This is a genomic window from Stenotrophomonas sp. Ste96, from assembly GCF_024519495.1.
GTDB lineage: Bacteria > Pseudomonadota > Gammaproteobacteria > Xanthomonadales > Xanthomonadaceae > Stenotrophomonas > Stenotrophomonas bentonitica_A.
In genome coordinates this window covers 517,180-569,551 of sequence record NZ_JALJRX010000002.1, presented here as the reverse complement: position 1 = coordinate 569,551, position 52,372 = coordinate 517,180, and the positions used below count along the sequence as shown (strand labels likewise).

The 52,372-nt window shown below is 67.8% G+C and carries 44 protein-coding genes and 1 pseudogene; all 45 read left to right on the top strand.

Translation table 11 applies throughout. The annotated features are described in order from the left end of the window. On the top strand, nucleotides 1-1,219 hold a 1,219-nt coding region (locus tag OC373_RS09320), incomplete at its 5' end, for a flagellin (RefSeq protein WP_261997552.1). 81 nt (nucleotides 1,220-1,300) lie between these two features. Beyond that, nucleotides 1,301-2,554, top strand: a complete 1,254-nt coding sequence (locus OC373_RS09315; protein ID WP_261997551.1) for a flagellin — start codon at nucleotides 1,301-1,303, stop codon at nucleotides 2,552-2,554. Nucleotides 2,555-3,007: 453 nt separating this feature from the next. Further along, entirely contained in the window at nucleotides 3,008-4,390 is a 1,383-nt protein-coding gene (gene fliD / locus OC373_RS09310; protein WP_261997550.1) for a flagellar filament capping protein FliD, read from the top strand. A gap of 128 nt (nucleotides 4,391-4,518) precedes the next feature. After that, nucleotides 4,519-4,935 (top strand): flagellar export chaperone FliS, encoded by a 417-nt coding sequence (gene fliS / locus OC373_RS09305; protein ID WP_070427331.1) that lies wholly within the window; start codon nucleotides 4,519-4,521, stop codon nucleotides 4,933-4,935. Further along, the gene (locus OC373_RS09300; protein WP_070427330.1) at nucleotides 4,932-5,228 is read left to right on the top strand and encodes a hypothetical protein; all 297 of its coding nucleotides are present in this window, start codon (nucleotides 4,932-4,934) and stop codon (nucleotides 5,226-5,228) included. The genes fliS and OC373_RS09300 overlap by 4 nt, the downstream gene beginning before the upstream one ends. Next, nucleotides 5,225-5,806 (top strand): PilZ domain-containing protein, encoded by a 582-nt coding sequence (locus tag OC373_RS09295; protein WP_261997549.1) that lies wholly within the window; start codon nucleotides 5,225-5,227, stop codon nucleotides 5,804-5,806. Before OC373_RS09300 ends, OC373_RS09295 begins: the two co-directional genes overlap by 4 nt. Nucleotides 5,807-5,893: 87 nt before the next feature. After that, nucleotides 5,894-6,526: a response regulator transcription factor gene (locus OC373_RS09290; protein WP_026070039.1), complete on the top strand. Its 633-nt coding sequence runs from the start codon at nucleotides 5,894-5,896 to the stop codon at nucleotides 6,524-6,526. Nucleotides 6,527-6,789: 263 nt separating this feature from the next. Continuing rightward, the gene (gene rpoN, locus OC373_RS09285; RefSeq protein WP_261997548.1) at nucleotides 6,790-8,202 is read left to right on the top strand and encodes an RNA polymerase factor sigma-54; all 1,413 of its coding nucleotides are present in this window, start codon (nucleotides 6,790-6,792) and stop codon (nucleotides 8,200-8,202) included. Between the two features lie 14 nt (nucleotides 8,203-8,216). Further along, the gene (locus OC373_RS09280) at nucleotides 8,217-8,594 is read left to right on the top strand and encodes a response regulator transcription factor (RefSeq protein WP_026070040.1); all 378 of its coding nucleotides are present in this window, start codon (nucleotides 8,217-8,219) and stop codon (nucleotides 8,592-8,594) included. Beyond that, complete coding sequence (locus OC373_RS09275; protein WP_261997547.1) at nucleotides 8,591-10,087, top strand: sigma-54 dependent transcriptional regulator; 1,497 nt, start codon at nucleotides 8,591-8,593, stop codon at nucleotides 10,085-10,087. The genes OC373_RS09280 and OC373_RS09275 overlap by 4 nt, the downstream gene beginning before the upstream one ends. Before the next feature lie 283 nt (nucleotides 10,088-10,370). Continuing rightward, nucleotides 10,371-10,733 (top strand): flagellar hook-basal body complex protein FliE, encoded by a 363-nt coding sequence (fliE, locus tag OC373_RS09270; protein ID WP_070427326.1) that lies wholly within the window; start codon nucleotides 10,371-10,373, stop codon nucleotides 10,731-10,733. Nucleotides 10,734-10,745: 12 nt separating this feature from the next. Beyond that, nucleotides 10,746-12,386, top strand: a complete 1,641-nt coding sequence (fliF, locus tag OC373_RS09265; protein ID WP_019184798.1) for a flagellar basal-body MS-ring/collar protein FliF — start codon at nucleotides 10,746-10,748, stop codon at nucleotides 12,384-12,386. 13 nt (nucleotides 12,387-12,399) lie between these two features. Next, nucleotides 12,400-13,386 carry a flagellar motor switch protein FliG gene (fliG, locus tag OC373_RS09260; protein WP_026070041.1) on the top strand — a complete coding sequence of 329 codons (987 nt, stop codon included), beginning with the start codon at nucleotides 12,400-12,402 and terminating at the stop codon, nucleotides 13,384-13,386. Further along, nucleotides 13,383-14,018 (top strand): FliH/SctL family protein, encoded by a 636-nt coding sequence (locus tag OC373_RS09255; protein ID WP_046274284.1) that lies wholly within the window; start codon nucleotides 13,383-13,385, stop codon nucleotides 14,016-14,018. Before fliG ends, OC373_RS09255 begins: the two co-directional genes overlap by 4 nt. Then, the gene (locus OC373_RS09250; protein WP_019184801.1) at nucleotides 14,015-15,394 is read left to right on the top strand and encodes a FliI/YscN family ATPase; all 1,380 of its coding nucleotides are present in this window, start codon (nucleotides 14,015-14,017) and stop codon (nucleotides 15,392-15,394) included. Before OC373_RS09255 ends, OC373_RS09250 begins: the two co-directional genes overlap by 4 nt. A gap of 3 nt (nucleotides 15,395-15,397) precedes the next feature. After that, a complete protein-coding gene (gene fliJ / locus OC373_RS09245) occupies nucleotides 15,398-15,856 on the top strand; it encodes a flagellar export protein FliJ (RefSeq protein WP_019184802.1) in 459 nt (152 codons plus the stop codon). Further along, nucleotides 15,856-17,016: a flagellar hook-length control protein FliK gene (locus OC373_RS09240; protein ID WP_261997546.1), complete on the top strand. Its 1,161-nt coding sequence runs from the start codon at nucleotides 15,856-15,858 to the stop codon at nucleotides 17,014-17,016. Before fliJ ends, OC373_RS09240 begins: the two co-directional genes overlap by 1 nt. A gap of 121 nt (nucleotides 17,017-17,137) precedes the next feature. Then, a complete protein-coding gene (locus OC373_RS09235; protein ID WP_046273534.1) occupies nucleotides 17,138-17,656 on the top strand; it encodes a flagellar basal body-associated FliL family protein in 519 nt (172 codons plus the stop codon). Between the two features lie 8 nt (nucleotides 17,657-17,664). Beyond that, nucleotides 17,665-18,672 (top strand): flagellar motor switch protein FliM, encoded by a 1,008-nt coding sequence (gene fliM, locus OC373_RS09230; RefSeq protein WP_019184805.1) that lies wholly within the window; start codon nucleotides 17,665-17,667, stop codon nucleotides 18,670-18,672. Beyond that, nucleotides 18,669-19,007: a flagellar motor switch protein FliN gene (gene fliN, locus OC373_RS09225; RefSeq protein ID WP_046273536.1), complete on the top strand. Its 339-nt coding sequence runs from the start codon at nucleotides 18,669-18,671 to the stop codon at nucleotides 19,005-19,007. Before fliM ends, fliN begins: the two co-directional genes overlap by 4 nt. Further along, nucleotides 19,004-19,405, top strand: a complete 402-nt coding sequence (gene fliO / locus OC373_RS09220; RefSeq protein WP_019184807.1) for a flagellar biosynthetic protein FliO — start codon at nucleotides 19,004-19,006, stop codon at nucleotides 19,403-19,405. Before fliN ends, fliO begins: the two co-directional genes overlap by 4 nt. 2 nt (nucleotides 19,406-19,407) lie before the next feature. Beyond that, a complete protein-coding gene (fliP, locus tag OC373_RS09215) occupies nucleotides 19,408-20,190 on the top strand; it encodes a flagellar type III secretion system pore protein FliP (protein WP_019184808.1) in 783 nt (260 codons plus the stop codon). Nucleotides 20,191-20,226: 36 nt separating this feature from the next. After that, nucleotides 20,227-20,496 carry a flagellar biosynthetic protein FliQ gene (locus OC373_RS09210; RefSeq protein WP_019184809.1) on the top strand — a complete coding sequence of 90 codons (270 nt, stop codon included), beginning with the start codon at nucleotides 20,227-20,229 and terminating at the stop codon, nucleotides 20,494-20,496. 11 nt (nucleotides 20,497-20,507) lie between these two features. Then, nucleotides 20,508-21,299, top strand: a complete 792-nt coding sequence (gene fliR / locus OC373_RS09205) for a flagellar biosynthetic protein FliR (protein ID WP_261997545.1) — start codon at nucleotides 20,508-20,510, stop codon at nucleotides 21,297-21,299. A gap of 179 nt (nucleotides 21,300-21,478) precedes the next feature. Further along, nucleotides 21,479-23,623, top strand: a complete 2,145-nt coding sequence (locus OC373_RS09200) for a bifunctional diguanylate cyclase/phosphodiesterase (RefSeq protein ID WP_261997544.1) — start codon at nucleotides 21,479-21,481, stop codon at nucleotides 23,621-23,623. A 70-nt stretch (nucleotides 23,624-23,693) separates the two neighbouring features. After that, complete coding sequence (locus tag OC373_RS09195) at nucleotides 23,694-25,526, top strand: AAA family ATPase (RefSeq protein ID WP_261997543.1); 1,833 nt, start codon at nucleotides 23,694-23,696, stop codon at nucleotides 25,524-25,526. Further along, on the top strand, nucleotides 25,523-26,182 hold the full coding sequence (locus tag OC373_RS09190; protein ID WP_080341543.1) for a 4Fe-4S single cluster domain-containing protein: 660 nt from the start codon (nucleotides 25,523-25,525) through the stop codon (nucleotides 26,180-26,182). The genes OC373_RS09195 and OC373_RS09190 overlap by 4 nt, the downstream gene beginning before the upstream one ends. Before the next feature lie 4 nt (nucleotides 26,183-26,186). Beyond that, nucleotides 26,187-32,489 carry an AAA domain-containing protein gene (locus OC373_RS09185; protein WP_261997542.1) on the top strand — a complete coding sequence of 2,101 codons (6,303 nt, stop codon included), beginning with the start codon at nucleotides 26,187-26,189 and terminating at the stop codon, nucleotides 32,487-32,489. Beyond that, nucleotides 32,486-33,847, top strand: coding sequence for a hypothetical protein (locus OC373_RS09180; protein ID WP_261997541.1), 1,362 nt, complete (start codon nucleotides 32,486-32,488; stop codon nucleotides 33,845-33,847). The genes OC373_RS09185 and OC373_RS09180 overlap by 4 nt, the downstream gene beginning before the upstream one ends. Before the next feature lie 54 nt (nucleotides 33,848-33,901). Then, nucleotides 33,902-35,032, top strand: a complete 1,131-nt coding sequence (flhB, locus tag OC373_RS09175; protein WP_070427320.1) for a flagellar biosynthesis protein FlhB — start codon at nucleotides 33,902-33,904, stop codon at nucleotides 35,030-35,032. A gap of 17 nt (nucleotides 35,033-35,049) precedes the next feature. Further along, a complete protein-coding gene (flhA, locus tag OC373_RS09170) occupies nucleotides 35,050-37,131 on the top strand; it encodes a flagellar biosynthesis protein FlhA (protein WP_026070046.1) in 2,082 nt (693 codons plus the stop codon). 149 nt (nucleotides 37,132-37,280) lie between these two features. After that, nucleotides 37,281-39,011, top strand: a complete 1,731-nt coding sequence (flhF, locus tag OC373_RS09165; RefSeq protein WP_261997540.1) for a flagellar biosynthesis protein FlhF — start codon at nucleotides 37,281-37,283, stop codon at nucleotides 39,009-39,011. Next, complete coding sequence (locus OC373_RS09160; RefSeq protein WP_019182906.1) at nucleotides 38,998-39,885, top strand: MinD/ParA family protein; 888 nt, start codon at nucleotides 38,998-39,000, stop codon at nucleotides 39,883-39,885. Before flhF ends, OC373_RS09160 begins: the two co-directional genes overlap by 14 nt. Further along, nucleotides 39,882-40,628, top strand: a complete 747-nt coding sequence (locus OC373_RS09155; RefSeq protein WP_261997539.1) for an RNA polymerase sigma factor FliA — start codon at nucleotides 39,882-39,884, stop codon at nucleotides 40,626-40,628. The genes OC373_RS09160 and OC373_RS09155 overlap by 4 nt, the downstream gene beginning before the upstream one ends. Nucleotides 40,629-40,644: 16 nt before the next feature. Further along, nucleotides 40,645-41,037, top strand: a complete 393-nt coding sequence (gene cheY, locus OC373_RS09150) for a chemotaxis response regulator CheY (RefSeq protein WP_019182908.1) — start codon at nucleotides 40,645-40,647, stop codon at nucleotides 41,035-41,037. Then, complete coding sequence (locus OC373_RS09145; RefSeq protein ID WP_070427319.1) at nucleotides 41,037-41,651, top strand: protein phosphatase CheZ; 615 nt, start codon at nucleotides 41,037-41,039, stop codon at nucleotides 41,649-41,651. The genes cheY and OC373_RS09145 overlap by 1 nt, the downstream gene beginning before the upstream one ends. Before the next feature lie 5 nt (nucleotides 41,652-41,656). Then, a complete protein-coding gene (locus OC373_RS09140) occupies nucleotides 41,657-43,501 on the top strand; it encodes a chemotaxis protein CheA (RefSeq protein ID WP_261997538.1) in 1,845 nt (614 codons plus the stop codon). A 79-nt stretch (nucleotides 43,502-43,580) separates the two neighbouring features. After that, the gene (locus OC373_RS09135; protein ID WP_019182911.1) at nucleotides 43,581-44,321 is read left to right on the top strand and encodes a flagellar motor protein; all 741 of its coding nucleotides are present in this window, start codon (nucleotides 43,581-43,583) and stop codon (nucleotides 44,319-44,321) included. A gap of 1 nt (nucleotide 44,322) precedes the next feature. Continuing rightward, a pseudogene (gene motD / locus OC373_RS09130) lies at nucleotides 44,323-45,168 on the top strand (flagellar motor protein MotD); the annotation flags it as partial. Nucleotides 45,169-45,338: 170 nt separating this feature from the next. Continuing rightward, nucleotides 45,339-46,121: a ParA family protein gene (locus OC373_RS09125; RefSeq protein WP_070427596.1), complete on the top strand. Its 783-nt coding sequence runs from the start codon at nucleotides 45,339-45,341 to the stop codon at nucleotides 46,119-46,121. Next, nucleotides 46,118-47,269 carry a chemotaxis protein CheW gene (locus tag OC373_RS09120; protein ID WP_261997536.1) on the top strand — a complete coding sequence of 384 codons (1,152 nt, stop codon included), beginning with the start codon at nucleotides 46,118-46,120 and terminating at the stop codon, nucleotides 47,267-47,269. Before OC373_RS09125 ends, OC373_RS09120 begins: the two co-directional genes overlap by 4 nt. Before the next feature lie 88 nt (nucleotides 47,270-47,357). Continuing rightward, a complete protein-coding gene (locus OC373_RS09115; RefSeq protein ID WP_261997535.1) occupies nucleotides 47,358-47,666 on the top strand; it encodes an STAS domain-containing protein in 309 nt (102 codons plus the stop codon). Then, a complete protein-coding gene (locus OC373_RS09110) occupies nucleotides 47,663-48,028 on the top strand; it encodes a response regulator (protein ID WP_019182916.1) in 366 nt (121 codons plus the stop codon). The genes OC373_RS09115 and OC373_RS09110 overlap by 4 nt, the downstream gene beginning before the upstream one ends. 45 nt (nucleotides 48,029-48,073) lie before the next feature. Continuing rightward, complete coding sequence (locus OC373_RS09105; RefSeq protein ID WP_070427315.1) at nucleotides 48,074-50,056, top strand: chemotaxis protein CheA; 1,983 nt, start codon at nucleotides 48,074-48,076, stop codon at nucleotides 50,054-50,056. A 387-nt stretch (nucleotides 50,057-50,443) separates the two neighbouring features. After that, nucleotides 50,444-52,372: methyl-accepting chemotaxis protein (locus OC373_RS09100; protein ID WP_261997534.1), on the top strand; the 1,929-nt coding region annotated here is incomplete at its 3' end.

Below are 52,372 nucleotides of genomic sequence, written 5' to 3'. Positions count from 1 at the left end.
CACCAACACGATGTCGTTGAATGCTCAGCGTAACCTGAGCACCAGCGGCAGCTCCCTGGCCACCACGATCCAGCGCCTGTCGTCGGGTTCGCGCATCAACAGCGCCAAGGACGACGCCGCCGGCCTGGCAATCTCCGAGCGTTTCGGTACGCAGATCCGCGGCACCGATGTGGCCATTCGCAACGCCAACGACGGTATCTCGCTTGCCCAGGTCGCCGAAGGCTCCCTCTCGGAAATCGGCAACAACCTGCAGCGCGTCCGCGAACTGGCCGTGCAGGCCTCCAACGCCACCAATTCGGCCAGCGACCGCAAGGCCCTGCAGGCGGAAGTTACCCAGCTGGTCAGCGAAATCGACCGCGTTGCCAAACAGTCGGAGTTCAACGGCACCAAGCTGCTTGATGGTTCGTTCTCGAGCCAGCTGTTCCAGGTGGGCGCCAACGCCGGACAGGCGATTGCCATTGACAAGGTTGTGAACGCAAAGTCAGACGCATTGGGCAGTAGCGTGTTTGACAGCAACGCCATGACTTTGACCGTTCCGACCGGCGGTACTGCTCCGGTTGCCGGACAGGAACTTGAGATCACTGGATTGAAGATCAGCGGCGGCGGCCTCGCCTCGGCCGTGGATGTCGGAACGATCAAGTTCACCAGTACGGGCGTTGCTGCCGACGATCTGAAGGCAGCCACTACCGCCACCGTAGCGGCGATCAACGCCAAGATTGGCGAGGCGGGCGTATATGCCAAGGTGGATGAGACCGGCGCCGGTAAGATCAGCCTGACCTCCGTAAAGGAGAGCGTCGACAAGGACGGAAAGTTCTCCGGACTCGCCGTCACGGAAGGCGATGGGGACTTTGAAAGCGCAGCTGTCACTGCACACACCACTGCCACGATTCCGACTGATGGCACCAAGCTCCTGAAAGACGTGAACATCGACAGCGTTGCTGGTGCCCAGCAGGCAATTGAAGTTATCGACAAGGCTCTGAGCTCCATCAACAGCACCCGCGCAGACCTTGGTGCCATCCAGAACCGCTTCACCTCGGTGGTAGCCAACCTGCAGACCTCGACCGAAAACCTGTCCGCGTCGCGCAGCCGCATCAAGGACACGGATTTCGCCAAGGAAACCGCAGAGCTGACCCGCACCCAGATCCTCCAGCAGGCCGGTACAGCCATGCTGGCCCAGGCCAACCAGGTGCCGCAGAACGTGCTCAGCCTACTGCGTTAAGCCTCACTTCGAACACCTGCGTCGACCGAATCGGCGCAGGTATGAAAAGCGATTCTCGAAACACCGCCAAAGGAAACCACCATGGCACAAGTCATCAATACCAACACGATGTCGTTGAATGCTCAGCGTAACCTGAGCACCAGCGGCAGCTCCCTGGCCACCACGATCCAGCGCCTGTCGTCGGGTTCGCGCATCAACAGCGCCAAGGACGACGCCGCCGGCCTGGCAATCTCCGAGCGTTTCGGTACGCAGATCCGCGGCACCGATGTGGCCATTCGCAACGCCAACGACGGCATCTCACTGGCCCAGGTCGCCGAAGGTTCACTGACCGAGATCGGCAACAATCTGCAGCGTATCCGCGAGCTGTCGGTGCAGGCCTCCAATGCAACCAACTCAAAGAGCGACCGCGTTGCACTTCAGTCGGAAGTGAAGCAGCTGGTCAGCGAGATTGATCGCGTCGCCAAGCAGTCCGAGTTCAACGGTACCAAACTGCTGGACGGCTCGTTCTCCAGCCAGCTGTTCCAGGTCGGTGCCAACTCCGGCCAGGCGATTGCAATCGATAAGGTCGTCAATGCAAAAGCAGACGCATTGGGCAGCAGCGTCTTTGATAGCAACTCGATCACCCTGGCTGCTGGCGCTACCGCAGGTGTTGCGGGTCAAGAGTCCAGTATCACGGGCCTGAACATCAAGGGAGGCGACCTTCCGGCTTCAGGCATCGACATCGGCAAGGTCACGTTCACGAGCACTGGCAATGCTGCCAAAGATCTAGCCGAAGCGAACAAGGCTACCATCGCCGCGATCAACGCGAAGATTGGCGAAACTGGCGTGTACGCAGAGCTGGAAGCAGGCGACCCCGGTGCCACCCCTGCAGTGCCGGATTCGATCAAGCTGACTTCGGTCAAAGAAAGCGTCGATAAGGACGGGAAATTCGCAGGCATGGCTATCACGGCCGGTGCCGGTGGGTTCTTCACCAGTGTCGCGAAGACCGCGAACACCGCGCCACCAGCCGTTGGTGGCACTCAGCTGCTGAAAGACGTGCAGATTGATACCGTCGCTGGCGCACAGCAGGCAATTGCAGTAATTGACAAGGCCTTGAGCAGCATCAACAGCACCCGTGCTGACCTCGGCGCCGTGCAGAACCGCTTCACCTCGGTGGTCGCGAACCTGCAGACCTCGTCGGAAAACCTGGCCTCCTCGCGCAGCCGTATCCGCGATACCGATTTCGCCAAGGAAACCGCCGAGCTGACCCGCACCCAGATCCTGCAGCAGGCCGGTACGGCCATGCTGGCCCAGGCCAACCAGGTGCCGCAGAACGTGATGAGCCTCCTGCGCTGATCCAAAGAAGTACCGCTTCCGCCGCCGGCTTCGGCCGGCGGCGGGAGCAAACCGAAGCATCGCAATCGTCACGCAGGAACGGGCCATGGCCATGGACCGGACTCTCTCCCGGTGGCCACATCGTCGTGGCCATGGCCCGCCCCTGCGGCAGAACTGTTATCAGCGCTGTTTGTTTGACTGAACACCCCGGGTGGCTTCGTCTCCCCCCGCTTTTCAGTAGCCTGACCCCTCCTCTGCATTGGAGGAGGGTTTTTTACAGACCACCTATCAGAGGCGCGAACCGCCGCCCCTGCCCCAGGGCTCCTGCAACCGGCGTGCCAAACCCGCCCTTGCCCTGGCTGGCACAACTCCTGCATCAACGTGGTTCTAAAGACCCGGCGGCTACGGCCGCTACTTTCGTTGATGGCATTGCCCTGCGACTTCACGGCAGCGGCTACAAACAGGAGATACAACGTGGCGGACTTCGGTTACGGCGGCATCGGTTCAGGACTGGATATTTCCGGCATGGTCAGCAGCCTGGTGGCCGCCGATCGCAAGCCGGCGGACAACGCACTGAACCTGCAGCAGTCCAAGGCCAAGATGCAGCTCTCGGCGATCGGCACAGTCAAATCCGCGTTCGACACGCTGAATACGGCATTGAAAGCACTGAAGGCCAATACGGCGTTCGATGCACGTACGTTCACGGCCAGCAAATCCGGCACCGACGAGATCTTGACGGTATCCGGCACCAACTCCGCGGCGGCTGGCACGCACCTCGTCAACGTAGAGAAGCTCGCCACCGCGCATAAGCTGATCTCCGACACCGCGATACCGAAAACGGACACGTTCGGCGCCGGAACCCTGACGCTTACCGTCGGCGTCGGCGACAAGCAGAAGACGCTGAACATCAACGTCGAAGCGGATGACACGCTCAGCTCGATCCGGACCAAAATCGAGAAGGCAGGCCGCGCGTCTGGTATCCAGGCGACGCTCATTGCCTCCGGAGACAACCAGTTCCTGTCTCTGTCGCAGGAAAAGTCGGGCGCTGCCAACGCAATCAGCCTGAGCGCCGACCCCGGCAATGCCGAACTCGTCAAGCTCGCGGCGAGTCTGAAGCAACACACGGCAGCCACCGACGCGATCCTGACCATTGACGGCGTGCGTGTCACCAGCAGCGAAAACACCGTCACCGACGTGGTGCCCGGCCTCACCCTGAACCTGAAGAAGGAAGGCGAAAGCACCGTCACCATCACCACCGACGTCGCCGCGGCGCGCAAGGTGATGCAGGACTTCGTGACCGCGTACAACGGCGCCATCGCGGCGATCAACACCGCGACCAAGTATGACATCGAGAACAAGGAGCCCTCTTCGCTGACCGGCGATGCGCAGATGCGCGGCGCCTCCAGCCAGCTGCGCAGCATGATGGGCGGCATTCTCAAGGACCTCTCGGCCGCCGGCCTGGACCCGAAGAAGATCGGCCTGCAGACCCGTGCCTATCCCAATGCCGATGGCAGCCTGGTGCTGGATACCGCCAAGTTCGACGCGGCCCTGGTCAATCAGGGCGGTGCCGTGCGCGAGGCCTTCACCGGTGATGACGGGGCGGCGGCAAAGCTGTTTGCGATGGTGGATGGCTACGTCAGCACCACCGTCGGCAAGGAAGGCGCCTTCGTCTCGCGCACCAAGAGCATCAACAATACGCTGACGGACATCGACAAGCGCCGCAAGGCGCTCGATGTCCGCATGGAAGGCGTATCCGAACGTTACAAAAAGCAGTTCCTCGCGCTCGATGCGCTGATGAGCAAGATGAGCCAGACCATGTCCAGCCTTACCTCACAGCTCTCGCAGCTCAGCGGTTGATCGATCGCGGCAGCGGACTCAAGTTGAACCGGCCCGCTGCCGATATCACTGGCAGGACACCTCGCAGGCTCCACCCGGTGCCGACGATGTCGCGAGCTTCGCGGCCCCGCATGAAGGAGACATGATTGATGTACGGTTCCAACCGTCAATTCACCGAGCAGTACCGCAAGGTCGGCGTGCAGAGTTCGGTTACCGATGCCGACCCGCACAAGCTGGTGGCGCTGCTGCTCGCTGGTGCCTGCGAGCGCCTGCGACTGGCCCTGGCCTGCCTGGAACGTGGCGACCAGGCGCGCAAGGGCAAGGCAATCGGCGAGGTCTGCGCCATCGTGGGCCACCTCAACGGCTCGCTGGACCATGAAGCCGGAGGCGAGATCGCCGGCAACCTGTCCTCGCTGTACGACTACGTGATGCACCGGTTGACCGAAGCCAACCTGCACAACGACCCGGCTGCGCTGACCGAGGCCCTCGAACTGCTGGGCGAGATCGACTCGGCCTGGAACGCCATTCCGCAGCAACAGCGCCACACGGCGCAGGCCGCGCCATGAGTTCGCTCGGCGCGCTGAACGCCCGGCTCGACGCGCTGGAAACGGCGTTGCACGACGAGAATTTCGATGAGGCCGGGCTGCAGCTGGACGCGCTCGATGCCGCCCAGCGCAATTATCTGGCCGGTCCTTCAGCCCTCTCCGACGTGCCGGGGCTGTCTTCACTGCAGGCACGTCAGCAGCGCATCATGCTGTTCATGATGCGGCAGCGCGAAGAGGCCAGCCGCCACATCCATAGTGGGCACCAGTCTCTTCGCGCCGCGCAGGCGTACCTGACGGCAGAATCCCTGTCATGAACGAACTTCGCACCAGCGCCATCCATCACCCGGCCGAAAGCGAGCTGTTCGATGAGACGCTGAGCTGCGAAGTGGCGCTGCCGGCCGAGTTCCGCATCGGCAGCGCAGTGATCCGCCCCGGCACGGCCGAGACCCTGCTGCGCAGTGTGGCGCTGGTGGAGGATGCCCGCGGCGATGACGGGCATGACGACCGCAGCGATGCCACCCTGCAGGTGCAACGCCTGGAAGCCAAGCTCGATCTGATCATGGTGCTGCTGGGCCGCCTGGTCCGGCAGAGTGCGCAGGACCTGCCACTGCGCCCCCTGCGCTGGTCACGCCGTGGCATCCGCCTGGAACAGGGCAGCCGCAGCGGCGCCGCACCGGGCAGCATGGGCGTCATCCGCCTGCGGCCCTGCGATTGGCTGCCCGACCATATCGACCTGCCCGTGGTGATCGTGGCCGAAGCGGCCAATGGCTCCGGCGCGCACTATCTGTGGCTGCGTTTCGAAGGACTCAGCGATGCGCTGGAGATGGCCCTGGAGCGGCATCTGTTCCGGCTGCACCGCCGCCAGATCGCAGAAGCGCGTCGCCTGCGTTGACCGTACGGCCCCGACTGTGACGCATTCGGCTTGGCGGTAGGCCTTCACTCCGTTAAGGTGACGGCCTCCCCGCTCCCCAAGCAGCCTGTGCGCGTTCTCATCGTCGATGATCACACCCTGGTCCGTGCCGGCCTCAGCCGTCTGCTGCAGGGCTTTGCCGACGTCGAAGTCATCGCCGAGGCCAGCAACGCCGAGCAGGCGCTGCAGCTGAGCGTGCAGCACTCCCCGGATGTCGTCCTGATGGACCTGTCCCTGCCCGGCCGAACCGGGCTGGAGGCCCTGAGCGACATTCTCCTGCGGACGCCCGGCTCGCGCGTGGTGATGATGACCATGCACGACGATGCCGTGCACGTTCGCGATGCGCTGGATCGTGGCGCGGTCGGCTTCGTGGTCAAGGATGCCGCGCCGCAGGAACTGGAACTGGCGTTGCGCGCCGCGCATGCCGGCCAGGTGTTCCTGAGCCCGCAGATCTCGGCCAAGATGCTCGCCCCCATGCTGGGCAGGGAAAAACCGGTTGGAGTCGCAGCCCTGTCGCCACGGCAGCGCGAGATCCTGCGCCGTATCGGCAAGGGCGAGAGCAACAAGGAAATCGCTGCGGACTTGGGCATCAGCGTCAAGACGGTGGAAACCCATCGCGCCCGGATGATGGAATCGCTGGGCTGCCGCCGCGCCAATGACCTGGTGCTGCTCGCTGCCCGGCACCAGCACGAGCTGGAGTGATCAGCGCCGGTTCTCCGGCACACACGGCTTCCCCGCCACGCAGGGTGACGGATTTTTGAAGCCCGGCCGGCAGGCTGGGCACGGAAAGACAAGACCCGCGCGCCAACGCCCGTCAAAATACCGCGCCGATGTCGGGATATCCCCTACACGCTGTCAGGCATTTGACGACCCGACTCAGGAACCCCCTGATTCCCGGTGTACGGGAACACAAGCAAGATGTGTTCCATAACGCACCGGGGAGTCGGTGCGAACGGGGAACCACCTTGAAAGCCTCCATGTCGACCCAGATGGGTCAGCAGCTTCACCTCACCCCTCAGCTCCTGCAGTCCATCCGTCTGCTGCAGCTGGATGGCATGCAGCTGGAACTGGAAATCCGCCGCGCGTTGGAGACCAACCCCCTGCTGGAACTGGAAGAGGCGCCGGAACCGGTCGCTGCCGACACCGACCCGGCCAGCACCACCCAGGACGTGGCCGCCTTCGATGAACTGCCGGAATCCTCCCTGTGGGACGTGCCCGGTGCCGGTTGGCAGGACGGCGACGATGACCGCATGCAGCGCGTGGCGGCCGGTGAGTCGTCCGATCCGCAGCTGCGCGCCCTGCAGCGCCTGGCGATGGGAATGGATGCCCGCGAGCTGGCCGTGGCCGGTTTCTGGCTGGAGCACTGCGACGACGCCGGCTATCTGGATGCCCCGCTCGCCCAGCTGACCCTGCTGGCCAGTGCGCGCTGCGATGTGGACGCGGCCGGCGTGGAAGCGGTGCGCCAGCAGATCCTGCACGGCGATCCGGTCGGCCTGGCCGCCCAGGACCTGCACGAATGCCTGAGCGTGCAGCTGCGTTGCCTGCCCGGCCGTGTACCGGCCCGCCACCTCGCCCAGCGTGTGCTCGACGACGGCCTGGCCGCGCTGGCCGCTCACGATTACCCGGCGCTGGCCAAGCAGCTGGATGCCGAAGTCGCCGACATCCATGAAGCCGTCCGCCTGATCCTCTCGCTGCAGCCGCGCCCGGGTGAGAGCCTGCTGCCGGACAGCAACGGGGTGGTGATCCCGGACGTGGTCGCCTGGCACGCCGATGGCCAGTGGCGCGTCGCGCTCAACCCGGCCACCAGCCGCCGCCTCAGCATCAACCCGCAGTACGAACAGGCGCTGGCCGAGACCAGCGACGCCGCACAGCCGCTGCGCGACATGATGCAGGAGGCCCGCTGGCTGACCCGCGGTCTGTCGATGCGCTACGACACGCTGCTGCGCACCGCGCGGGTGATCATCGAGCGCCAGGCCGGCTTCCTGACCCGTGGCGAAGAAGCGATGGCACCGCTCACGCTGAAGGAAGTGGCCGACGAAATCGGCATGCACGAGTCCACCGTCTCGCGCATCACCACCGGCAAGTACCTGCAGACCCCGCGCGGCACCCTGGAACTGAAGCACTTCTTCGCGGTGCGCCTGGAAGGTGCCAGTGTCTCCGGCCAGGCCGTGAAAGCGATGGTGCGCCGCCTGATCGAGTCCGAACCGGCCGCCCGGCCGCTGGCCGACGAAGCGATCGCCGGCCTGCTCTCGCGCCAAGGGGTGAACATCGCCCGCCGTACCGTTGCAAAATACCGCGAACAACTGGACATCGCCCCGGCGCGCGAACGCCGCCGCAGCCATGCCAGCACCCCGCACCTCCTGGCCCGGGTGGGCTGAAGGAAATGGAAGACATGAACAAGCTCACCGTCCTGCTGGTCGACGACCACGAAGGTTTCATCAACGCCGCCATGCGCCACTTCCGCAAGGTCGACTGGCTCGATGTGATCGGCAGCGCCGCCAATGGCCTGGAAGCGATCGAACGCTCCGAGTCGCTGCGCCCGAAGGTGGTGCTGATGGACCTGGCCATGCCGGAGATGGGCGGCCTGCAGGCCACCCGCCTGATCAAATCGCAGGATGACGCGCCCTACATCGTCATCGCCAGCCACTTCGATGACGCCGAACACCGCGAGCATGCCCTTCGCGCCGGTGCCGACAACTTCGTCAGCAAGCTGTCCTACATCCAGGAAGTGATGCCGATCCTGGAAGGCCTGAAGGGGAACGGATCATGAGCGAATCCCGCATCCTGGTACTGGACAACGACGCCGTGCGCGCCGAGCGCACCGTCGCGCTGCTGGAGTTCATGGACTTCAACCCGCGCTGGGTGGCCGACGCCAACGATTTCGACATTACCCGCCACCGCCCCAACGACTGGATGGCCGCGATCATCGGTGGCCTGGACGGTTCCGAGCGCAGCGATGCACTGTTTGCCTGGCTGGGCAAGGGCGCGCTGCCGCCGCCGGTCATGCTGATCGACGGTGACACCACTGCTTTCGCCCAGCAGTACGGCCTGCACGAAGCCAATGTGTGGCCGCTGGAAGCGCCGCTGCGCCATGCACAGATGGAAGGCCTGCTGCGTCGCGCCAGCCTCAAGCGCCTGGATGCCGAGCACCAGGCCGGCGCCGTGCAGGAACAGGGGCCTACCGGTGAAGGCGCGGCGGTCACCCAGCTGCGCCGGATGATCGAGCAGGTGGCCGCGTTCGACACCACCGTGCTGGTGCTGGGTGAATCGGGCACCGGCAAGGAAGTGGTCTCGCGCTCCATCCACCAGCGCTCGCCGCGTCGCGATGGTCCGTTCGTGGCGATCAACTGCGGCGCGATTCCGCCGGATCTGCTGGAAAGCGAACTGTTCGGTCACGAAAAGGGCGCCTTTACCGGCGCGCTGAGTGCACGCAAGGGCCGTTTCGAAATGGCCGAAGGTGGCACCCTGCTGCTCGATGAAATCGGCGACATGAGCCTGCCGATGCAGGTCAAGCTGCTGCGCGTGCTGCAGGAGCGCAGCTTCGAGCGCGTGGGTGGCAACCAGACCATCCGCTGCAACGTGCGCGTGATCGCCGCGACCCACCGCGACCTGGAGTCACGTATCGCCGACGGCAAGTTCCGCGAGGATCTGTTCTATCGCCTCAACGTGTTCCCCATCGATGTGCCGGCCCTGCGCGAGCGCAGCGAAGACCTGCCGGCGCTGGTGACCACCATCGCCGGGCAGCTGGCCCGTACCGGCCGCGGTGAAGTGCGTTTCACCGGCGAAGCCCTGCAGGCGCTGGCCGCCTACGAATGGCCGGGCAATGTGCGCGAGCTGACCAACCTGGTGGAACGCCTGGCCGTGCTGCACCCCAGCGGCAACGTGCGCGTGCAGGATCTGCCGGCCCGCTATCGCGGCGACTTCGCGGCGGCCGCACCCGTGCTCGCGGCAGCAGCGCCGGCCCAGGCCGATGAGCGGCTGGACCTGCGCAGCTTCTCCTTCCACACCCCGGGTGCACCGGGCAGCACGGCCACGGACAACGGCACCGGCCCGGTCGCCCGCGCCCCGGCCCTGCCCGATGACGGCCTGGATCTGCGCAACCACATGGCCAGCATCGAGTTGAACCTGATCAACGAAGCGCTGGAGCGCACCCAGGGCGTCGTCGCCCATGCCGCCCAGCTGCTCGGCCTGCGCCGCACCACCCTGGTGGAAAAGCTGCGCAAGTACGGGATCGAACGCGACCAGACCGAACTGGCCGGCTGAGCGGGCCGGCACGCGGAAACCAGACGCCCGGGCATGTCCCGGGCTTTTTTGTTGCCACGACCGTCCGCCCCGCCGGTTTTCCGGCGTCGACTCTCCGGCACGGCGCTGCTTCACCCCGCCGCATGGGCACGCCGTCGCCCACACCGGTCAGGCCGCCACGCGCTCGGGCGCTGCGTGACGCGCAACCCCGCGCCACCGTTACAAAACTGAATCACTCATCCATTTCGGCACGGCACTTGCAACGTCTCCCGGTGTAACCCACCCCTGCTTCGGAACGTTCCAGATGTCGCACTCCGTCACCTCGATCCTTTCTCAGATCCGCACCTTCCAGACCCAGATGGGGCAGCCCGCCGTCAGCCCGCTGACGGAGCTGCCGCGCAGCAATGCCATCCAGGGTCTGGTGTCCCCCCAGGAGATCCAGGGCCCGAGCTTCACCGAAACGCTGCGCGGCGCCATCGCCGGCGTCAACGATGCGCAACAGAAATCCGGCGCCCTGGCCAAGGCCTTCGAACTGGGTGAACCCGGTGCGGACCTGGCCAAGGTCATGGTCGCCTCGCAGCAGTCCCAGATCGCCTTCCGCGCCACCGTGGAAGTCCGCAACCGTCTCGTCCAGGCTTACCAGGACGTGATGAACATGCCGCTGTAAGGATAGAAACGCATGGCCCTGTCGCTCTCCAAAGAATCGCTGAACACCGAAAAGGCTGGGCAGTGGTTCGACCGGCTGCAAAGCCTGCAGATCACCCGTCGGCTTGGCCTGATGGCGATGATCGCCGTGGCCGTGGCGGCAGGCCTGTTCGTGTTCTTCTGGTCGCAGAAGCCGGGCATGGTGCCGCTGTACACCGGGCTGGACCAGAAGGCCACGGCCGAGGCCACCGACCTGCTGCGCGCGGCACAGATTCCGTTCCAGCTGGATCCCGCCACCGGCGGCATCACCGTGCCGGAAAAGAACCTGCACGATGCGCGCCTGAAGCTGGCCGGCTCCGGCCTGACCGACAGCGGCCGCCTCGGCTTTGAGCTGATGGAGCGCGACCCGGGCTTCGGCGTCAGCCAGTTCATGGAAAACGCGCGCTACCAGCACTCGCTGGAAACCGAGCTGTCGCGCACCATCAATACGCTGCGCCCGGTCCGTGATTCGCGCGTGCACCTGGCCATCCCCAAGCCCAGCGCCTTCACCCGCCAGCGTGACGTGGCCAGTGCCTCGGTGGTTCTGGAACTGCGCGGTGGCCAGCAGCTCGAACGCGGCCAGATCGATGCGATCGTGCACATGGTCGCCGCCAGCATCCCGGACCTGGCGCCCGAGCGCGTTACCGTCGTTGACCAGAGCGGGCGCATGCTCAGCGTCTCCGACCCGAACAGCGAAGCGGCCATGAATGCCGCCCAGTTCGAACAGGTGCGCCGCCAGGAAACCTCGTTCAACCAGCGCATCCGCGAGCTGCTCGAGCCGATGACCGGCCCGGGCCGGGTCAATCCGGAAGTCAGCGTGGACATGGATTTTTCGGTGATCGAAGAAGCCCGTGAGCTTTACAACGGCGAGCCGCAGAAGCTGCGCAGCGAGCAGATGAGCGAAAACAGCAGCAACGTGCCCGGCCCACAGGGCGTGCCCGGCGCCGCCAGCAACACCCCGCCCGGCCCGGCGGCCGCCCCGGCCACCGCGCAGGCACCGACGGAAACCTCCAAGAACGCCACCCGCAACTACGAGCTGGACCGCACTCTGCAGCACACCCGCCAACCGGCCGGTCGCATCAAGCGCGTGTCGGTGGCGGTGCTGGTGGACAACGTGCCGCGCGCCGGTGCCAACGGCAAGATGACCGACCAGGCCCTCTCCGCGGCCGAACTGACCCGCGTTGAAGCGCTGGTCAAGCAGGCGGTCGGCTTCGATGCCGAGCGTGGCGACACGGTCTCGGTGATGAATGCCCCGTTCGTGCGTGAGGTCACCCCGGTCGAAGGGCCGAAGTGGTGGGAGCTGCCGCAGGTACAGGACGCACTGCGTCTGCTGCTCGGCGCGATCGTGGTGCTGGCCCTGGTGTTCGGCGTGCTGCGCCCGGCGCTGCGCTCGATCACCGGGCAGACCAAGCCCAAGGACGACGCGCTGGAACCCCACAGTGCCGATGTGCAGCTGGTCGATGACGGCGAGGGCCTGCCCGCGATCGGCAGCGAACGCCTGCACGCGGCCGGACATGAACCGCTGGCATTGCCGGTGGACTCCTACGAGGAACGACTGCGCATGGCGCGTGAAGCTGTAAAGACCGATTCCAAGCGCGTGGCCCAGGTGGTCAAGGGCTGGGTGGCCAATGATTGATGCACCTCCCCCGCTGACCGGCGTGCAGCGCGCCGCCGTCCTGCTGCTCTCGCTGGGTGAACTGGACGCGGCCGAAGTGCTGCGCCACATGGAGCCCAAGGAAGTCCAGAAGATCGGCATCGCCATGGCGACCATGACCGACATCACCCGCGAACAGGTCGAGCGGGTCATGGACCAGTTCGGCAGCGAGCTGGGCTCCAAGACCTCGCTGGGCGTGGGCTCGGACGACTACATCCGCAACATGCTGGTGCAGGCGCTGGGTACCGAAAAGGCCGGCAGCCTGATCGACCGCATCCTGCTGGGTCGCAACACCACCGGCCTGGACGCGCTGAAGTGGATGGATCCGCGTGCCGTCGCAGACCTGGTCCGCAATGAGCACCCGCAGATCATCGCCATCGTGATGGCCCACCTGGAAACCGACCAGGCCGCCGACGCGCTCAAGCTGCTGCCCGAGCGCACCCGGGTGGACGTGCTGCTGCGTATCGCCACGCTGGACGGCATTCCGCCGAACGCCCTCAATGAACTCAACGAGATCATGGAACGCCAGTTCGCCGGCAACCAGAACCTGAAGTCGTCCAACGTGGGCGGCGTGCAGTGTGCGGCCAACATCCTGAACTTCATGGACAGCGGGCAGGACCAGGCGATCCTGGGCGAGATCGCCCGCATCGATGCACCGCTGAGCGGCCGCATCCAGGACCTGATGTTCGTGTTCGACGATCTGGTGGACCTGGACGACCGCGAACTGCAGCTGGTGCTGCGCGAAGTCAGCGGCGAGCGCCTCGGCCTGGCCCTGCGCGGCGCCGACATCAAGGTGCGCGACAAGATCACCCGCAACATGTCCCAGCGTGCCGCTGAAATCCTGCTTGAAGACATGGAAGCCCGGGGCCCGGTGCGCCTGTCGGATGTGGAAGTGGCGCAGCGCGAGATCCTGGCCATCGTCAAGCGCATGGCCGATGAAGGCACGGTCACCATTGGTGGCAACGCGGAGGCCATGCTGTGAACAATGCCGTGCGCTGGCTTGCCCCGGACCTGCTCGCGGTGCCCGAGCCGCCACCGGAAGAACAGTTCGAGCTCACCGAACCCGATCCGGACCACGAGCCGGAGCCGCTGCTGCAGTTGCCCACCCTGGAAGAGATCCAGGCGATCCAGGACAGTGCCGAGAAGGACGGCTTCGATCAGGGCCACGCCGAAGGGCTGGCCCAGGGCCAGGCCGAGGTGCGCCGCCTGATCGCACAGATCGAGGGCATCCTGGACAACTTCAGCCGGCCGCTGGTGCGCCTGGAGAACGAAGTGGTCGCCGCGCTGGGCGAGCTGGCCGTGCGCGTGGCCGGCAACCTGGTCGGGCGGGCCTATGAAGCCGAGCCGGAACTGCTGGCGCAGCTGGTCAACGAAGCGGTGGATGCGGTCGGCGGCGCGAGCCGCGATGTGGAAGTGCGCCTGCACCCGGACGACATCGCCGCGCTGGCCCCGGTGCTCAATCTGGCCCCGAACCAGCGCCTGACCCCGGACCTGAGCCTGAGCCGCGGCGACCTGCGCGTACACGCCGAAGCCGTGCGCATCGACGGCACCCTGGATGCACGCCTGCGCGGCGCACTGGATGCGGTCATCCGCAAAGCCGGAACCACCCCATGAACACCGAGACCCTGCCCCCGCCCGCCGACTGGACCGCCGCCCGCAACCTGCGGCTGGCCTCGCGGCTGGACAACATCCGCCCGGATACCGCGCACGGCCGTGGCCTGATCCGCGAGGGCGTGCTGCGCCGCGCGGTCGGCCTGACCCTGGAGGCGGTCGGCTGCGAGGCACCGATGGGTGCCAGCTGCAAGGTGGAAGTTGCCGATGGCGGCTGGGTCGATGCCGAAGTCGTCGGCTTCGCCGGTGAGCGCACCTACCTGATGCCCAGCGCCGAACTGCACGGCCTGCTGCCCAACGCGCGGGTCGTGCCCTCGCTCGGCCGGGGCGGCGTGGAAGTGGGCGAAGGCCTGCTCGGCCGCGTGATCGACAGCGACGGGGTGCCGCTGGATGGCAAGGGCCCGATCCGCGCCGAAGGCACCGTCGGCATGGCCGGCGTCTCGATCAACCCGCTCGCGCGCGAGCCGATCACCCAGCCACTGGACGTGGGCGTGCGTGCGATCAACGCGCTGCTGCCGATCGGCCGCGGCCAGCGTGTGGGCCTGTTCGCCGGCTCCGGTGTCGGCAAATCGACGCTGCTGGGCATGATGACCCGCTACACCGCGGCCGACGTCATCGTGGTCGGCCTGATCGGTGAACGTGGCCGCGAAGTGCGCGATTTCGTGGAAAGCACGCTGGGCGAAGAGGGCCTGCGCCGCGCCGTGGTGGTCGCCAGCCCGGCCGACCGTCCGCCGCTGGCCCGCCTGCACGGCGCCTACCGCGCCACCGCGATCGCCGAGTGGTTCCGCGACCAGGGCCTGAACGTCCTGCTGCTGATGGACTCGCTGACCCGCTTCGCCCAGGCCCAGCGTGAGATCGGCCTGTCCGTGGGTGAGCCCCCCACCACCCGCGGCTACCCACCGTCGGTGTTCGCCAAGCTGCCCGCCCTGGTCGAACGTGCCGGTAACGGCGCCAAGGGCCGCGGCTCGATCACCGCTTTCTACACCGTGCTGACCGAAGGCGACGACCCGCAGGATCCGATCGCCGATGCCGCACGCGCCATTCTCGACGGCCACATCCTGCTCTCGCGCCGGGTCGCCGACAGCGGGCTGTACCCGGCCATCGACGTGGAATCCTCGGTCAGCCGCGTGGTCACGGAAATCGCCGACGAACCGTGGCGCCTGCGCATCCGCAAGCTCAAACGGCTGGTGTCGGCGTACTCGTCCAACCGCGACCTGATCGCGATCGGCGCCTACCAGCGCGGTAATGACCCGGCCACCGACGAAGCGCTGGAGCGCTGGTCGGACATCGTTGAATTCCTCGGCCAGGACGTCGGCAAGGCCGCCGACCTGCCGCACAGTCAGGCCGCCCTCAAGCGGCTGGTGGAACCAGAGACTTAAGCCATGATCCAATCCAAGCGCTTCGACCCCTTGCTGAAACGAGCCCAGGACCACGAAGACGAGGTCGCCCGCGACCTGGCCGAGCGCCAGCGTGCGCTCGACACGCATGTGTCGCGCCTGGATGAGCTGCGCCGTTACGCCGAGGAATACGCCGGCGCCCAGATGTCGGCCACCAGCCCGGCCCAGCTGATGAACCGCCGCGCATTCCTGGATCGCCTGGACAGCGCGGTCGCCCAGCAGCGCAAAACCGTGGACAACAACCGCGAAAAGGTCGACGCCGAACGCGCCCGCCTGCTGCTGGCCAGCCGTGACAAGCAGGTGCTGGAACAGCTGGCCGCCAGCTACCGCGCCCAGGAAAAGGTCGTCACCGACCGCCGCGACCAGCGCGAGATGGATGATCTGGGCGCGCGTCGCTCGCGCCAGTCACAGCGCGAAGACGGCGAGAACGGAGGGACCCCGTGATGCCCGCCGCCCTGCTCGGCGGCGCCGCGCCGGCACAGAACGCGGGCAGCACGCCTTCCGGTGCCCGGGCCGACAGCGACGGCAACCGCAACGGCGACCGTCGGGACTTTGACGCACTGCTCAAGCCCGGCAGCGAAGCACCGCGCAGCGATACGCCGCGCAAGGCGGGCAGCAGCCGCGATGCCGGAAAGCACGCGGCGACAGACACATCGCGCCAGGACAAGCACGCAGCAACGCGTCCTGCCACGTCCGGTGCCAGGACTGCCGAGGACACGCCCGCTCCCGCCGACGCCGGCACCCCAGCATCGGCCCGTGCCGAAAAGCCCGCCGCCGAGCCAGCGGACGACACCGAGGCCGCCTGGCCACCGTTGGGCCTGGCCGGCCTGGCGTTGAACGGCCTGCCGGTACCCGCGCCGACCCCGGCCGTGGCAGGCCTCGCTGGCCCGGCGACGGGCGCCAATGCGGCCTTGCCCACGTTGACGGCGGGCGCCCAGGCGGCCGACGGTGCCGCACCAGCGCCTGCACCTCCCAGCCCCTCCACCGAGGGCGGCATCGCACTGCCCGCCCTGACTGCGGACGCCGCCGCGGCCGACGATGCCCCGCTGCTCAAGACCTTCACCGATGCCTTGACCGCGGCAACCGCCGACGGTCCGGATGCACCGGCCACGCCGCTGCTGCATGCCCTGCACGGCATGACCGACGCCAAGCCGGTGATGGCCAGCCTGTTCACCGGCTCCCCCACCGCCACCCCACACCTGGGCGGTGAGGATTTCGATGATGCCGTCGGCGCCCGGGTCGGTTGGCTGGCGGACCAGAAGATCGGCCACGCCCACATCAAGATCACCCCGAACGACCTCGGCCCGATCGACGTGCGCCTGCAGCTGGATGGGGACAAGGTCCATGCGAGCTTCACCAGTGCCCATGCCGATGTGCGCCACGCACTGGAAAGCAGCCTGCCGCGCCTGCGCGAGCTGCTCGGCGAACAGGGCTTCCAGCTTGGCCATGCCGACGTGGGCCAACAGCAGACCGCGCCGGACGGCGGACGTGGCAACGCCGGCAGCGGGATGACCGGCAAGGACGGAGAACCGTCACTGGCCGAGACCACGCTGTCGCCCTCGCAATTGATCCGCCAGCGCGGCCTGGTCGACGCCTACGCGTGACCCGGCGCGGTGCGGCGGCGCGGCCTCCACCGCGCCGCCAGAAACCCGACGCACCCGATCCCCGGCATTCAGGCACACCGTTTGCATGTAGGCAGGAAGCAATCCTCTGGAGCTTCCCCTCGTGGCCGCAGCCGCCGATAAAACCAAGAAATCCGCCGAAAAGGACAAGGCCGCCAAGCCGCGCAGTCCGCTCCTGGTCACCGCCCTGGCCGCGGTGCTCGCCGCCGGCGCCGCCGGTGGCGGAGTCTGGTACTTCACCCAGCCCAAGCACGACGACAAGGCCGCCAAGCCGGCTGCCAGCAAATCCGCAGTGCCTGCCCCGGCGCAGTACTTCGGCCTGGAGCCGCCGTTCGTGGTCAACCTCAACAGCAGCTTCGACGGCCCGCGCTACCTGCAGGTCGAAGTGCAGCTGATGAGCCGTGACCCGGCCGCGATGGAAGCGATCAAGCTCCATGCCCCGGCCATCCGCGCCAAGCTGCTGATGCTGTTCTCGCAGGTCGAGCCGAGCGACATCGCCGACCGCGCCGGCAAAGAGCGCCTGCAGGCCAGTTCCCTGGCCGAAGTGCAGAAGCTGCTCAAGGCCGAGACCGGCAAGCCCGGTGCCGACGAATTGCTGTTCACCAGTTTCGTGACCCAGTAAGGGCGACCATGAATGACCTGCTTTCCCAGGATGAGATCGATGCCCTGCTGCACGGCGTGGATTCCGGTGCGGTCGAGACCGACATCGACGCACCCACGCCCGGCGAGGCGCGTTCGTACGATTTCGCCAGCCAGGACCGCATCATCCGCGGCCGCATGCCGACCCTGGAAATGGTCAACGAGCGTTTCGCGCGCCTGTGGCGGATCGGTCTGTTCAACCTGATCCGCCGTTCGGCCGAACTGTCCGTGCGTGGCATCGAGCTGATCAAGTTCAATGACTACATGCACTCGCTGTACGTGCCGACCAACCTCAACCTGATCCGCTTCAAGCCGCTGCGCGGCACCGGGCTGATCGTGTTCGAGCCGACGCTGGTGTTCGCGATCGTGGACAACTTCTTCGGCGGCGACGGCCGCTACCCGACCCGCATCGAAGGCCGCGAGTTCACCGCCACCGAGATGCGCGTGATCCACCTGCTGCTCAAGCAGACCTTCGCCGACCTCCAGGAAGCCTGGGCGCCGGTGATGGACGTGGAGCTGGAATACATCAATTCCGAAATCAACCCGCACTTTGCCAACATCGTGACGCCGCGCGAGTACGTGGTGGTCTGCCGCCTGCATGTCGAGCTCGATGGCGGTGGCGGCGATATCCACGTCACCCTGCCCTACTCGATGCTCGAGCCGATCCGCGAGCTGCTCGACGCCGGTATCCAGAGCGACCGCAACGACCGCGACGCCAGCTGGGGCGTGATGCTGCGCGAGCAGCTCAACATCGCCGAAGTCACGCTCTCCAGCGTGCTCGCCACCAAGCGCATGAGCCTGCGCGACCTGACCCGCCTGAAGATCGGTGACGTGCTGCCGATCGAGCTGCCCAAGCAGGTGCCGCTGTGCGTGGAAAACGTACCGGTGTTCACCGGTGAGTTCGGCGTCGCCAATGGTTTCAACGCGGTGAAGATCACCGCCACCCATCCCCCGGGCATCCGCCCACGCGTTCCCGTACTGCAGGAAGACCCGCAATGAACGATATCGAATCCAACGAGCCGGCACCGGCACAGTTCACCCAGCTGCAGTCGGACGACGCCAGCGTCGGCGACGAGCTCAACCTGGATGTGATCCTGGATGTACCGGTGACCCTGTCGCTGGAAGTCGGCCGCGCGCGCCTGCCGATCCGCAACCTGCTGCAGCTCAACCAGGGCTCGGTGGTGGAACTGGAACGCGGCGCTGGCGAATCGCTGGACGTGTTCGTCAACGGCACCCTGATCGCCCATGGCGAGGTGGTGGTGATCAACGATCGCTTCGGCGTGCGCCTGACCGACGTGGTCAGCCCGAGCGAACGGATCCGGAGACTGCGTTGAGTGCCGGGCTGCTGATCGCGGCCGGCGCCTCGACCGTCAAGGTCGGCCAGCATGCCGCCGCCGCACCGGGCATGTTCGGTGCGGTGCTGGCGTTGCTGGGCGTGCTGGCCCTGATCGTCGGCCTGGGCTGGCTGCTCAAGCGCATGCCCGGCAGCGGCTTCCGCCCGGCCGAGGGGCTGCGCGTGGTCGCCAGCCTCACTGTCGGCGCCAAGGAGCGCGTGGTGGTGGTCGAGGTCAATGGCACCCAGCTGCTGCTGGGCGTCACGGCCGGCGGCATCAATACGCTGCATCAGCTTCCCGACCCCCTGCCGCCGCCGGCGCCGGCGCGCCTTCCCGATTTCAAACAACTCCCGAATTTCGCCCAGTTGCTGCAACAGCGGCTGCGCAAGGAACCCTGAACATGCGCGGCCCCCGTACCTCCTGGACCCGTTACCTGCCGCTGTTGCTGACTGCCCTGCTGTGCGCGCTGCCGGCCCTGGCCTGGGCCGCGCCCGGCGTGCCGGGCGTGCCCGCACTGCCGGATGTGAATGTCGGCAAGATCGGCGGCCAGCCGGTGAGCCTGCCGCTGCAGACCCTGCTGCTGATGACGGCGATCACCCTGATCCCGTCGATGCTGCTGGTGCTGACCGCCTTCACCCGCATCATCATCGTGCTCGGCCTGCTGCGCCAGGCACTGGGCACCGGCCAGACCCCATCCAACCAGGTGCTGCTCGGCCTGGCGTTGTTCCTCACCGCGATGGTGATGCTGCCGGTGTGGCAGAAGGCGTGGGGCAGCGGCATGGCGCCCTACCTCAACGGCGAGATCGATTTCCAGACTGCCTGGACCCTGACCACCCAGCCGCTGCGCGCCTTCATGCTGGCGCAGATCCGCGAGACCGATCTGATGACCTTCGCGGGCATGGCCGGGCACGGCACCTACTCCAGCCCGGATGCCATTCCGTTCCCGATCCTGGTCGCCTCGTTCGTCACCAGCGAGCTGAAGACCGCCTTCGAGATCGGCTTCCTGATCTTCATCCCGTTCGTGATCATCGATCTGGTCGTGGCCAGCGTGCTGATGTCGATGGGCATGATGATGCTCTCGCCGATGCTGGTCTCCGCTCCGTTCAAGATCCTGTTGTTCGTGCTGGTGGATGGCTGGGTCCTGGTGGTGGGCACCCTGGCCGCCAGTTTCAATGCGGTCTGACCGCCCTGCCTTGATCGATACGGACCCGAGACCGACATGACGCCCGAACTTGCCCTGACCGAACTGCGTGGTGGCCTGATCACCGTGCTGTGGGTCGCCGGCCCGCTGCTGCTCACCGTGCTGATCGTCGGCGTGGTGGTCGGCGTGGTCCAGGCCGCGACCCAGCTCAACGAGCCGACCATCGCCTTCGTCGCCAAGGCGGCGGCACTGACCGTGGTGCTGTTCGCGCTGGGCAGCCTGCTGATCGGCCACCTGGTCGAATACACCACGCTGCTGTTCCAGCGCATCCCGCACCTGATCGGCTGAGGCCAGCCGCCGTGGATTCCGCGACCCAGATGGCCGCCGACGGCCTGCAGGCCTTCGGCATGATCGGCACGATCCTGTGGACGATGCTGCGCATCGGCGCGATGTTGATGGCCATGCCGTTGATCGGCACCCGCGCGGTGCCGTCCCGGATCCGCGTGCTGCTGGCCGGCGCGCTGGCCATCGCGCTGTCGCCGATGCTGCCGCCGGTACCGGAATGGACCGGCTTCGATGCGGCCACGGTGCTGACCATTGCCCGCGAACTGGCGATCGGCGTGTCGATCGGCTTCGTGCTGCGGCTGGTGTTCGAGGCCGGTGCGATGGCCGGCGAGCTGGTCGCGCAGGGGACCGGCCTGGCCTTCGCGCAGATGAGCGACCCGCTGCGTGGCGGCAGCTCCGGCGTGATCGGGCAATGGTTCTATCTGCTGTTCGGCCTGCTCTTCTTCACCGCCAATGGCCACCTGGCGCTGATCTCATTGCTGATGGACAGCTACAAGGCCCTGCCGATCGGCACCTCGCTGCCCGACCCCCTGGCATTCCTGAGCATCGCGCCGACGTTCCTGCTGCAGGTGTTCCGCGGCGCGCTCACGCTGGCGCTGCCGCTGACCGTGGCAATGCTGGCGATCAACCTGGCCTTCGGCGTACTGGCCCGTGCGGCGCCCGCGTTGAACCCGATCCAGCTCGGCCTGCCGGTCGCGCTGCTGTTGGGGCTGTTCCTGCTGACCGTGCTGGCCGGTGAGATGGGCCCGCCCGTGCAACGCCTGTTCGATGCGGCATTCGATGCCGCCGACAGCGTCAGCCGCTGACCCGGGACACGTGCGGGACAACCGCGTGGCCACCGCATCGCTCTGCACGCCTGCCACTTGCGATCCCCCCGGTGCGTGGCGTTAGTCTTGGCTGACGACGAAATCTTCACCCGTGCTCTGCGCTGATGGCGGCGCGTTCTGTCGTATCGCTCAGGCGTTGACCAAGGAGAGCGTCATCCATGCTGATCGGCAGTTACACCCCGTGGTTGGTGATCGTGTCATTCCTGGTCGCCGTGCTGGCCTCGTTCACTGCGCTGGACATGGCCAGCCGCGTCACCACCGCGGCCACGCGCCGTACCACCTGGTTGTGGCTGATCGGCGGCGGCTGCGCGATGGGGCTGGGCATCTGGTCGATGCATTTCATCGGGATGCTGGCCTTCCGCCTGCCCATCCCACTCGGCTATGCGCTCGGCCTGACCACGGTTTCGCTGCTGGCTGCGATGGCCTCGTCCATCTTCGCGCTGTGGCTGGTCTCGCAACCGACCCTGCCGCACGGCCGCCTCGCCCTTGGCGCACTGCTGATGGGCAGCGGCATCGCCGCGATGCACTACCTGGGCATGGCCGCGCTGCACATGCAGCCCGGCATCGACTACCACCCCGGCTGGGTGGCCCTGTCGTTGCTGATCGCCGTGGTCGCCTCCTGGACCGCGCTGTTCATCGCCTTCCGCCTGCGCAGCAGCCATCGCCGCCTGCGCGACCGTGCCGCGCCGGCACTGGTGCTGGGCACGGCGATCGTGGGCATGCACTACACCGGGATGGCCGCCGCCCGCTTCCCCGCGGGCAGCATCTGCGGTGCCGCCGGCGGCGAGGGCCTGCAGGCGCAGTGGCTGGCACTGGTGGTGCTGGCCCTGACCATCGCGATCCTGGCGGTAGTGCTGATCGTGTCCTGGCTGGACCAGCGCATGGAGGCCCAGCTGCTGCGTCTGCGCAACACCGACCTGAGCAGTTCGCTTGACGATGCCTACGCCGAACTGACCCAGGCGGCCCTGCACGACCCGCTCACCCGCCTGCCGAATCGCCGCCTGCTGCAGCGGCGGATCGAGCAATCCCTGGCCGAAGCGGAACAGCGCGGCAGCCGGTTTGCGGTGATGTTCATGGACCTGGACGGCTTCAAGCAGGTAAACGATGCCTACGGCCACCAGACCGGCGACGCCCTGCTGGTCGCCGTGGCGGACCGCACCCGCAAGCTGCTGCGCCCGGCGGACATGCTGGCGCGGCTGGGCGGCGATGAATTCGTGCTGGTGGTGCCGATCGAGAACGACGAAGACGTGGCGACACTGGCCAGCCGCATCCTCCAGACCGTCGGCCGCGAGCCGTTGCTGCCGCGCCACGACCTGCAGGTGACGGCCAGCGTCGGCATCGCGATCTGTCCGGACCACGCCGCCAGCGAGCGGCAGCTGATGGCCTTCGCCGATGCCGCGATGTACCAGGCCAAGGAGGCCGGGCGCAATGCCTACGTGCTGTTCGCCGAGTGGATGAACGACAGCGCCGAACAGCAGTTCCAGCTGTTGGCCGACCTGCGCCGCGCGATCGGCACCGAGCAGCTGTTCCTGCACTATCAACCCAAGACCCGCGTGGCCGGGCAGTCGGTCAGTGGCGCTGAAGCCCTGATCCGCTGGCGCCATCCCCAGCAGGGGCTGATTCCACCAGACCGCTTCATCCGCCTGGCCGAGCGCAGCGGCGTGATCAACGAGATCGGCCGGTGGGCGCTGGACGAAGCCTGCCGCCAGCTGCGTGTGTGGCACGACGCCGGGCATGACGGCTGGACGGTCTCGGTGAACCTCTCCCCGATCCAGTTCGCCTCGCCCAACCTGCTGCGGGAAGTGCGCGAGGCGCTGCAGACCCACCGGATCGAACCACGCCGGCTGATCCTGGAAATCACGGAAAACACGGTCATGCGCGACACCGAGGCGAGCCTGACGCTGCTGCTGGCGATGGCGGCGCTGGGCGTGGGCATCTCCATCGACGATTTCGGTACCGGCTACTCCAGCCTGCTCTACCTCAAGCGCCTGCCGGCGACCGAGATCAAGATCGACCACGCCTTCGTGCGCGACCTGGAGAACAGCTCCGAAGACGTGGTGATCGTCTCGGCGATCGTGGCGCTGGGACACGCGCTGGACATGGACATCGTGGCCGAAGGCGTCGAGACCGTCGGGCAGCGCGCCTACCTGGAACGGCTGGGCTGCGACTATCTGCAGGGTTACCTGCTGGGACGCCCGGTGGACCCGGAGCGGTTCATGCAGCTGCATGACCACCCGCGCCCGCGGGTGGAGATTGCCGCCGGATGGAAGGCGCAGGCGCGGCCAGGCGCGGCGGCGGGCTAGCCGCACGCGCTGGAAATTGGCGCCTGCGCGCAATACCCTGCCCCCTACCATGGGAACAGCAGGCAGCAGGATGTCAGGGAAGAATGTGTTTGAAGGTCCGCGCTGGCAGCGCGATCTTGTTCGTTTCCTTCCTTTGAAGAGCCAGTTCGTGCTTTCCGGGAACATCCGCGACCTGCAGGCCGCCGAAGTGGCACCGGGTACGGTCACCGCGCAGAGCTTCAATCAGACCCTGTGCAACACCCTGCTCGACCAGGGCTATGCGCAGGTGCTGGGCTGGGATCCGTTGGCCGGCTTCCGCGCCCTGGAACGCCCCGGCACCGATCCCGCCAGCGGCATCGCCCTGCTGCAATCGCTGGGGCTGACCCCGGTGGACGGCGCCGCGCCCGCCGGTATCGACCTGCTCAGTGCCACGCTCCAGCGGCTGGTCGTGCGCCAAGGCGAGCCGGTGGCAGTGATCATCGATTTCGCCTCGCGCCTGGCAGTGCGCAGCGACGCCCTCAGCGCCGCCGAACACCAGCTGTTCACCCAGGCCCTGGTGCTCTCCCACCAGGCACGCAGCCGACCGGGCAGCGTGCAGCGCAAGCCGTTCTTCAACACGGTGCTCTGGGTAGTGGAGAAGGAAGGTGACCTGCCCGACTGGCTGCTGGTCGGCAACCCGCGCATCCGCCACATTCCGGTGGCCAAGCCGGACCAGCTCACCCGGCGCGCACTGGCCCCGGCGCTGCTCAAGGGTCTGGCCGGTGCCCCGGACGCCAGTGCCCAGGCCACCGCGCAGGCGGTGGATGCATTCGTGCAGAGCACCGAGGGGCTGCTGTTGCTGGACCTCAGTGCCATCGCGCAGCTGGCCCGGGTCGAAGGGGTGGCGGTAGACCAGATCGGCGACGCCGTGCGCCGCTACAAGGTCGGGGTCACCGAAGACCCCTGGCTGCGCATTGACCGGCAGCGCATCCGCATGGGCGACGCGTTCGTCCATCAACGGGTCAAGGGCCAGCACCATGCGGTGACCCACATGCTGGACATCGTCAAGCGCGCCATGACCGGCGTGGGTGCAAGCCGCAAGGGCAACCGGCCGCGCGGCGTGGCGTTCCTGGCCGGCCCCACCGGCGTGGGCAAGACCGAGCTGGCCAAGACCGTCACCAGCCTGCTGTTTGGTGACGAAAGCGCCTACATCCGGTTCGACATGTCCGAGTTCAGCGCCGAGCATGCCGACCAGCGACTGATCGGCGCTCCGCCCGGCTACGTGGGCTACGACGTGGGCGGCGAACTGACCAACGCCATCCGCGAGAAGCCGTTCAGCGTGGTCCTGTTCGACGAGATCGAGAAGGCCCATCCGCGCATCCTCGACAAGTTCCTGCAGATCCTCGATGACGGCGTGCTCACGTCCGGGCGTGGCGACCGCGTGTACTTCTCCGAGGCGCTGATCGTGTTCACCTCCAATCTGGGCATCTACCGTCAGGGCGAGCATGGCGAGCGCGTGGCCAACGTGCTGCCCGGCGAGCCCTTCGAGCAGGTGCAGAGCAAGGTGCACGACGAAATCGACCGGCACTTCAAACTGGTCCTGAACCGGCCGGAGATCCTCAACCGGATCGGCGAGAACATCATCGTGTTCGATTTCATCCGCGAGGAGGTCGCGGTGCAGATCTTCGACCAGATGGTCGACGCGACCCTGGCCGACCTGCAGGCCCAGCACCTGCGCGTGACCCTGGCCGCGCCGGCCCGCGACGCGCTGCGCGCGCTATGCCTGAAGGACCTCTCCAACGGCGGGCGCGGCATCCGCAACCAGCTCGAGGCGCACCTGCTCAACCCGTTGGCGCGTGCCCTGTTCGACCAGGACGCGCAGCCCGGCCAGCAGTTCACCATCGTTGCGGTGGATGCCAACGTGCTCAACCTGGAACGCAGTTGAACCGTCCCCTGCAGCTGTCGCGCGTGCATTTCCCGGTGACCACGCTGGGGCCGGGGCAACGCCTGGGCATCTGGTTCCAGGGCTGCAGCATCCGCTGCAGCGGCTGCATTTCAGCCGACACCTGGGGCCCGGGGCGCACCGTCGTGGACGTGGCCTCCCTGCTCGAGCAGGTGGCCCCGTGGCTGGACCAGGCCGACGGCGTCACCATTTCCGGCGGCGAGCCGTTCGACCAGTTCGACGCCCTGCTGCAGATGCTGGTGGGGCTGCGCCAACGCACCGCCGCGGACATCCTGGTGTATAGCGGCCATCCGTTGGAAACGCTGCAGCCCATGCTGGACCAGGCGCGCGACCTGATCGATGCGGTGATCAGCGACCCCTACCTCGAACAGGCGGACCAGTCGCTGGCGCTGCGCGGCAGCGACAACCAGCGCCTCACCCTGCTCACCGCGCTGGGTCGGTCGCGCCTGGCCGGCCTGGAGCGGGCCAGCACGCCGGCCGACAAGGCACTTGACCTGATGTTCGATGCCACCGGCACCGTCTGGATGGCCGGCATCCCCCGCCGCGGCGACCTGCTGCGCCTGCGCGAGCTGCTGCGCGCGCAGGGCCACCAGGTGCAGACCAGCGCACACACTTCATCGCGTCGTCCAGTCGAGTAACTCCATGATTCGTTTTTGCCCCAATTGCCACACCGAACGCGCGCTGGCCGAGATGTTCTGCGAAGGCCATGTCGATGCGCACGCGTGCGGCTGGGATCTGGCCGGCGAGCCGATCCATCCCGATGGCTGGCGGCCGCAGAGCGTGGTCACCCAGGCAGCGGTGCAGGCATCGACGGTCGGCGCCGTTGCCGCGGAGGTGGTCTGCGACAACGGCCACCCGATGACCCCCGGGGACCTGATGTGCCTGCACTGCGGCGCCAGCGCGACCGATGGGACGGCGGCGGCGGACCTGCCGCCTCCGGTGGCCGACAGCAGCGAAACGGTCATCGATGGCTGGCGGCTGCTGCGCCAGATCAGCAGCACCGACGGCGTGCGTGACCGCTACCAAACCGAACACACCACCACGGCGGTGCAGGCCGTGCTGACCCTGTACCGCCCCGGTGCCGAGCCCGACCCGGCCATCTACGATGTGATCCGCCGCCTGCCCCGCGCGCACGTGCCGGAGATCATCGCCACCGGGCGCTGGGATGACCGCGCCTTTGAAGTGGTGGAAATGCTCACCGGTGGCACCTTGGCCGAACTGGGCAGCGTGATCGGCGACCGCGATGCGGTCCGGCATATCGTCAGCGAACTGGGCCAGGCGCTGCATGCGTTCAACGAAGCGGGGCTGCGCCACCGCGACCTGCGCCCGGCCAGCCTGCTGGTCCGGGCGCGCGCGCCACTGGACCTGGTGATCAGCGGATTCGGTTCGGCCCGGTTGTCCGAGTTCGACCTGGACATCGTCTCGCCCCTGGAGATCAGCCGCTACATGGCGCCCGAGGCGATCGCCGGTGGCGTGGCAGCGGCGTCGGACTGGTGGAGCCTGGGGATGATCCTGCTCGAACAGCTCACCGACGGCGCCTGCTTCGACGGCATCCATCCCAATGCGTTCCTGATCCACGTGCTGGCCAATGGTGTCCCGATTCCGGAAACGCTGGACCCGGAGCTGGCGCTGCTGCTGCGCGGGCTGCTGGCCCGCGACCGCCACCAGCGCTGGCAATGGCCGCAGGTGGCCGACTGGTTGGCCGGCATCGCCGTGCCGGCGCCACCGGCGGCGCAGCAGGCGCACGATGAGGGCGACGGCGCCAGCCTCCCGCTGGGCACGCGCCGCTATCATCGCCCGGCCGTGTTCGCGCTGGCCGCCGCCCAGGCCGATGGCTGGGACCAGGCGCTGGACCACCTGCTGCGCGGGGCGATCGTCACCTGGGCCGAGCAGGTCGGCCTGCCTGCCACCCGCGTCGCGGGGCTGCGCCAGGTTGCCCGCCACGAAGGCATCGAGGACGATTTCCGGCTGATGCTGGCGTTGAAGGTGCTCAACCCGGAAATGCCGTTGATCCATCGGGGCGACATCGTCACACCCGGCTGGTTGCTTGAGCACCCGTTGGAGGGCTACCGGCTGATCAGCGGTTCGGTACCGGACCTGCTGGAACACCTGCAGACCGACAACTGGCTGTGCAGGCTCAAGCGGCGCGAGGAAAGCGTACGCCAGCGCGCGCTGCACCAGCACATCGCCCTGGTCGAGGAATCCCTGCGCGTCTACCTGCTGTCCACCTCGCGGGCCAAGCTGGCCTCGCAATGGCAGGAACGCCAGCGCCTGCTGCCTGACACCGCGCATCCCGGGCTGCTGTCGCTGGCCGAGCGCAGGGTGGTGGCCGAAGAAGACCTGATCGTATTGCTGAGCGCGGAAATCGGCCAGTTCCGCAGCGCCGAGGCCATCCTTGCCGAGGCGGCCACGCTCGCCGAAAGCGCCGGTCTGGACGCCTTCGACAGCGACGCAGCCGCGGCCCTGCTGCAGCACCCGCGTACCGAGCTGTATCGCAGCGTGGACGCGCGCATCCTGGGCTTCGCCCGCTCCGGCCTGCCGGTGGTGGATGGCTGGGCCGAGCAGTTCCGGCTGGAACGGCGCATGCCGCTGGCGCGCGCCCTGGTGGTGCTGGCCGTGCCCGCCAGCCGCTGGCTGCAGCCGCAGAAGCAGCAGTACGTCTCGCAGATCCTGGACTTCTTCGAAAAGAAGGTGGTCACCGCAGTGATGCGCGGCCCGCTGGTGCGCATGAGCATCGGCAAGACCACCGCACGCGTGGACATGCACGACGTGGACAGCGCCCGGCGCCCCGCCGCCGCGCTGCTCGATCACCTGTTGCAACGCAATGCGCGCGCCGTGCAGCTGGACCCCGAATCGTTCCAGCGCAACCCGCTGCTGGAGCCCCGCCTGATGGCCCTGGCACGGCAGAGCGCGCTGTACAAGCGCGACACCGGCATCGACGGGCTGTATCTGGGTTTTCCATTCCTGCTCAGCCGCGACCCGCGCGGCACCTCGCGCACCCGCATCATTCCGCTGCTGCTGTGGCCGGCCACGCTGCTGCTGGAGCCGGGCACGCGCGGCCAGGTCGGGCTGGCCTTCGATGGCGAACGCGAGGAAGTACGGCTCAACCCTGCGCTTGAAAGCGTGCTGGGGGCCGAAACCTGCAAGCGCTGGCGCAGCACCGCCGACGAACTGCTGGGACGCTCGGCGATCCGCGCCGCCGATGTGATGGATGCCTTCGGGATGCTGGCCACGATCCGCTCGCGCAGCCTGGTCGGCCTGCCCCCCAGCAGCGTGGAGGTGGCACCCTACCAGGACGAACTGGAGTGCGCCGCGGTACTTTTCCATGTCACGTTCATGGGCCAGGCCATCGGCGAAGACCTGCGCCAGCTCAAGGTTCTGTCGCCGTCCGGCACCGGCCTCGAAACCGCGTTGCGGCTGGCACCGCCGACCGACACCGACGGCACGGCCCCGCCTGCCACGCCGGAGCTGCAGCGCTACTTCACCGTGGCCAGCGATCCCTCGCAGGAAGCGGCGGTGCTGCAGGCACGGCAGGGACCGGGCTTGTTGATCGAAGGCCCGCCTGGCACCGGCAAGAGCCAGACCATCGTCAACATGGTGGCCGACGCGATCGGCCGGCAACGCAGCCTGCTGATCGTCTGCCAGAAGCATGCGGCGTTGGAAGTGGTGCACAAGCGCCTGGTGGCCGAAGGGCTGGGCCAGCGCGTGGTCATGCTCAACGACGTCAACCGCGACCGCGAACCGGTCATCCGCAGCATCCGCGAGCAGCTCGATGCCCTGTTCACCGCCGGCGCCACGCAAACGGCCTGGCAGCAGCAGCGCCAGCAGGTGGCCGCGCGGATCGAGGCACTGGAAGGCGAACTGGATCGCCACCAGCACAGCCTGCACCAGATCGACGACGCCACCGGGCTGAGCTACCGGCGCCTGCTCGGCGAACTGATCGCGCTGGACGCCGGTACGCCCCCGCTGGTCCTGCCCGCCCTGCGCCAACGCCTGCTGGCACTGGACCTGCCCACCCTGGTACAGCGCGAAGAAGCCTGCGCGCCCTTGATCCGGTTGTGGCTGCCGGCCCGTTACGAGGGCAGCCCGCTGGCGCAGCTGCGCCCCTTCGCGGCCGACGCGGACACCCTCGCCGCGTTCGTTGCCGCCCTGCAGACGTTCACTGCGGCCGAGCAGCACCGGCAGGCGATCCTGCTGGCGCACCCGGCCAGCTTCGAGCTGGACGATCCCGCGCCGCACCAGGCCTGGAAGTCGGCGCACGTGGCGACCCTGCTCGGCCTGGATGACGCACAACGCAGCCGACTGGCACGCTGGCTGCCGCTGTTCCGCACCGCGCGCGCGGGCCAGCCAAGTCACGGCGACATTGCGCTGGACCGGCTGCAGCAGATCGAGAAGGCGGTGGCGGCGCTCGACCTTGACGCCTACTCCAGCACGCTGTCACCGGCGCTCGCCAGCGTCGACGAGCGCATGCTTGCGCAGCTGCAGCGCGATGCCGCGCGCGTGCTGGGCGCGCGTGGCCTGCTGGCGCGCATCAACCCGCTGCACCTGCTGCGCCGGCAACGGGTGAACCGCGTCCTGCAGGCGCAGTCCCATGCGATGGGGGAAGCGGGCACCGCAGCACTGCTGGCCGCCGCGACGCTGGAAGCGCGCCTGCGCCCGCTGCGCACCGAACTGGCCGGCCTGCACCAGCAGCTGGCGCTGGACCCGGTTGACCAACAGACCGGCATCGCGCTGGGCCCGATGGCACGCGCCAGCGGGCGCCAACTGCTGGATGTACAGGCACTTGCCCAAGCGCTGGCGCAGTCGCCGCGCCCCCAGCAGGCGGACGACGCAGCCCTGGCGGGCGACCGCGCGCACCTGGACGCACTGCTGCAGGACCTGGATGCCTCGCTCGCCCGGCATGCCGCCCGCCATGCCAGCGCGCAGCAGCTCGCACTGCTGGCCGACTGGCTGGAGCAGGCGCTGGTCGATGCATTGGCCGCCGCCATCGCCCACAACCACAGCAACGCCCAGGCGCTGCAGCACCTGCACGATGCCCTGCCCCATCTGGCTGCCTACCAGCCCTTCCGCGGGCGCGCCGGGCAGCTGTCAAGCGCAGACCTGGAGCTGCTGGCACTGCTGCGCCAGCTGCAACCGCAGCTGGATACTCTTGCCAGCGACGCGTTGGAGCCGGCCGTGCGCCGCCTGCTGCATCGCGAAGCACGGCTGGGCTGGAAGCACCGCATGGAGCAGGCGAACCCGGCGCTGCAGTTCGGCCAGGATGAAACCCAGGCCAAGGTCGCCAGCCTGGCCGTGGCCGACCAGCAGATGCGCCGGCTCAACCGCCAGATGCTGGGCACCCACATCGACCTGCAGCCGTTGGGCAACCGCAAACAGTGGGAAGACGTCACCCGGCTGACCGGGCGCCGGTCGCGCCGCCTGCGCGAGTTCATCGAGCTGGGCAGCGAACTGGGCCTGATGCACCTGCGCCCGGTCTGGCTGATGAACCCGGACGTGGCCAGCCGCGTGCTGCCACTGCAGGCGGGGCTCTTCGACACGGTGATCTACGACGAGGCCTCGCAGATGCCGGTCGAGTTCGCCCTGCCCACGCTGTTCCGTGGCCGGGTCACGGTCGTCAGCGGTGATGAAAAGCAGATGCCGCCCACCGCCTTCTTCTCCAGCCGGGTGGAAAGCGATGAAGCAGAGGTCTTCGATGGCGACGAGCCCGACGCCGAGGTCGATGCCGAGCAGCGCGACGCCTTCGAGGAAACCTGGAACCGGCGCGAGATCAAGGATTGCCCGGACCTGCTGCAGCTGGCCCGCAATGCCCTGCCCAGCACCACGCTTCAGATCCACTACCGCTCGGCGTACCGCGAACTGATCGGCTTCTCCAATGCGGCCTTCTACGGCAACCGGCTCAACGTGCCGGTACGTCATCCGCGCAGCAGCATCGCGCGGATCAAGCCGCTGGAACTGATCCAGGTCGACGGTGTGTACCAGCACCAGAGCAACCCTGCCGAAGCGGCGCGTGTGGTGGAGTACCTGGCCCAACTGTGGCAACAGCCCTATGCCGTGCGCCCCTCGGTGGGCGTGGTCACCTTCAATCGCAAGCAGGCCGAGTTGATCGAGGAACACCTGGAGCAGCGCGCCGGGCAGGATGCCGCCTTCCGCGCCGCATTCGCCGAGGAACGCGAGCGCAGCGAAGACGGCGAGGACATGGCGGTCTTCGTCAAGAACGTGGAAAACGTACAGGGCGACGAGCGCGACATCATCGTGTTTTCCTCCACCTTCGGCCGCAACGCGCAGGGCACCTTCCGGCGCAACTTCGGCGTGCTCGGCCAGACCGGCGGCGAGCGCCGCCTCAACGTGGCCGTCACCCGCGCCCGGCAACGGGTGGTGATGATCACCTCGATGCCGATCGCCGACATCTCCGACCTGTTCAACACCCAGCGCGCCCCGGCCAGCCCGCGCGACTACCTGCAGGGTTACCTGGAGTACGCCCGCGCCCTGTGTGCCGGCGAGTTCGACGGCAGCGCACGGCTGCTGGATCGCCTGCAGACCGACCGCAGCGTGGCCAACCGCACCCACGCGGCGCGCGCCGACGGGTTCACGCAGATCGTCGGTGCCTACCTGCAGTCGCTGGGATGGAATGCGGCCGCCGCCAGCGAAGGCGACGCATTCGGGCTGGACTTCGCCATCGAACACCCCGACACCGGCAACTTCGCCATCGGCATCGAGTGCGACGCGCCCAGCCACCCGCTGCTGGCGCATGCCCGCGCCCGGGAAATCTGGCGACCCTCGGTCCTGCGTCGCGCCATCGGCGGCATCCACCGGGTGTCCTCGCATGCCTGGTACCACGACGGCGAGGCAGAACGGGCACGCCTGCGCGTTGCCATCGAGGCAGCCATGGCCCCCGCCCCGGTGCCGCCCCCGCCTCCCCCCATGCAACCGGAAACCCTGCCATGAGTGGTCCCAAAGTCGTCCGCATCGTGACTGCCGAAGAACTGCTGGCCCTGCGCGAAGCGATGCTGCACCGGCTGGACCAGGCGGTTGCGCGCTGGCAGGCGCAGTGCGAGCAGGTCGGCGAGCGTGACGCCTCGGCCGTGGCCGCCGTCACGGCACGCCGCCAGGCGCTGCAGGCACTGCTGGCAGACAGCGACAACACACGGTATGCGCAATTGATCGAGGCCGAAATCGCCTTCCTGCAGGCCGACACCCGCGACCGCGAGGCGCGCGCTGTAGACCGCGCCGCGGCGGGCCGCCAGCAGCAGCGGCGGCAGCGCGACAACGCGGCGGCCGTGCTCAAAACGCTGCAGGATCGACCCGTCGATGCAGACGCGGGCCTGCTGCAGGCGCTACGGGCACTGGCCGACGGTCACGCCGGTGCTGACGCAGAGGCGGTGCTGGCCCGTGCCTTCGCCCTCCTTGCGCCCCCGGAGGAGCAGACAACCCTGAGCGACGGCCAGCGCGCCTTGGCTGCCGCATTGCAGACCTCGGCGCCCATCCCCACGCTGGCCGACTGGGCCGCCGCGCAGCCCGCCGACCCCGGACGCGAGGCGCGCCTGCTGCGCGTGGACCGCTACATCGCCGAACTGCAGGTACTGCAAGGCCCGGCAGTCGCCGCGCCCTACCTGGAGGCGCTGCACCACGCCGAGCAGGAAACCGCTCCGCAGCGGCGCAACCTGCTGCTGGACAGCCTGGTTCTGGAACTGGCCGCCGCCTCGGCCGCGTTCGCCCAGCGCCGCGTGCAGCTGGAGCGGCTGCAGGATGTGGCCAGCAGGCTGGGGGCACTGGACCCGCTTGACCATGCGCCGTTGCTGGCCCAGGTGGGCGCGTGCAGTACCGCCACCGCGCTACCGCTGCTGACCGCGCTGACCCAGCAGTGCGACACCGCCCTTGCCAGCCACCAGCAGGCGCTGGCGGCAGTTTCCCGGCGCCAGGCCGTACTCGACGGCCTGGCCAGCCTCGGCTATGAAGTGCGCGAAGGCATGGCCACCGCATGGCAGGACAATGGCGCGGTGGTGCTCAAGAAAGCCGCCACCCCCGGCTATGGCGTTGAAGTAGGCGGCCAGGCCGACGGTGGGCGCCTGCAGGTCCGGGCCGTGGCGCTGGCGGCCGACCGTGACCGCAGCCGCGACCGCGACATCGAAACCCTGTGGTGCGGCGAGTTCGGACGGCTGCAGGCGCTGTTGCACGGTCAAGGCACTGAGCTGGTGGTCGAACGGGCGCTGGGCGTGGGTGAGGTGCCCTTGAAGGAGGCCATCGCCACCGCGACGCCGTCCGGACAGGTGCCGGTGTCGCACGCGCGCAGCGGCTCGATCTGACGTCACGGAACGGTTCTTGCAAGCCCCCGGGTAATCCCCCGTGTCGTGCAGCCCATGTCCGAGAACGAACAAGCCGGCGAAAAGACCGAGCAACCCACCGAAAAACGCCTGCGCGATGCCCGGGAACAGGGCAACATCCCGCGTTCGCGTGAGCTGGCGACGGCGGCTGTGTTCGGTGCCGGTGTGCTGGCGCTGATGGCCTTCTCCGGCACCATCGCCCGCAACGCCAAGACCTGGATGCAGGTCGCGCTGAGCCCCGAGCCGGGGCTGCGCCTGCATCCCCAGGCGTTGTTCGGGCACTTCGGCGAATTGATGCTGCGCTTGCTGGTGGCGATGTGGCCGCTGCTCGTGATCTGTCTGCTGGCCTGCTTCCTCTCGCCAGTGGCGATGGGCGGGCTGCGCTGGTCGAACAAATCGCTGATGCCCGATTTCAAGCGGCTCAGCCCGATGGCCGGCATGAAGCGCCTGTATGGCCCGGAAGCGATTGCCGAGTTCACCAAGTCCCTGCTGCGCATCGCCTTTGTCGGCACCGCCGCCGGGCTGGTGGTGTGGCACGGCATCCGCTCGCTGCGTGACCTGCTCAACCAGCCACTGGAGGCCGCGATGATCCACGGCCTGGGCTTCACCCTGAAGCTCATGCTCGCCACCGGCGGCGCAATGATGCTGCTGGCCGCCATCGATGCCCCCTACCAGCGCTGGAACTGGATGCGCAAATTGAAGATGACCCGTGAAGAGCTGCGCCGCGAAATGAAGGAAAGCGAGGGCAGCCCGGAGGTCAAGGGCCGCATCCGCCAGCTGCAGCAGCAGATGTCCAACCGCCGGATGATGGAAGCGGTGCCCACCGCCGATGTCGTGGTGGTCAATCCCACCCATTACGCGGTCGCCCTGAAGTATGAAGGCGGAAAGATGGGGGCGCCCACCGTGGTGGCCCTGGGCGTGGATGAAACCGCCCTGCGCATCCGTGAGGTGGCCGACGGCAACAAGGTCGCCATCGTCTCCGCGCCGCCTTTGGCACGCGCCTTGTATCGGGAAGGTCAACTTGGAAAGGAAATTCCCGTGAGACTGTATTCGGCCGTGGCCCAGGTGCTCTCCTATGTCTACCAGCTGCGCGGCTGGCAGACCGGCCCGATGCCGGCAGCGCCCAGCATCGACATCGATGAATTCGGCAAGGGGGGCCGCCCATGAGCGCGCAGCCGGCCGGCATGAACGCGCGCCGCGCGCTGGACATGATCCGCCACGGGCTGGGTGCCCCGCTGATCGTGCTGGCCCTGCTGGCGATGGTGGTGGTGCCGTTGGCGCCGCCCGTGCTGGACGCGCTGTTCACCTTCAACATCGCCATCTCGCTGATGGTGCTGCTGGCGGTGGTCTATGTGAAGCGCCCGCTGGACTTCACCATCTTCCCGATCGTGCTGCTGATCACCACCATGCTGCGGCTGGCGCTGAACGTGGCCTCCACCCGCGTGATCCTGCTGCACGGCCAGAACGGCCACGAGGCCGCCGGCAAGGTGATCGCCTCGTTCGGCGAGTTCGTCATCGGCGGCAACTACGCGGTCGGCATCGTGGTGTTCGCGATTCTGACCATCATCAACTTCGTGGTGATCACCAAGGGCGCCGGCCGCGTGTCCGAAGTGACCGCACGCTTCATCCTCGATGCCATGCCCGGCAAGCAGATGGCGATCGACGCCGATCTCAACGCCGGTTTGCTGACGCGTGAAGAGGCCAAGGCCCGCCGCGAGGAGGTCCGCGAGGAAGCCGACTTCTACGGCGCAATGGACGGTGCCAGCAAGTTCATCCGCGGCGATGCGATCGCCGGCATCCTGATCCTGTTCATCAACCTGGTCGGCGGCCTGGCGGTCGGCGTGCTGCAGCATGGCATGCCCTTCGGCGATGCCGCCGCGACCTACACCCTGCTCTCCATCGGTGACGGCCTGGTGGCCCAGCTGCCGGCCCTGCTGGTGTCCTCGGCGGTGGCCATGCTGGTCACCCGCGCCTCGCGCTCTCAGGACATGGCCCAGGCCATGATGGGCCAGGTATTCGGCCAGTACCGCGCACTGACCATCGCCGCGGCGATCCTTGCAGTCGTCGGCCTGGTCCCGGGCATGCCCAACGTCGCCTTCTTGACGCTGGCCGCCATCCTGGGCTTTATCGCCTGGAAGGCGTGGAAGAAGAGCACCGCCCAGGCCGCGGCGGCTGATTCCCCGGCCGCCAATCGCCCCGACACCCTCGGCCTGCCCGGTGCAGCGCCCTCGCCCACCGCCGAGCTGACCTGGGACGAACTGCGCCCGGTCGACCCGCTCGGCCTGGAAGTCGGCTACCGGCTGATCCCGCTGGTGGACAAGAACCAGGGCGGCGAGCTGATGGCCCGGATCAAGGGCGTGCGCCGCAAGCTCACCCACGACATCGGCTTCCTGATTCCCTCGGTGCATATCCGCGACAACCTGGAACTGCCGGCGACCGCGTACCGCCTGCTGATCCACGGGGTGCCGGTGGCCACCGCGGAGATCCATCCCGACCGCGAACTCGCGCTGGACCCGGGCAGTGCGCTGGGCACGCTGGAAGGCATTGCCGGCAAGGACCCCGCCTTCGGCCTGGATGCCACCTGGATCCAGCCACACCAGCGCGCCAATGCCGAATCGATGGGCTACACCGTGGTCGACCCGGCCACCGTGGTCGCCACCCATCTGTCGCACCTGATCCGCGAGCACGCCCCGGAGCTGCTCGGCCACGAGGAAGTGCAGCAGCTGCTGGCCAACCTGGCCAAGAGCGCCCCCAAGCTCGTCGAAGACCTGACACCCAAGTCGCTGCCGCTGTCGGCCGTGGTGCGGGTATTGCAGAACCTGCTGATCGAGCGCATCCCGATCCGCCAGCTGCGCAAGATCGTCGAATCGCTGGTGGAAAGCGCGCCGACCAGCCAGGACCCGGCCGTGCTCACCGCTGCCGTGCGCAACGCGCTGGGCCGTTTCATCGTGCAGGAGATCGCCGGGATGTCGCCGGAGCTGCCGGTGTTCACCCTCAACCCGCAACTGGAACGGGTCTTGCAGGAGTCCACGCAGGGCAACGGCGCCGCGCTGGAACCCGGACTCGCCGAGCGACTGCATCAAAGCCTGGCCGAATGTGTCGGCAAGCAGGAAGCGAAGAACGAGCCCGCGGTCGTGCTGGTGCCTGGCCCGGTACGTGCGGCGCTGGCACGGCTGGTACGCCACAGCGTCCCCTCGCTGTCCGTACTCGCCTACAGCGAGGTGCCCGAGGACAAACGGTTGAAGCTGGTCGGCACGATCAGTTGAGCCGGGCGCCCGACGGTACCGCGACAGAAAACAGACACCTCATTCGATTTCACCGCAGCAGGAAATAAAGGGACTCCCTGACCGTGCAGACCACCGACAACCAGCGTTTCCCTTCCACGACTCCGCCGCCCCAGTCCCGGTACCACAGCATGAAAATCAAACGCTTCGTCGCCTCCGATATGCGCTCGGCCATGAACCTGGTGCGCAAGGAACACGGACCGGACGCAGTGATCCTGTCCAACCGCCGGATCGAGGAAGGTGTCGAAATCGTGGCGGCGGCCAACTATGACGAAAGCGCCGTGCAGCGTGCGCTGGAAGCGGCCCGCAAGGACGTGGCCCCACCGCCGGTGCCGCGCCCGCGCAGCGCCGCCGATGCCGTGATCGCCGCCGTGACCCGCCGCAGGGCCCCGGTCGCCGCGCCCGAGCCGGTGGCCGCGACCACCTCGGCCGTCGCCGCGCTGGCCCGCGCCGCCGTCGGCGCCACCGGTCGCACCCTGGATACCGCCAACGAGATCGTGCCGCCGCCGGGCAGCAGTGGCTTCGCCGCCACCCTGGCCCGTGCCAGCGTCGGCCCGGCCGTCAACGAACCGTCGCTGCCGGAGCAGATCTTCGCGCCGTTCAATGTCGAGCAGGCCGCGGCCGCGTCGCCAGCGCTGCTGCAGCCTGAGCCGCTTGTCGCCGAGCCCGCCGTGGCGGCCGTGAACCCGCCGATCAACCGCGCGCGCTTCGTCATCGACCCGCCGATGGACGACGAACCGCACTTCCAGATGCACGTGCCGGCCGCCGCCGTGGCGATGCCGCCGCTGCCGGTCAGCGTCACCGTGCCGCCGGCCCTGCCCGCGGCCGAGAGCGTCGTGGCAGCGCCGGACACGGCCGCCCAGGCGCGTGCCGAAAACCCGGCGCCGGCCGTTGTCGCCGAACCGGCCCAGGCCCAACCGCAGCCGGCCGCCGAACTGGTGGTGGTGCAGCGTGATGACGAAGAGATCCGCCAGCTGCGTCACGAAGTGGCCGGCATGCGCCAGGTCATCGAGCGCGAGATGAACCGCTTCACCGACGAACGCCTGCGCGGCTCGCCGGTCCGCGCTGCCGCACTGGACCTGATGGACGAGTACGGCTTCGATGCCGGCATCAGTCGCGACGTGGCCATGCAGATTCCGCTGGACACCGAAGCCCACCGCGGCCGCGGGCTGATGCTCGGCCTGCTCTCCAAAAAGCTGCCCATCGCCCCGGTCGACCCGCTCGACGCCGGCGGCGTGATCGCCCTGGTCGGCCCCACCGGCGCCGGCAAGACCACCACCATCGCCAAGCTGGCCTCGCGCTTCGCCGAGGCGCATGCGGCCCGCGATGTCGCCCTGGTCACCACCGATACCGGCCGCATCGGCGCCCGCGAGCAGCTGTACGGCTTCGGCCGGCAGCTCGGCATCGCGGTCCATGAGGCCAGCAGCGGCAGCGATCTGAACCAACTGCTGGAGCGCCTGAAGGACTACAAGCTGGTCCTGATCGACACCGCGGGCCTGGGCCCGCGTGACCGCGCCCTGGCCGCCCAGCTGCAGTGGCTGCGCGCGGCCCAGCAGATCCGCACCCTGCTGGTGCTGCCGGCCAACACCAGCTTCGGCGACATGGACGAGGTGGTCCGCCGCTTCAGCGCCGCCAACCCGCAGGGCGTGGTGCTGAGCAAGCTGGACGAGACCGGCCGCTTCGGCAGCGCCCTGTCGGTGGCCGTGGACCACCGCCTGCCGATCACCTGGGTCACCGATGGCCAGGACGTTCCTGAAGACCTGCACCGTGCCAGTGCGGCCAATCTTGTACTTCGCCTTGAAGATTTGCGCCGCGCGGCCGATATGCCCTGCAACCCGGAGTTGAACCATGCCGTCGCGTGAGTACGCCAAGCTGACCAAGACCTTCCCGTTGTCGGCTACCCGAAGCCAGCCGCTGGGCCCGGTCCGCACCATCGCCGTCACCGGCGGCAAGGGCGGCGTGGGCAAAACGAACGTTTCGGCCAATCTGGCCGTGGCGCTGGCAGACATGGGCAAACGCACGCTGCTGCTGGACGCCGACCTCGGCCTGGCCAACATCGACGTAATCCTGGGCCTGCAGCCGAAGGTGACCCTGGCCGACCTGGTCGCCGGGCGCTGCACGCTGGAAGAAGTGATCATGGAAGGCCCCGGCGGCGTGCTGGTGGTCCCGGCCGCCTCCGGCCGCCGCCACATGGCCGAACTGCAGCCGGCCGAACACGTCGGCCTGGTCAATGTGTTCTCCGAGCTCGAGCGCGAGCTGGACATCATGATCGTGGACACCGCCGCCGGCATCACCGATGGCGTGCTCACCTTCTGCCAGGCCGCGCAGGACACCGTGGTGGTGGTGTGCGACGAGCCGGCCTCGATCACCGATGCCTACGCCCTGATCAAGGTGCTCTCGCGCGAGCGCGGCGTGGACCGGATCCAGGTGGTGGCCAACATGGTCCGTGACCCGAACGAAGGCCGCGTGCTGTACGAGAAGCTATCCCGCGTGTGCGAGAAGTTCCTCGCCGATGTCTCGCTGAACTACCTGGGCTGCGTGCCGCAGGATGACTGGCTGCGCCTGTCGGTGCAGCGCCAGCAGCCGGTGGTGAAGGCCTACCCGTCGAGCCCGGCCGCCCTGGCGCTGACCGAGATCGCGCGCCGCACCGCCCGCTGGCAGGCCCCGACCGAGCCGCGTGGCGGGGTCGAGTTCTTCCTGGAACGCATCCTCAAGCAACGCGGGGTGACGGTATGAAGGGCGCAGCACAATACAAAGAGGTCCAGCGGACCGCGGCCAACGAGTGCATTGCCCAGCACTCGGACCTGGTCCGGCGGATCGCCCACCATCTTGCCGCACGCCTGCCGGCGAGCGTGGAAGTGGACGACCTGATCCAGGCCGGCATGATGGGCCTGATCGAGGCCTCGCGCAGCTACGACGCCGACCAGGGCGCCTCGTTCGAGACCTACGCCTCGATCCGCATCCGCGGCTCGATGATCGACGAGATCCGCCGGGGCGACTGGGTGCCGCGCTCGGTGCATCGCCGTGCCCGGGATGCCGCCGCCACCATCCGTCGCCTCGAGCAGAGCACCGGCCGCGCCGCCATCGCCACCGAAGTTGCGGCCGCGATGGACATGCCGCTGCCGGATTACCTGCGGCTGATGGAAGACGCCTCGCGCGGCCAGGTGCTGAGCCTGGAATCGCGGATCGAAGACCAGGGCGAGCTGGACACCGTCGCCCAAGGCGGCCCGACCCCGCAGCAGGTGCTGGAACGCGGCGAGTTCGGGCGCGAGCTGGGCAACGCGATCGGCCTGCTGCCCGAGCGCGAACAGCTGGTCCTGTCGCTGTACTACGAGCAGGAACTGAACCTGAAAGAGATCGGCGCCGTACTGGGTGTGAGCGAATCGCGCGTGTGCCAGATCCATGGCCAGGCCGTGCTGCGCCTGCGGGGCCGGCTGAAGATCTTCGAGGCGGCCGACGCCGGCCTCGAGAACCATTGAAATCGAGGAAAGTGCTTTGAACAAGAACATGCGTATCCTGATCGTCGACGACTTCTCGACCATGCGTCGTATCGTCAAGAACCTGCTGGGCGATCTGGGCTTCACCAATACGGCCGAAGCCGAGGACGGGCATGCCGCGCTGGCGATGTTGCAGAGCCAGCCGTTCGATTTCGTGGTCACCGACTGGAACATGCCGGTGATGACCGGCATCGACCTGCTCAAGGCCGTGCGTGCCGATGCCAAGCTCAAGACCCTGCCGGTGTTGATGGTGACCGCCGAAGCCAAGCGCGAGCAGATCATCGAAGCGGCCCAGGCCGGTGTGAACGGCTACATCATCAAGCCCTTCACCGCACAGACCCTGGAAGAGAAGCTCGGCAAGATCTTCGAACGCCTGGCAGCGAGCGCCTGATGGAGACCCTGAGCGACAAATCCGCGCTGGTGCAGCGCCTGCAGGATGCCCTGGCCGCGCTGGAAAGTGGCGACGAAGCCGGCTGGCGCCGGGAAATCGACGCCCTCGCCGCGCTGCGCACGCAGCCGATGATGGCTGGCCTGAACCGCCTGGCCCGCGAACTCGGCCAGGCCCTGGGCGAGCTGCCCAGCCTGCCCAGCGAAGCCGGCGAACTGGATGACGCCTGCGCGCGCCTGGACCACGTGGTGGCGATGACCGAACAGGCCACCCACCGCACGCTGGACCTGGCCGAGGAGTGTCGCTCGCTCACCGAACAGCTGCGCGCCAACGGGTTGACGCCCGACCAGGGCCAACAGCTCGACCGGATCCGCCACAACCTCACCGAAATCGCGCTGACGCAGAGCTACCAGGACCTCACCGGCCAGATCATCCGCCGCGTGGTGGGGATCGTGCGCCGCGTGCATGAAGGTTTCGGTGCGCTCGGCCTGCCGCCGCAGGAAGACGAGAAGAAGCGCGACAACAACGGCCTGGCCGGCCCGGCCGTGAACGGCCTGGATCGCCATGCGGTGTCACAGAACGACGCCGACGACCTGCTCTCGGACCTGGGACTGTAACGATCATGAGTGCTGTTCCAGACGATATCGCTGCCGACTTCATCCTCGAGGCCCAGGAAATCCTGGACCGCCTCGGCGAACAGCTGGTGTCGCTGGAGCAGGCGCCCCAGGACGCCGACCAGCTCAACGCCGTGTTCCGCGGCTTCCACACGCTCAAGGGCGGTGCCGGCTTCCTCGGCATCCAGGCGATGGTCGAGCTGTGCCACGCGGCCGAGGAAACCCTCGGCATGGCGCGTTCGGGCCAGGCCACGCTGCAGGCGCACCACTTCGATGCGGCCCAGCAGTCGCTGGACTACCTGCAGTCGATGCTGGATTCGGTCTCGGCCGGAACCGAGCCGGGCTATGCCCCGCCGGAACTGATTGCCCAGTTCGACGTCAACGGTCCGGCCACCCCGACGCCCGCCGCTGCCGCCAGCGCCGGCAGTGGCGGCGGCGAGCTGATCACCGATGATGAGTTCGAAGCACTGCTCGACCAGCTGCATGGCGACGCCGCACCGACCGCCGTGGCCGTGTCGAAGAAGGACGACGGCCTGATTGGCGAAGACGAGTTCGAAGCCCTGCTTGACCAGCTGCACGGCGGCGCCGTTCCCGGTGCCAAGGCCATTGCCGCTGCGCCCATGCCCGCCGCGGCCCCGCGCGCCGTGGCCGCCCCGGCGGCGCCGAACGCCAAGCCGGCCCCGGCCAAACCGGTCGCCGAAGCCGAACACACCGTGCGCGTGGATACCAAGCGCCTGGATGCGATCGTCAACCTGATCGGCGAGCTGGTGCTCTCGCGCAACCGCCTCAAGACCCTGCGTGCGCGCCTGCACGATGAAGAACTCGACCGCGCGGTGTCCACGCTGGACATCGCCACCGCGCGCCTGCAGTCGGCGGTCATGCGCACCCGCATGCAGCCGGTCGGCAAGGTGTTCTCGCGCTTCCCCAAGGTGGCCCGCGATGTCGCACGCTCGCTGAAGAAGGAAGTCGAGCTGGAACTGATCGGCGCCGAAACCGAGCTGGACCGCAACCTGGTCGAAGCACTGGCCGATCCGCTGGTGCATCTGGTCCGCAACGCGATCGACCACGGCGTGGAAATGCCGGAGCTGCGTGAAGCCCAGGGCAAGCCGCGCAGCGGCCACGTGCGCCTGTCGGCCCAGCAGGAAGGCGACTACGTCAGCATCGAGGTGCAGGACGATGGTGCCGGCATCGATCCCGAACGCCTGCGCCAGAAGGCGCGCGAGAAAGGCTTGATCGATCCGGAAGCGGCGGCTCGCCTGAGCAGCGAAGAATGCCTGCACCTGGTGTTCCTGCCCGGCTTTTCCACCAAACAGCAGGTCACCGACATCTCCGGCCGCGGCGTGGGCATGGACGTGGTCCAGTCGCGCATCCGCGAGCTGAGCGGCCAGATCCAGATCCAGTCCGAACTGGGCCGTGGCAGCCGCTTCATGATCCGCGTGCCGCTCACCCTGGCGATCCTGCCGACCCTGCTGGTGCAGGCCGGCGAAGACGTCTACGCCCTGCCCCTGGCCCGCGTAATGGAGGTGCTGCATGCGCCCAACAGCTCGCTGGGCTGGTTCGATGGCCGCGCCGTGCTGGACCGCAAGTCGCACACGCTGGCCCTGGTCGATCTGCGCCACTGGCTGGATGTGGAGCCGATGCCCTCCTCGCTGCTGACCATCGTGGTGCTGCAGGCCGGCGAAGCCCGCTTCGGCCTGGTGGTCGACCAGGTGCGCGGCCGCGAGGAAGTGGTGATCAAACCCCTGCCCAAGGCGCTGCGTGGCCTGCGCGGCTATGCCGGTGCCACCCTGATCGGCGATGGCCGGATGGCGCTGATCCTGGACGTGGATGGACTGCGCACCCACCACGATTGACCGCGTGAAAGTGTGACCGCCGCATCACTGGATTCCTTCGGCGTCTCAAGTCCCATTCATACAAGCCGATAACGGACCCATGGACAGACTCAGCCTCATTGGACTATTCCTCGCGTTGGCCTCGCTGGTCGGCGGCAGCATCCTCAAGGGAGCCGGTCTGGCGTCGCTGTGGTCGCCGGCCGCCTTCGTGATCGTCATCGTCGGCACGATCGCCGCGATCCTGCTGCACACCTCGCCGGCAGTCTTCAAGCATGCGTTCAAGATCGTGCGCTGGGTGATCCGGCCGCCGAGCAGTGACCGTCGCCAGTTGATCCAGCAGATCGTGGAATGGAGCAACATCGCCCGCCGCCAGGGCCTGCTCGGCCTGGAAGCGCAGGTGGATGCGCAGGACGATCCGTTCCTGCGCAAAGGCCTGCAACTGCTGGTGGACGGCGTGGAGCCGGAGACCATCCGGCACATGATGGAAATTGAACTGAGCAGCCAGGAAAGCCAGGACCTGGCCGCCTCCAAGGTGTTCGAGGGCATGGGCATCTACGCCCCGACCCTGGGCATCATCGGCGCCGTGCTCGGCCTGATCGCGGTGATGAAGAACCTGGCCGACCCGAGCAAGCTCGGGCATGGCATCGCCGCGGCGTTCACCGCCACCATCTACGGCATCGCCTCGGCCAACCTGCTGTTCCTGCCGGTCTCGGCCAAGCTCAAGAGCGTGATCCATCACAACAGCCGCGACCGCGAGATGATCATCGAAGGGCTGATCTCCATCGCCCAGGGCGAGAACCCGCGCAACATCGAAACCAACCTGTCCGGGTTCCTGCACTGACATGGCCCGCCGCAGGCACCACGAAGAGCACGCCAACCATGAGGCCTGGGCGATCCCCTACGCCGACCTCATGACGCTGCTGCTCGCCTTCTTCGTGGTGATGTACGCCATCTCCTCGCTCAACGAAGGCAAGTACCGGATCATGGCCGACGCGTTGACCACCGCCTTCGGTGGCGCGCCGCGCACGATCAACCCGGTGCAGGTCGGCAACCAGCAGGTCCAGGGCGGTGGCTGGGACAGCCCGTCGGTGATCAAGGCCGGAAACCGGATCGGCCCCTCCGCACCAGCACCGAGCAACGACCCGACCCTGCTGCCGGCGATGGCCTCGCAGATGCGCATGCCGGTCTCGATCCGCAACCAGGAACAGCTGCAGCGTGCCGAGCGCCAGCTCAACGGCATCGCCGACAAGCTCACCGCCACCCTGGCACCGCTGATCGAACGCGGCATGATCACCGTGCGCCGCACCGAGTTGTGGATCGAGGTGGAGATCAACAGCGACATCCTGTTCCCGACCGGCTCGGCCACGCTGGATGTTCACGCGCGCGACACCCTCTCCAAGCTGGCCGAAGTGCTGCGTGACGCGCCCAACGGCGTACGCGTGGAAGGCCATACCGACAACATCCCGATCGCCACCTCGCTGTTCCCCTCCAACTGGGAGCTCTCGGCCGGACGCGCGGCAAGCGTGGTGCACCTGTTCGCCGACCAGGGCCTGCAGCCGGCACGCCTGGCGATGGTCGGCTACGGCCAGTTCCGCCCGCGCGAAGACAATGCCAGCGCCGAAGGCCGCAACCGCAACCGGCGGGTGATGGTGATCATCCTGGCCGACACGGCGCAGAGCATCGACCCGATTACCGACCGCCTCAGCGCCGACGCCGACGCCACCGATGCCGCCAAGGCGTCCAGCGCCGGCAACCCCGTTACCCCCGTTACCCCCATCGCACCGGTGCAGTTGCCACCGGTGCCGGCCGGCAGCCGCGTTGGCGCCGCCGTTCCGCCCGCAATGAAGGAGTGAACCGCATGCGTATCTGGGCTGTTGCCAATCAGAAAGGCGGCGTGGGCAAGACCACCACGACGCTCGCACTCGGCCGCGGCCTGGCCACGCAGGGCCACCGCGTGCTGTTGATCGATCTGGATCCGCATTCCTCGCTGACCCGCGCCTTCGGCGTGCCGTTGGATCCGCCGCCGCAGGGTGTGCTGGAGCTGTTCGCCACGCCGCCGGCCGAGTTGCCCACCCTCGCCCGCCACAGCGACATCCCGGGCCTGGACTACGTCTGCGCACAGGCGGCACTGGCCACGCTGGAACGGCGCAGCGCCAACCAGCCGGGCCTCGGCCTGGCCCTGCAGAACGCGCTCGGCCGTCACCAGGGCCAGCACGACTACATCCTGCTGGACTGCGCGCCCACGCTGGGCCTGTTGATGATCAACGCACTGGCCGCAGCCGACCGCCTGATCATCCCGACCCAGGCCGAGCCACTCGCCCTGCATGGCCTGGATGGCATGGTCCGCACCGGCGAGATGGTTGAGCGCTCGCGCCGCCGCGCGCTGCCGATGTCGATCCTGCCGACCCTGTTCGACCGCCGCACCCGCGCCGGCAACGAGACCGTCAAGCTGATGCAGGACAAGCATGGCCATCGCGTCTGGGAAGACGCGATTCCGGTCGATACCCGCATCTGCAATGCCGCCAGCCTGACCGTGCCGCCGCAATCGGAGGATTACCCCGGCCGTGGCCTGGCCGCGTATCGCCGCGCGCTGGAATGGATCCTGGCCGACGATGCACAGCAGATGGAGCGCGCGGCATGAACACCGCCGGCGTGATCGACGATTACCTGGAGCAGCTGCTTGGCGACGCGATGCCGCCGCCGGCAGCGTCACCGGTGGCCGTCGCGACGGCCGACAGCGTCGAAGCGACCGGCGGCCTCGACGCCGCGCCTGCGACTGTCGAAACGGCCAGCGCCGACGCGGCGCCGGCGACCGACGAACAGACCGCCGCTGGTACAGCGCCGGCGGCAGACGACCCGGTTGTCCCGCCAGGCTTCCGTGACCTGCTCGATGAGCTTCGCGACGATCCGCTGCTGAGCGGCGCCATGACGCTGCCCACCGCGGGCGCTGCACTGGACGCCGAGGCAGCCTCGGTTGCCATCAGAGCGCCTGCACCGGGATTCGACGACCTGCTCGACGAACTGCGCAACGATCCGCTGCTCAGCGGCGCGATGCCCGCGCCCGCCGAAGAAGCGCGCCCCAGCTGGAACGACCTGCCGCCCGAGGTCGTCTACGAAACCGATCCCATGCCCGCAGGCGCCAGCACGCCAGCCGAATTGCCCGAGCCTGTCGCGCCACCCGCCGCCGCGCCAGCGGCCCGCGCGCCGATTGCCCGGCAGATGCCCTCGATGCCGCCCATGCCGGCGGCGACCAGCGCCCGTGCCGGCACGCCCTCATTGGCACAGAGCCGGCCCGGCAGCTGGGAAGAGCTGCAGCGCCAGGCACGCGACCCGGCCTCCAGCCCGCGCGAGAACCGCCGTGCCAGCGAGCGCACCTCGCGCTGGCTGCGCCTGCGCTGCGGCGCCCAGGCCTACGCACTTGAACTGCTCAAGGTCCAGGAAGTGGTCCTGCCCGTGCCGCTGCTGCCGCTGCGCGGCACCTCCCCGGCGATGCTGGGCATCATGAACCTGCGTGGCCAGGTCGTGCCGGTAATGGACCTGGGCCTCCACCTGGGCAGCAGTGCGGCCGGCAATGACGCCAACACCCGCATCGTGGTGCTGGAGGAGAACGGCGAGACCATGGGCCTGCGCGTATCGGCCGTGGAGGATGTCGCCAATCTCACCGATTCCCAGATCGAGCCCCCCGATACCGCCCGCATCTGCCAGATCTCCAACGACCTGTTCCGTGGCGTGGCCCGGTGCGGCGCCCAGCCGATGATCCTGCTGGACGCGACCCAGCTGCTGAACTGACCGGCACCCACGCGATCGCCCACGCCGCCCCTAAAGCTTTGTGGGTTCGGGCCGTTATCTCTCTCGGAACCGTTTGTCCGGAGCAATGATGAGCACTGTGGCCCTGGGTGATGATCTCGGTATCGAGACCAGCACCGAGCTGAAAACACGTTTGGCCCCCCTGGTGGATCAGGCCGGCGATCTGACGCTGGATGCCAGCCAGATCGGCCGTATCCATACCGCCTCGGTGCAGGTGCTGTGCGCATTCGTCGAGGCCCGCCGCAAGGCCGGGCATCCCACCCGATTCCACGGTTGCACCGCAACCTTCCGTGATGCCGCGCGACTGCTCGGCGTCACCCAGGCCCTCGGCCTGGATGCACCCCATGACAACCTGAAATCTGTGGAGAACGCTGCATGAGCGCACGTATCTTGGTGGTGGACGATTCGGCGTCGATGCGCCAGATGGTCTCTTTCGCCCTCACCTCGGCCGGCTTTTCCGTCGAGGAAGCCGAAGACGGCGCGGTCGCCCTCGGGCGTGCCAAGGGCCAACGCTTCAACGCGGTGGTCACCGACGTCAACATGCCCAACATGGATGGCATCTCGCTGATCCGTGAGCTGCGCCAGCTGGCCGAATACAAGTTCACGCCGATGCTGATGCTGACCACCGAATCGGCTGCGGACAAGAAGTCCGAAGGCAAGGCCGCCGGTGCCACCGGTTGGCTGGTCAAGCCGTTCAATCCGGAACAGCTGGTGGCCACCGTCCAGAAAGTCCTGGGCTGATCCCGCTTCACCTTTCCCTCCCCTCGCAACCGGACACCCCGCACCATGAGCATGGATCTGCAACGTTTCCACGCCACCTTCTTCGAAGAAAGCCGCGAGGGGCTGGATGCGATGGAAGCTGGCCTGCTGGCGCTCGAATCGGGCCAGCAGGACCCGGAGATCATCAACTCGGTGTTCCGCGCCGCGCACTCGATCAAGGGCGGCGCCGGCACGTTCGGCTTCGATGCGATCGCCGCCCTGACCCACGTGCTGGAAACGCTGCTGGACGAACTGCGCGCCGGCAAGCGCGCGCTGGAGCCGGCCGCGGTGGACGCGATGCTGGCCTCGGTGGACGTGCTGCGCGCCCTGCTGCGTGAAGCCGAGCACGGCCAGGCGGCAGACCCGCAGGCGGTTGCCGAGGTCAAGGCGCGCCTGGAAGCGGTGCTCTCCGGGCAGGCCGCCGCCGTGGCGCCGGTCGCCGCCGCCAAGGTCGATGACACGCCCGAGGCGTGGCAGATCGGCTTCGTGCCGGCACCGTCGCTGTTCATGAGCGGCAACGACCCGCTGCGCATCATCCGCGAGCTTGAACACCTGGGCTCGCTGCAGGTTGCCGCGCGCCTGGACCGCCTGCCCGGCTTCGACCAGCTCGATCCGCTCGAAGCGCACCTGGCCTGGGACCTGGGGCTGGTCGGCAAGGTGCCGCGCAGCAAGATCGAAGATACCTTTGCCTGGGTCGTGGACGACTGCGAACTGGACATCCGTCCGGCCGCGCCGCCGAGCCTGGCCACCAGCGCGCCGGCCGAGGCCAAGCCTGCCGTCGCCCCCGCCATCGCTCCCGCCGCACCGGCCGCAGCAGCACCGGCCACCGCCGCACACGAAGCTGAAACCTCGATCCGCGTCAGCGTGGACAAGGTCGATGCGCTGATCAACCTGGTCGGCGAACTGGTCATCACCCAGGCCATGCTCAAGCAGGTCTCGCACGCACTGGATCCGGCACAGGCCGAGCAGTTGCTGACCGGGCTGGACCTGCTGGAACGCAATACCCGCGATCTGCAGGAAGCGGTCATCGGCGTGCGCATGCTGCCGGTGGATGCGGTGTTCCGCCGTTTCCCGCGCCTGGTCCGCGATCTCTCTTCGCGCCTGGGCAAGCACGTGCGCCTGCGCACCATCGGCGAAGGCACCGAGCTGGACAAGGGCCTGATCGAAAAGATCGCCGACCCGCTGGTGCACCTGGTCCGCAACTCGATCGATCACGGCCTGGAAATGCCGGACGTGCGTCGCGAGGCGGGCAAGGACGAAACCGGCACGATCACGCTGGCCGCCTCGCACCAGGGTGGGCACATCGTGATCGAAGTCAGCGACGACGGCCGCGGCCTGAACCGCGACAAGATCCTGTCCAAGGCGCTCGAGCGTGGCCTGAGCGTGCCGGACAACCCCACCGACGCGCAGGTCTGGGACCTGATCTTCCAGCCGGGCTTCTCCACCGCCGATGCCGTCACGGATCTGTCGGGGCGTGGCGTCGGCATGGACGTGGTCCGCCGCAACATCCAGGCACTGGGCGGTGAGGTGCAGCTGGAAAGCCAGGCCGGCAACGGCACCCGCGTGCTGATCCGCCTGCCGCTGACGCTGGCGATCCTGGACGGCATGACCGTCTCGGTGGCCGGCGAAACCCTGATCCTGCCGTTGGCCTACGTCCTCGAAGCCCTGCAGCCGCAGGCCGACGATGTGCGCACCATGGCGGGCGAAGGCCGCGTGCTGCGCGTCCGCGGCGAGTACCTGCCGATCCTCTCGCTCAGCGAGTACTACGGCTACGGCGGGCGCGCGCTGGACGATCCGCTGGTGGTCGTCGTCGAGGGCGATGGCCAGAAGATCGCGCTGGAAGTGGACGAACTGGTCGGCCAGCAGCAGGTGGTAGTCAAGAACATCGAGAACAACTACCGGCGGATCAGCGGCGTGTCCGGTGCAACAATCCTGGGCGATGGCCGGGTCGCGTTGATCGTGGACATCGGCGGCCTCGTGCGTTCGCTCAAGGTGCCGCAGGCCGCGTAACGCCGCTGCCATCGCGTTGGTCCCGACGCCGCCGCTCCCCCGGGAGCGGCGGCGTTCGTTCGTGGGCGCTCGGTCCCATGCGCATGGGCCGGAAAGTGTGAACTTCATCGAGCGCCTCGCCCTCGTGGTTGTCCTGCCAACCGTTCGCCACGGTACGGCCCATCCGCCCGCAACCCTTGCAACAGCAACCATCGGCGGCCGATGAACCGCAGCTGGGCTCGTGAAAAAAATGTGACGCCGCACTATCAAGTTGCAACGGATCGACGCCGCTATCCGAAGTAGCGACCACGGCAACCGGCTCGCGCCTGCGCTCCACCCTCTCCCACCCCGCTGATTCCGCCCAGCACCCCACGGCTGTGCGCCACTGCCCTGCCCGGAGTTTCAACCATGAAGTGGTTCCACGACCTGCCCATCGCCCGCAAGCTGGCGGTAGGGTTCACCCTCACCACGTTGATGACGCTGGCCCTGGGCAGCTTCGCCCTGGTCCGCCTGGGCGAGGCCAACGCACAGCTGCGCGCGATGAGCACCAACGACATTCCCTCGGTGCAGCACCTGGGCGAAGTGCGCGCGCAGCTCGGCGAGTTCCGCACCTACGAAATGGCGCAGCTGACCGTGCTCGACAAACCCGAGTCGGTTGCCGACTACGACAAGCGCATGGCCGACACCGGCAAGGTCGTCAATGCCGAGCTGGCCGCATATGCCGCACTGCCGGCCGGCGACAAGGAACGCCAGTTGTATGACGTGGTCGCCGCGCGCACCGCCGATTACTTCAAGGCCAACGGCCTGATCAAGGAAGCCATCGCCGCCGGCGACGGCGTCACCGCCCAGCAGATTTCCGATGAGCAGTCCCGCCCGGCACGCCGCGCCCTGTTCGCCGCGCTCAAGGAGCTGGGGGAGTTCAGCAACGGGGTGATGGCCAGCCGCATCGAGACGGCCAACGCTACCCACCAGAACAGCGTCTACGCGATCATCGGCTGCATCGTGCTGCTGTCGCTGCTGGCCGCCGTGATGGGCGTGGTCATCTCGCGCGCCATCACCCGCCCGCTGGGCCAGGCCGTGCACGCCATCCAGTCGGTCGCCCGTGGTGACCTGTCGGTCAACATCCAGGCCACGAGCAGGGATGAAGCGGGCAAGATGCTGGCCGCCACCCGCGACATGACCGTGATGCTGCGCCGCTTCTCCGAGCAGACCCAGCAGATGGTCGACATGCACGCCGGCCCGGACATCAGCCACCGCATCCCGGAAGATTTCCCCGGCGTGTACGGCCAGCTGGCCGTCGGCATCAATACGGTGATCTTCGAGCACCTGGATGCGATCAAGGACGCGATCAACGTCCTCAACCAGTACGCCGCCGGCGACCTTTCGCCCGATGCCCGCCGCCTGCCCGGCAGCCGCGCGATCCTGCACGAATCGATGGATGCGGCCAAAGCCAGCCTGCTGGCGATCAATACCCAGATCCAGGCGCTCGCCCAGGCGGCCGCGGCCGGTGACTTCACCCAGCGTGGCGATGCGACGCGCTTCGACCACGACTTCCGGGTCATGATCGAGCACCTCAACACCATGATGCAGGTCGCCGACGGCAACCTGTCCCAGCTGTCGCACCTGCTGCAGTCGATCGCCAACGGCGACCTGACCGCCCGCATGCAGGGTGAGTTCCGCGGTGTGTTCGCCTCGATGCGTGATGATGCCAACACCACGGTCGCCCAGCTGACCCGTATCGTCGGCCGCATCCAGCAGGCCTCCTCCAGCATCAGCACCGCGGCCGGCGAGATCGCCTCGGGCAACAACGACCTGTCGCGCCGTACCGAGCAGCAGGCCGCCAACCTGGAAGAAACCGCCGCGTCGATGGAGGAACTGACCTCCACCGTGCGCCAGAACGCCGAACACGCCCGTCAGGCGAACCAGCTTGCGATCGGCGCGCACTCGGTCGCCTCGCAGGGCGGTGACGTGGTGGGCCGCGTGGTCAGCACCATGCACGAGATCGATGCCTCCTCGCGCCGCATCGCCGACATCATCACCGTGATCGACGGCATCGCCTTCCAGACCAACATCCTGGCATTGAACGCCGCGGTGGAAGCGGCCCGTGCCGGCGAGCAGGGCCGTGGTTTCGCCGTGGTCGCCTCGGAAGTGCGCACCCTGGCCCAGCGTTCGGCCGGTGCGGCCAAGGAGATCAAGGGCCTGATCGACGAATCGGTCGGCAAGGTTGCCGAAGGCTCGCAGCTGGTCAACCAGGCCGGCGCGACCATGGGCGAAATCGTGGCCTCGGTGCAGCGCGTGACCGACATCATGGCCGAGATTTCCGCGGCCTCGCAGGAA

Coding starts and splice junctions, on each gene's coding strand:
- OC373_RS09315 (WP_261997551.1), top strand. CDS start 1,301: ATGGCACAAGTCATCAATACCAACACGATGTCGTTGAATGCTCAGCGT.
- fliS (WP_070427331.1), top strand. CDS start 4,519: ATGTACGGTTCCAACCGTCAATTCACCGAGCAGTACCGCAAGGTCGGC.
- OC373_RS09300 (WP_070427330.1), top strand. CDS start 4,932: ATGAGTTCGCTCGGCGCGCTGAACGCCCGGCTCGACGCGCTGGAAACG.
- OC373_RS09295 (WP_261997549.1), top strand. CDS start 5,225: ATGAACGAACTTCGCACCAGCGCCATCCATCACCCGGCCGAAAGCGAG.
- OC373_RS09280 (WP_026070040.1), top strand. CDS start 8,217: ATGAACAAGCTCACCGTCCTGCTGGTCGACGACCACGAAGGTTTCATC.
- OC373_RS09275 (WP_261997547.1), top strand. CDS start 8,591: ATGAGCGAATCCCGCATCCTGGTACTGGACAACGACGCCGTGCGCGCC.
- fliE (WP_070427326.1), top strand. CDS start 10,371: ATGTCGCACTCCGTCACCTCGATCCTTTCTCAGATCCGCACCTTCCAG.
- fliF (WP_019184798.1), top strand. CDS start 10,746: ATGGCCCTGTCGCTCTCCAAAGAATCGCTGAACACCGAAAAGGCTGGG.
- OC373_RS09250 (WP_019184801.1), top strand. CDS start 14,015: ATGAACACCGAGACCCTGCCCCCGCCCGCCGACTGGACCGCCGCCCGC.
- fliJ (WP_019184802.1), top strand. CDS start 15,398: ATGATCCAATCCAAGCGCTTCGACCCCTTGCTGAAACGAGCCCAGGAC.
- OC373_RS09240 (WP_261997546.1), top strand. CDS start 15,856: ATGCCCGCCGCCCTGCTCGGCGGCGCCGCGCCGGCACAGAACGCGGGC.
- fliM (WP_019184805.1), top strand. CDS start 17,665: ATGAATGACCTGCTTTCCCAGGATGAGATCGATGCCCTGCTGCACGGC.
- fliN (WP_046273536.1), top strand. CDS start 18,669: ATGAACGATATCGAATCCAACGAGCCGGCACCGGCACAGTTCACCCAG.
- fliP (WP_019184808.1), top strand. CDS start 19,408: ATGCGCGGCCCCCGTACCTCCTGGACCCGTTACCTGCCGCTGTTGCTG.
- OC373_RS09210 (WP_019184809.1), top strand. CDS start 20,227: ATGACGCCCGAACTTGCCCTGACCGAACTGCGTGGTGGCCTGATCACC.
- OC373_RS09200 (WP_261997544.1), top strand. CDS start 21,479: ATGCTGATCGGCAGTTACACCCCGTGGTTGGTGATCGTGTCATTCCTG.
- OC373_RS09195 (WP_261997543.1), top strand. CDS start 23,694: ATGTCAGGGAAGAATGTGTTTGAAGGTCCGCGCTGGCAGCGCGATCTT.
- OC373_RS09185 (WP_261997542.1), top strand. CDS start 26,187: ATGATTCGTTTTTGCCCCAATTGCCACACCGAACGCGCGCTGGCCGAG.
- OC373_RS09180 (WP_261997541.1), top strand. CDS start 32,486: ATGAGTGGTCCCAAAGTCGTCCGCATCGTGACTGCCGAAGAACTGCTG.
- flhB (WP_070427320.1), top strand. CDS start 33,902: ATGTCCGAGAACGAACAAGCCGGCGAAAAGACCGAGCAACCCACCGAA.
- flhA (WP_026070046.1), top strand. CDS start 35,050: ATGAACGCGCGCCGCGCGCTGGACATGATCCGCCACGGGCTGGGTGCC.
- flhF (WP_261997540.1), top strand. CDS start 37,281: ATGAAAATCAAACGCTTCGTCGCCTCCGATATGCGCTCGGCCATGAAC.
- OC373_RS09160 (WP_019182906.1), top strand. CDS start 38,998: ATGCCGTCGCGTGAGTACGCCAAGCTGACCAAGACCTTCCCGTTGTCG.
- OC373_RS09155 (WP_261997539.1), top strand. CDS start 39,882: ATGAAGGGCGCAGCACAATACAAAGAGGTCCAGCGGACCGCGGCCAAC.
- OC373_RS09145 (WP_070427319.1), top strand. CDS start 41,037: ATGGAGACCCTGAGCGACAAATCCGCGCTGGTGCAGCGCCTGCAGGAT.
- OC373_RS09140 (WP_261997538.1), top strand. CDS start 41,657: ATGAGTGCTGTTCCAGACGATATCGCTGCCGACTTCATCCTCGAGGCC.
- OC373_RS09135 (WP_019182911.1), top strand. CDS start 43,581: ATGGACAGACTCAGCCTCATTGGACTATTCCTCGCGTTGGCCTCGCTG.
- OC373_RS09125 (WP_070427596.1), top strand. CDS start 45,339: ATGCGTATCTGGGCTGTTGCCAATCAGAAAGGCGGCGTGGGCAAGACC.
- OC373_RS09120 (WP_261997536.1), top strand. CDS start 46,118: ATGAACACCGCCGGCGTGATCGACGATTACCTGGAGCAGCTGCTTGGC.
- OC373_RS09115 (WP_261997535.1), top strand. CDS start 47,358: ATGAGCACTGTGGCCCTGGGTGATGATCTCGGTATCGAGACCAGCACC.
- OC373_RS09110 (WP_019182916.1), top strand. CDS start 47,663: ATGAGCGCACGTATCTTGGTGGTGGACGATTCGGCGTCGATGCGCCAG.
- OC373_RS09105 (WP_070427315.1), top strand. CDS start 48,074: ATGAGCATGGATCTGCAACGTTTCCACGCCACCTTCTTCGAAGAAAGC.